Origin of the sequence: Vibrio sp. YMD68 (genome assembly GCF_029958905.1) — a bacterium.
Classification (GTDB): Bacteria; Pseudomonadota; Gammaproteobacteria; order Enterobacterales; family Vibrionaceae; genus Vibrio.
The window spans coordinates 343,814-401,484 of record NZ_CP124614.1 but is presented as its reverse complement, the minus strand read 5'-3'; the positions used below and the strand labels follow the sequence as shown (position 1 = coordinate 401,484).

Here is a 57,671-nt window from a genome sequence, read left to right as displayed (position 1 = left end):
CTTCGATTGCAGGTAATAAATCGTTCAAAATCAATCGTTGTCCATGCTCAATATCACCGTCGATGATCACATGGTTGTCGCGACGGTAAAGTACCTCTATGGTTTTGATCACCAAGCGATTGTCATCATCTTTTAGGTAGATACGATTACCGTGCAGTGCTCTTTCTGGAATCACCCAACTTGGGTTAGCTTGCCCTTCTATTGAAGCCTTTACGAACATGCCATTGACTAAAGGAGGAACTGAAGTGGGGGTAAGATCTTTGTAGTTTTGTTGAATTTCCAAAATCACCCCGGCCGTCGCTTGATTATAATCGACCGTTTCACTGACCCTGGCCACCTTAGCAGGCCAGGTGACGTTCAAACTGCCACTATTTAGCTCAATAGTGGCTTTTGGAAAAGCCAAGTCAGCTTGAGGGATGCCTGATTCATTACGGCTAAATTCACCCAATGTTGATGCCAAGGTTTGCAAGTCGTGTATAGAAAGTTGTGCTTCCACTTCCATGACATCGATACCGTGAGCGATGATCATTGTTTGTTGTTGATTCACCACTTGCTGCTGTTCAATATCGACTTCAGCAATGCGTAAGTTTTGCGGTAATACAATGGAAGTTTTCGCTAATAGTCTCTGAGCTTCTTGTACTTTTGCAGCCGCTACCTTCACCGCCGCTTCCGCTACCCTTCTATCATCAGGCATGGTGATCAATTGATGTTCTATATCGAGCACCAGCTTTTGCTGCGATAGGCTACTCTGTTTTTGCTGATCCACATCCGACTGTGATGTTAAGCCTTTTTTACGCAAGTCGAGCTTTCGCTGAAGTTCAGTGTTGGCAATCTTCAAACGATTCTTTTCGATATCTAACGTCTGCTTAAGATTCTTTTCATCTAAATTCAGCTTAGTCAGTGACGTTTTACTCGATTTATAATCGGCTTCCGCCTGTACCAACTTCAATTCATAATCGAGAGGGTCGATTCGTAAGACTTCTGTCCCTGCTGGGATTATCTGTCCTTTTTCAAGGTTTGGATGACGGTACACAACCTTACCCGTGACCTCTGAAATAGCTGACCATTCCACTTTTGGCAGCACTTTACCAAACCCTATAGCCAGTGGCGCCATGGACGTTAATTGAAGCGGTATCGTTTCGACTAAGCGTGCGCGATCTTGTGCGGGTTTAACGGGTAATGATGGCTTCATTTTAATCGCCAGGACCAACACGACAACGCCAATGATGACAGCAGGAATAAACAAAAACTTACGATTTACGGCCATTCTAATGTCCTTATATAACGTCAGGAGTTAGGAACCCCTGAGTCATGAGTTTTATATTGTGCTCAAATAATTGAGACAAGAAATCAGCATTCAGTTCAACACCATGTAAGCGAAGCATGGCAGGAGGCGCAATGAAAGGAAAAACCATTAAACTAATGTAGGAAAACCGACACAGTTTAGCATCCATTTCTGAGCGAATAACCCCGCTAGACAATAGCTTATCAAAGATAATCACTTGCATTGGTTGAGTAATATCTAAAAACACTTTTTCTACTAATTGGCGCTGAGAGTCACTGGCGGGCATGTTCATAACTTGGACGATTAAACGAGGCAGCTTAGGGGTTTTAATCATGGCCTGATAATAGGTTCGCATCAGGTCAATCAGATTTTTATGAGTACTGTCTTTAACCAACTTGCTCATTTGCTGACGCATCGGTGATAAAGCATCACGCAACATTGCTTCAAACAGCCCTTCCTTGTTGCCAAAGTAGTATCGAATCATCGCAATATTCACACCGGCTTTATCCGCTATTTTTCGAGTGGACACTTTGTCGTAAGGCATCAACGTGAATAATTCTTGCGCACTCGCTAAAAGCTTATCTCTCGACTCAGTGTCTTGACGCGGTCGCCCTACTTTTCTCTCGCTATTGCTCATGGTTATCCCACATATTAATCAACCGATTAATTATAGGCAGATAAAATCACAACCGACAGATTAATAATTAATCATAAGTTCATCATTTGATTAATTTATGGATCTTCGCATTTTTAGTGGCTAACTGATCCGATATGAGTAAAAAATCAACTTAATGGTTGACGTTGTAACTGGAGTGCGGTACTAATTTGTTAACTTAATTTTGTGGTTTCTTTAACTCTCTATAGGAAGCAGTTAACAATGACAAAGCATTCTTCTATCCTGCTCAACCTCCTCCTTATCGTGAAACAATCGCGCGGGTAGGTCATGGAAGAAAATTAGCCACACAAGAATTCCAAAAGCCCGCACTGAGATGCGGGTTTTTTTGTAGTTATGGACTGGAAGTAAACGATTAACTGACGCTAAGACGTCTAATCACTAAGGAAGCAAATATGAGTAATCAGGTCATTATATTCGACACCACGTTACGTGATGGTGAGCAAGCGTTGTCAGCAAGTTTGACCGTTAAAGAGAAACTGCAAATTGCTTACGCACTCGAACGCCTTGGTGTGGATGTGATAGAAGCTGGTTTCCCTGTTTCCTCTCCGGGTGATTTTGAATCGGTTCAAACCATCGCTCGTCACATCAAAAATAGCCGCATCTGTGGTCTTTCTAGAGCCGTTGCAAAAGACATCGATGCAGCAGCAGAAGCACTGAAAGTAGCCGAAGCGTTTCGTATTCATACTTTCATTTCAACCTCGACGATTCACGTGCAAGATAAATTACGCCGTAGCTACGATGACGTTGTTGAGATGGGAGTAAAAGCGGTTAAGCATGCTCGTAAATACACCGATGACGTCGAGTTTTCGTGTGAAGATGCAGGGCGCACACCCATTGACGACCTTTGCCGCATGGTAGAAGCTGCGATCAACGCAGGGGCAAACACGATCAACATTCCTGACACCGTAGGGTATACCGTACCCAATGAGTTCGGCGGTATTATTCAAACACTGTTCAACCGCGTACCCAATATTGATAAAGCAATCATATCGGTACACTGTCATGATGACTTAGGTATGTCTGTGGCCAATTCAATTGCAGCTGTCCAATCGGGTGCTCGCCAAGTTGAGGGCACCATTAATGGTATCGGTGAGCGTGCAGGTAATTGCTCATTAGAAGAAATAGCAATGATCATCAAGACTCGCGAGGAGTTGCTCGGTGTTCATACGGGGCTAAAACACGATGAAATCCACCGCACCAGCAAACTGGTGAGTCAGCTGTGTAATATGCCGATACAAGACAATAAAGCGATTGTTGGCGCCAATGCCTTTAGCCATTCATCTGGTATTCACCAAGACGGTATGATTAAAAATAAGAACACTTATGAAATCATGACCCCTGAGTCTATTGGTCTAAAGAACAAGGCATTAAATCTTACCAGTCGAAGTGGCCGTGCGGCAGTAAAGAACCACATGGACTCTATGGGGTATAAAGACGAAGAATACAGTCTAGATGCTTTATATGAAGACTTCTTAAAACTGGCCGATCGCAAAGGCCAAGTCTTTGATTACGATTTGGAAGCATTGGTCCACTTCTCAAACCTTCGTGAAGAAGATGATTTCTTCAAACTGAACTATCTAAGCGTTCAGTCTGGCAGTGTGATGGCCACTACCAGTATTAAGATGCTTTGCGGTGACAAAGAGACATCAGAAGCCGCGGTTGGTAATGGCCCTGTTGATGCTCTTTACCAATGTATCTATCGAGTTACAGGTTATGATATTGTGCTAGATAAATTTGACCTAACCGCGAAAGGCGAAGGGGAAGATGGTTTAGGTCAAGCTGACATCATCGCCAACTACAAAGGCAGGAAGTACCACGGAACCGGTATTTCTACTGATATCGTTGAAGCATCAGGCCAAGCGTTGCTGCACGTAATTAATAGCATCCATAGAGCCGATGAAATCGCTGAAATTAAACAAAATAAAGTCGCGACAGTATAAGCCAAAACAGAATAAATGCGTTCGCGCCTAAATAAAGCTCTTTTGCTAGGCGTGAACCAAAAACATCATATATTTAAAGGATTAACATGACAGACAAAAATTACAAAATAGCAATTTTACCCGGTGATGGCATTGGCCCTGAAGTCATGCAGCAAGCTCATAAAGTACTTGATGCTATCCAGAAGAAGCACGCGATCAGCTTCTCTCGCGAAGAATACGATGTCGGCGGTATTGCGATTGACAATCATGGCTGCCCACTTCCAGAAAGCACGGTCAAAGGCTGTGAAGAATCAGACGCCGTATTATTTGGCTCTGTCGGTGGCCCAAAATGGGAACACCTTCCGCCCAATGATCAACCAGAGCGTGGTGCTCTTCTTCCATTACGCAAACACTTTCAACTATTTTGTAATTTACGTCCTGCGCAAATTCACACGGGTTTAGAAAGCTTTTCTCCTCTTCGTGCTGACATCTCTGAGCGTGGCTTTGATATCGTTGTGGTTCGTGAACTCACGGGTGGTATCTACTTCGGCCAACCAAAGGGACGTGAAGGCGAAGGTGCAAATGAAAAAGCATTTGATACTGAAATCTATCATCGCTTTGAAATTGAACGTATTGCAAAAATTGCCTTTGAATCGGCTCGTCTACGTGGCAAAAAAGTATGCTCAGTCGATAAGGCAAACGTTCTACAAAGTTCTATCCTTTGGCGTGAAGTGGTTGAAGAAATAGCGAAAGAGTATCCAGATGTCGAGCTTTCTCATATCTATATTGATAACGCGACCATGCAACTAATTAAAGACCCATCTCAATTCGACGTGATGCTTTGCTCGAACATTTTCGGTGACATCATTTCTGATGAGTGTGCAATGATTACAGGCTCTATGGGCATGTTGCCATCCGCTAGTCTTAATGAAAGCCAATTTGGTCTGTATGAACCGGCAGGCGGAAGCGCTCCAGATATCGCTGGTAAGAACATTGCGAACCCAGTGGCTCAGATTTTATCAGCAGCGTTAATGCTTCGTTATAGCTTAAACGAAGAAGAAGCCGCTCAAGATATTGAAAGCGCGGTTTCTAAAGCCCTATCAGCAGGGGAACTTACCGCTGATCTTGCGGGCAACAACCCAGCACTGACGACTTCTGAAATGGGCGATAAAATCGCTGAATATATTTTAAATTCATAATAATAATGACGGTCGTCAATTAAGTCCGCTAATGCCCATGACTCGAACCTTTTCTGATTTATGGGCACAATAAAGTGACAACGACGACAAGAAAGGAAGCAACAATGTCTAAAACACTGTATGAAAAAGTCTACGATGCGCACGTAGCTGTCGAAGCGGAAGGCGAAAACCCTATCCTTTATATTGATCGCCATCTGGTCCACGAAGTGACCTCCCCGCAAGCGTTTGATGGCTTGCGAGAAAAGGGACGTAAAGTACGCCAAGTCAGTAAGACGTTTGCCACGATGGATCATAACGTTTCAACAACAACCAAAGACATCACTGCTTCAGGGAAAATGGCGCAAATCCAAATGGAAACGCTATCAAAAAACTGTGAAGACTTTGGTGTGACTCTTTATGACCTAAACCATAAATACCAAGGCATTGTTCATGTCATGGGCCCAGAATTGGGAATCACTTTACCAGGAATGACCATTGTTTGTGGTGATTCGCACACTGCAACCCATGGTGCATTCGGCTCTCTAGCATTTGGTATCGGCACCTCTGAAGTAGAACACGTCCTTGCCACTCAAACGTTAAAGCAAGCTCGTGCGAAAACAATGAAAATAGAGGTCAAAGGCAAAGTGGCAGCCGGTATTACGGCTAAAGATATCGTTCTCGCTATCATCGGAAAAACAACCGCAGCGGGCGGTACTGGCTACGTTGTTGAATTTTGTGGCGAAGCGATCACCGATCTTTCTATGGAAGGTCGAATGACCGTATGTAACATGGCCATCGAATTAGGTGCAAAAGCGGGCCTTATCGCACCGGATGAAACCACGTTTGAATACATTAAAGGACGTAAGTTCTCACCGCAAGGCACCGATTTTGATTCCGCAGTCGAATACTGGAAGACACTAGCAACGGACGCAGATGCTAAATTTGATGCTGTTGTGACCCTAAATGCTGAAGAGATCAAACCACAAGTCACTTGGGGGACTAACCCTGGCCAAGTGGTTTCAGTAGACACACCCATTCCTTCACCAGAAAGCTTCTCAGATCCTGTCGAGAGGGCTTCTGCGGAAAAAGCACTCGCGTACATGGGACTTGAAGCAGGAAAAGCGCTATCCGATTACAATGTAGATAAAGTGTTTGTTGGCTCTTGTACAAACTCGCGAATCGAAGATATGCGTGCCGCAGCCGCCGTTGCGAAAGGGCGTAAAGTCGCCTCTCACGTACAAGCTTTGATCGTTCCTGGCTCAGAGCAAGTTAAAGCACAAGCGGAAGCGGAAGGATTAGACAAGATCTTCATTGAAGCTGGTTTTGAATGGCGTTTACCTGGGTGCTCTATGTGCCTAGCAATGAACAATGACCGCTTAGGTCCGCATGAGCGCTGTGCATCAACATCAAACCGTAATTTTGAGGGCCGCCAGGGTCGTGATGGACGTACGCATCTAGTCAGCCCGGCGATGGCAGCGGCAGCGGCAGTCGCTGGTCACTTTATCGATATTCGCGAACTTTAGGAGGCAAGTTTTATGTCCGGTTTTAAACAACATACAGGTTTAGTCGTTCCTTTAGATACGGCAAACATCGATACTGATGCAATTATCCCGAAACAGTTTTTACAAAGAGTTTCTCGCCTAGGGTTTGGTAAAAACCTTTTCCATGATTGGCGATTCCTAGATGACGCAGGTGAGCAACCAAACCCAGAGTTTGTGATGAATGCACCACGCTATCAAGGTGCTTCCATTCTATTGGCTCGTGAAAACTTTGGCTGTGGTTCATCTCGTGAACACGCGCCTTGGGCACTTGCTGACTATGGTATTCAAGCCATGATTGCTCCAAGCTTTGCTGATATCTTCTACGGTAATTCAATCAATAATCAAATGGTTCCCGTGCGTTTAACAGAACAAGAAGTCGATGAAATATTTCAATTTGTTGAAGCCAACGAAGGGGCTCAAGTCGAAGTTGATCTAGAAGCGATGAAAGTCAGAGCGAACGGAAAAGAGTACGATTTTGAAATTGATGAATTTCGTCGTCACTGCCTGCTGAACGGTTTAGATAATATTGGCCTAACACTGCAACATGAAGACAAAATTTCGGCTTATGAAGCAAACATTCCAAGCTTCCTAAAATAACGAAAAATTCATTCACATTATCTTGAACCTATATCGTCAAAGGCTGGTCGTCATAAACCAGCCTTTTTTTTATGAAAGGAATCTCATCAAATAGAGGTCTTATTACTAAATCTAACTGGACATAAACCATGAAAATAATAATCGCCTTACTTTCTCTCACTTTGTCTCTTGGTGTTAGTGCTGCACCAAAATCAGAGCTTTGGCCACACTGGAACAAGAGCAATGAAAATAACAATCAAACAATCACTCATACTGAATGGGATAATTTACTGAATAAATATGTCGTTTCCGAAGGACAACATACCCTTTTCAAGTACACTGCAATATCAAGAGAAGATAAGGAAAAACTCGAATACTATCTTGAGAAACTCTCATCTGTTACTCCCCAGCAATACTCTAAAAATGAACAATACGCATATTGGGTAAACCTGTATAACGCGATTACCGTCAATATAGTTTTAGACAATTACCCCGTAAAATCGATAACTAAGATAGGTGGCTTATTTAGCTTTGGTCCTTGGGAGCAGGAAGTTATCACTATCGATGGAAAGAAACTCACTCTCAATGACATTGAACATCGTATCCTTAGGCCGATTTGGCAAGATCCTAGAACGCACTACGTGCTAAATTGTGCAAGTTTAGGATGCCCAAACCTACAGCCAATGGCATTAACAGCTGACAACACCAATGCACTGCTAGAGCAAGCCGCCTATCAATTTATTAGTAGCGACAAAGGTGCTTACTTAACAGAAAATAAGCTACTGCTATCTTCAATTTATGATTGGTTTAAAAGTGATTTTGGTACTGAAGAGGAGCTATTTAAGCATCTAGGCCGCTATCGCCCTGATCTGTCCCACTATAAAGGGAAGGTTTCTTATGAATACGATTGGCAGCTAAATAGCAAATAGGCGGAGAAAGTCTTTCGCATCCTAAATAGAAAAAACCTCAGCATTTCTGCTGAGGTTTATTTTTTCGTCTCGACGCCTATTGGGCGGAGGAATAATTAAAGTCTGGCGATGTCCTACTCTCACATGGGGAAACCCCACACTACCATCGGCGCTATTGTGTTTCACTTCTGAGTTCGGCATGGAATCAGGTGGGTCCACAATGCTATGGTCGCCAAACAAAACTCTTAACTAACGTTATTACATTAGGGCTTTGTATGGTGCTGATACCCAGACTCGAACTGGGGACCTCACCCTTACCAAGGGTGCGCTCTACCGGGCTGAGCTATATCAGCATAAACTGTTTGTCCATAGGACTAAAAAAGCCCGCTCTACAACGGGCCATTTTATAAATTAAAGCCTGGCGATGTCCTACTCTCACATGGGGAAGCCCCACACTACCATCGGCGCTACTGCGTTTCACTTCTGAGTTCGGCATGGGATCAGGTGGGTCCGCAACGCTATGGTCGCCAAGCAAATTCTTCTTTTGTCTTCACTTTTTAAAAAGTGAAAGCAAAAAATCTGGAAAACTGATTATAAAAGTTCAATCACACATTCAATGTTCTATTTGAGTCCATCAAAACCCCTTGGGTGTTGTATGGTTAAGCCTCACGGGCAATTAGTACAGGTTAGCTCAATGCCTCACAGCACTTACACACCCTGCCTATCAACGTTCTAGTCTTGAACAACCCTTTAGGGCACTTAAAGTGCCAGGGAAGACTCATCTCAGGGCTCGCTTCGCGCTTAGATGCTTTCAGCGCTTATCGATTCCGAACTTAGCTACCGGGCAATGCCACTGGCGTGACAACCCGAACACCAGAGGTTCGTCCACTCCGGTCCTCTCGTACTAGGAGCAGCCCCCTTCAATCTTCCAACGCCCACGGCAGATAGGGACCGAACTGTCTCACGACGTTCTAAACCCAGCTCGCGTACCACTTTAAATGGCGAACAGCCATACCCTTGGGACCGACTTCAGCCCCAGGATGTGATGAGCCGACATCGAGGTGCCAAACACCGCCGTCGATATGAACTCTTGGGCGGTATCAGCCTGTTATCCCCGGAGTACCTTTTATCCGTTGAGCGATGGCCCTTCCATTCAGAACCACCGGATCACTATGACCTGCTTTCGCACCTGCTCGAATTGTCATTCTCGCAGTCAAGCGGGCTTATGCCATTGCACTAACCACACGATGTCCAACCGTGTTTAGCCCACCTTCGTGCTCCTCCGTTACTCTTTGGGAGGAGACCGCCCCAGTCAAACTACCCACCAGGCACTGTCCGCAATCCCGATAAGGGACCAACGTTAGAACATCAAACGTACAAGGGTGGTATTTCAAGGTTGACTCCACTCCATCTAGCGACGAAGTTTCAAAGTCTCCCACCTATCCTACACATGTAGGTTCAATGTTCAGTGCCAAGCTGTAGTAAAGGTTCACGGGGTCTTTCCGTCTAGCCGCGGGTACACTGCATCTTCACAGCGATTTCAATTTCACTGAGTCTCGGGTGGAGACAGCGTGGCCATCATTACGCCATTCGTGCAGGTCGGAACTTACCCGACAAGGAATTTCGCTACCTTAGGACCGTTATAGTTACGGCCGCCGTTTACCGGGGCTTCGATCAAGAGCTTCGACCGAAGTCTAACCCCATCAATTAACCTTCCGGCACCGGGCAGGCGTCACACCGTATACGTCATCTTACGATTTTGCACAGTGCTGTGTTTTTAATAAACAGTTGCAGCCACCTGGTATCTGCGACTCCTAGTAGCTCCATCCGCAAGGGACTTCACCGCCAAGAGCGTACCTTCTCCCGAAGTTACGGTACCATTTTGCCTAGTTCCTTCACCCGAGTTCTCTCAAGCGCCTTGGTATTCTCTACCCGACCACCTGTGTCGGTTTGGGGTACGATTTCTTATAATCTGAAGCTTAGAGGCTTTTCCTGGAAGCATGGCATCAATGACTTCACCACCGTAGTGGCTCGACATCGTATCTCAGCGTTAAGAAAGTCCGGATTTACCTAAACTTTCCGCCTACGTACTTGAACCTGGACAACCGTCGCCAGGCCCACCTAGCCTTCTCCGTCCCCCCATCGCAATTATAAGAAGTACGGGAATATTAACCCGTTTCCCATCGACTACGCCTTTCGGCCTCGCCTTAGGGGTCGACTTACCCTGCCCCGATTAACGTTGGACAGGAACCCTTGGTCTTCCGGCGAGGGGGTTTTTCACCCCCTTTATCGTTACTCATGTCAGCATTCGCACTTCTGATACGTCCAGCAGCCCTTACAGACCACCTTCAACCGCTTACAGAACGCTCCCCTACCCCGCATACAAAGTATGCAGCCGCAGCTTCGGTGTATAGCTTAGCCCCGTTACATCTTCCGCGCAGGCCGACTCGACTAGTGAGCTATTACGCTTTCTTTAAATGATGGCTGCTTCTAAGCCAACATCCTAGCTGTCTAAGCCTTCCCACATCGTTTCCCACTTAGCTATACTTTGGGACCTTAGCTGGCGGTCTGGGTTGTTTCCCTCTCCACGACGGACGTTAGCACCCGCCGTGTGTCTCCCGGATAGTACTTACTGGTATTCGGAGTTTGCAAAGGGTTGGTAAGTCGGGATGACCCCCTAGCCTTAACAGTGCTCTACCCCCAGTAGTATTCGTCCGAGGCGCTACCTAAATAGCTTTCGGGGAGAACCAGCTATCTCCAGGTTTGATTGGCCTTTCACCCCTAGCCACAAGTCATCCGCTAATTTTTCAACATTAGTCGGTTCGGTCCTCCAGTTGATGTTACTCAACCTTCAACCTGCCCATGGCTAGATCACCTGGTTTCGGGTCTAATCCTAGCAACTGTACGCCCAGTTAAGACTCGGTTTCCCTACGGCTCCCCTAAACGGTTAACCTTGCTACTAAAATTAAGTCGCTGACCCATTATACAAAAGGTACGCAGTCACCCAACAAGTGGGCTCCTACTGCTTGTACGTACACGGTTTCAGGTTCTATTTCACTCCCCTCACAGGGGTTCTTTTCGCCTTTCCCTCACGGTACTGGTTCACTATCGGTCAGTCAGTAGTATTTAGCCTTGGAGGATGGTCCCCCCATATTCAGACAGGATATCACGTGTCCCGCCCTACTCGATTTCACTGATTATGATGTGTCGGTTACGGGGCTATCACCCTGTATCGCGAGACTTTCCAGACTCTTCACCTGCATCATTAAAAGCTTAAGGGCTACTCCAATTTCGCTCGCCGCTACTTTCGGAATCTCGGTTGATTTCTACTCCTCCGGGTACTTAGATGTTTCAGTTCCCCGGGTTTGCCTCGTTGTGCTATGTATTCACACAACGATACGTGCTTATGCACGTGGGTTTCCCCATTCAGAAATCCCAGACTCAAACGGTTATTACTACCTAATCTGGGCTTATCGCAAGTTATTACGTCTTTCATCGCCTCTGACTGCCAAGGCATCCACCGTGTACGCTTAGTCACTTAACCATACAACCCCAAGAGGTCTTATGTATGGCAAACAACCAAGTTGTCTCTCTATTTTATGAGTGAGAGACGTTCGATTTTGCCGGACTCAAATATAAACAATCATGACGAGTCATGGTTGTTTCCAAGAACACTTGAATGTGTGTTGGTACCTAGTCTCTAAAAGAGAATAGGATTTGAGAACTTTTATTTGAACAACAACCAATCACAGTTGTTGTTCGTCAGCTTTCCAAATTGTTAAAGAGCAGATTTTGTTCTTTCGAACCAAACCATGTTTAAAAACACTCAACTTTTTTCAAAGTAAATGCACTTAAAGATGGTGGAGCTATGCGGGATCGAACCGCAGACCTCCTGCGTGCAAGGCAGGCGCTCTCCCAGCTGAGCTATAGCCCCAAAAACTTAATGCTTTAAAGCCAACCCTTTTTGGGAAAAGAATTGGTGGGTCTGAGTGGACTTGAACCACCGACCTCCCGCTTATCAGGCGAGCGCTCTAACCAGCTGAGCTACAGACCCAGCATTAAACTCTTAACGTATTAAACATATCAATCTGTGTGGGTACTCATCGTGAAAATCATCGTATAAGGAGGTGATCCAGCCCCAGGTTCCCCTAGGGCTACCTTGTTACGACTTCACCCCAGTCATGAACCACAAAGTGGTGAGCGTCCTCCCCGAAAGGTTAAACTACCCACTTCTTTTGCAGCCCACTCCCATGGTGTGACGGGCGGTGTGTACAAGGCCCGGGAACGTATTCACCGTGACATTCTGATTCACGATTACTAGCGATTCCGACTTCATGGAGTCGAGTTGCAGACTCCAATCCGGACTACGACGCACTTTTTGGGATTCGCTCACTATCGCTAGCTTGCTGCCCTCTGTATGCGCCATTGTAGCACGTGTGTAGCCCTACTCGTAAGGGCCATGATGACTTGACGTCGTCCCCACCTTCCTCCGGTTTATCACCGGCAGTCTCCCTGGAGTTCCCACCATTACGTGCTGGCAAACAAGGATAAGGGTTGCGCTCGTTGCGGGACTTAACCCAACATTTCACAACACGAGCTGACGACAGCCATGCAGCACCTGTCTTAGAGCTCCCGAAGGCACACCTGCGTCTCCGCTGGCTTCTCTAGATGTCAAGAGTAGGTAAGGTTCTTCGCGTTGCATCGAATTAAACCACATGCTCCACCGCTTGTGCGGGCCCCCGTCAATTCATTTGAGTTTTAATCTTGCGACCGTACTCCCCAGGCGGTCTACTTAACGCGTTAGCTCCGAAAGCCACGGCTCAAGGCCACAACCTCCAAGTAGACATCGTTTACGGCGTGGACTACCAGGGTATCTAATCCTGTTTGCTCCCCACGCTTTCGCATCTGAGTGTCAGTATCTGTCCAGGGGGCCGCCTTCGCCACTGGTATTCCTTCAGATCTCTACGCATTTCACCGCTACACCTGAAATTCTACCCCCCTCTACAGTACTCTAGTCCAACAGTTTCAAATGCAGTTCCGAGGTTGAGCCCCGGGCTTTCACATCTGACTTATTGAACCACCTGCATGCGCTTTACGCCCAGTAATTCCGATTAACGCTCGCACCCTCCGTATTACCGCGGCTGCTGGCACGGAGTTAGCCGGTGCTTCTTCTGTCGCTAACGTCAAGAGATAAGCGTATTAAACTTACCCCCTTCCTCACGACTGAAAGTACTTTACAACCCGAAGGCCTTCTTCATACACGCGGCATGGCTGCATCAGGCTTTCGCCCATTGTGCAATATTCCCCACTGCTGCCTCCCGTAGGAGTCTGGACCGTGTCTCAGTTCCAGTGTGGCTGATCATCCTCTCAGACCAGCTAGGGATCGTCGCCTTGGTGAGCCATTACCTCACCAACTAGCTAATCCCACCTAGGCGTATCCAATAGCACAAGGCCCGAAGGTCCCCTGCTTTGCTCCAAAGAGATTATGCGGTATTAGCCATCGTTTCCAATGGTTATCCCCCTCTACTGGGCAACTTCCTAGGCATTACTCACCCGTCCGCCGCTCGTCAGCAAAGAAAGCAAGCTTTCTTTCTGTTACCGCTCGACTTGCATGTGTTAGGCCTGCCGCCAGCGTTCAATCTGAGCCATGATCAAACTCTTCAATTTAAAGTTTTGATTCCCTAAATAAATAGGGGTCGGCTCAACGAATACTGACTTCAAAACTAGGATTTATCCGAAGATAAACCTGTAATTCTAAAGCTATTATCTTTCCAACAGAAAGATAATGAATTGACTGTGCTCTTTTTGGTTTTCACTTTAAAAAGTGAAATCAAACAGCTCAAGGCTGTACCAAATTGAATTGGTCACTCAGTTCATTGAAACCAAAGTTGTTTCCGAAGAAACTGTTTTTACCTAGGTAAAAACATATTGGATTATCATCAACGAGTGCCCACACAGATTGATAGGTTTAAATTGTTAAAGAGCGTTGCTTGTCGAAACATTCTTTTTAAGAAGAAGCTCTCTAAGCGGACGGCCATTCTAGCGATTTAAGTTTCAGTGTCAAACACTTTTTGAAATTTAATTCTTGTTGAATTTTCGCCTTACTGATGACTCTTGAGGCCTTGTGGCGTCTGCCGTCTCAGTGGTTGCGCATTATAGATAGTTCAATGTTATTGGCAAGCGATAAATACAAAAAAACACAATAAAAAAGCCTGAGTGATTACTTATCGCTCAGGCCCATATTTACCCACCAGTTACCCAAATACAATGCACAGGCTAATAACAAAATCCTGTGTATAACTCTAATCATCACTATCAAAGAAGTAAGAAACCCGTGATCTAGGATTTAGATACTCTTTTACTTTGTCAGGAAGTTTACTTGGCAAAATTGCATTAACTATCTTTATCTCTTTTTCTGCTAAGTCAATGATCGGTGCCTGAGTTCTAGGAACAGAGGGGTCGTAAATAAGGACATTAGGAAAAAGAATATGCTTAGCATTCACAGAAATAACTAGCCCAACCATTTCGTTAGACAATTGTACGACCGTTCCTGGTGGGTAGACGCCCATAAACTTAATAAGCACGTTTAAGTTTTCGTTGTTATAAAGATGCTTACACTTCTTATATAAGTAAGACAAGGCAACATAAGGAATCTTTTGCTCGGCAGGATTCATTGGATGGCACAAATTGTCATAAGCATTAGCAACAGAGACAACCTGAGTTAACTCATCAATTTCACCTTCCTTTAAACCCTTAGGGTATCCAGACCCATCATTAAGCTCGTGGTGTTGCTCTATCACTGTCTTTGCTGATTCAGGAAAAGATTCCATATTTGCCGCTAGGTCTAACCCGTACTTGGTATGTTGCTTTAAGTAGTTGAACTCTGGTCCTGATAATGGGGTTTGTTTTCTTATAATAGCGGCTGGAACTTTTATTTTACCCATATCATGAAATAGTGATGCAAACGCAATATCTTTAATTTGTTGAGCAGACATTCCTTTTGCCTTAGCGATCATCATCGCGATCACGGAGACATTTAAAGAATGAAAGTAAATATCCTCGACTTCACTCTTGCTATTCATCAAATGCAAGGTGACACCTTCATTGTTTAATAATTTATCCACTATGCCATCAACTAAGGCAAGAGCTTCATCTACTGCTTTTTCGGGGCGATTGCGAATTTTGTTCATCACCGCTCTCATCTGAGCAAGAGATCGTTCGAATTCTTTTTCGCATTTGAGCACTTTACGACGATAGGCGTTGAGGTCTTCTATCCTTTTTTGTTTTTCTTCCCAGAGTTTTTTTGCTTCGGCGTCAACTTGATCAGAAGTCTCAGGTGCCTCTGAAATGGGCTGATTAGCCGGTAATGGCTGAGCATCACTTTGAGATGGATTAATAAAAACATGTTGAATACCCAAATGTTTAATCATTTGGATTTGTTCTTCGCTTTTTATCTTAAAGCTATTAAATAAGAAGGGATGATCATTCCACTTAACAGGAAGTCGGACATACAACCCTGGTTGAATACGATCAACCGAAATTTTAATACTGGCCACAAATATACATCTAAGTTATTACCCCAACACACATCACCAAATGCTATGCAACGAAACCTTGCATAGCCAGTACCTATAGGTAAGATTTTATGTCATTAACAGCTAAGATACCAGTTCACAGTTGAGTATCCAACGGACACCAAATTGGTCCTCAACTTTGCCAAAACGTGCCCCCCAAAAAGCATCCGACAATGGCATCATTACCCTCCCGCCCTCTGATAATTTATCAAATACCTTTTCTTGTTTGCCTAGGTCATCAAAGACCAGAGCCAGTGCCATGTTATTGCCGCTGCGTTCCGTTGCTAACACGCCATCGGACATCATGATTCGCATACCAAATGCCTCAAACTCCGCATGCATGATCCAATCCGGGTCTGCTCCATCAATTTGTTGGGGAGCATCTTTAAATCTCTGTTGTGATACAACCACACCACCAAAACATTTATGGTAAAAATCTAGAGCCTGTGCACATCTGCCTGAGAAAAAAAGGTATGGGGTTAGTTGCATCATAGCTATCTCCTTATAAGTATTAATAAAATATAGCTGAACGATGGGTACCTTTCCTAATCAAAACCATAATTTCAGTTGTTTTTTATTACTTGTGTTAAATAAATCACTTTGAACTCCACTCCTAGCCGTCAATACCATACCGTCTATGCGTATCCACATTGGTTAGATTCAAAGAGAATTAGAGAAGATATTTAAACCTAAAAACAACAAAGCCCCGAATTAAACCGAGGCTTTGTTACTTTATATATTAAGGATCTGACTAACCTAGCTACTGTGGAAGATTTGATCGGTGTCTAATGAGGTCATTGAACGGATTCGTCGCCATAGATAATAGAAGATACCAAACATCATCAGCATGCTTGGAACCGCAATAGCAGGGTAACTATACAGAGTCAGTTTCCCTAACTCCTCATTGAATGCCGCGGTACCTGAAGGGCTGGTTACAATCCAAGTGGCGAGAAAATAATTCATTGCCGACGAGAAAGCAAAAGTACTCGCAAACAAGTAATTCGATATAACCAAACAGCGCTCAAATGCCGCTTCATTACCCGTTTGTTTTAATCTCTCTTTTATTAACGATAAATTCAGTACCGTGTCATTCAAAATCACCTTCTTCACGATGGGATAGCGCGTAAAAGTCGAACCCAAAACCGTCAAGCCAATCAACCCCGGAATCAACGCTTCTTTAAGAGCAAGCCAACGCGTATCCAACTCTAACAAACCAATCCCCCCCGTCAGAAGCACACTAATAAACCCCAGCGCAGCAATAAAATTGAATTTCTTGTTGCGAATTAGATCCATTCCGCCATAAGCGACAGGAAAGGCCAAAGCAACCACGAGCGCCATCACCGTTCCAAGATGTTCATCACCGCTGAATTTCATTAAAATAAAAGAGGGAAGAAAAACGTTAAAAACAATCTCGAATAGGGGGTTCGATTTTTTACTTGCAGTATTACTCATAATTTTCCAATTTAAAGACGATAGATTAATTCTAGCACTAGGAGAATTGTTCATTGTCTAGACCAAGATGTAAAGCCCTGTGACTTTGAGCCGTGAGTTTGAAATTGCAAAAGCATGTAACTTAACATTCCCCTAAGTCAAGCTGGAGTATTCTCTAACAATGCTAAGCACTAGAGAAAATAGTTTCCCATTGTAGGTGAAGGAAAACAAACGCAGGGATTTTACGCGTAGGGACATGGCGATAATTGAAGCATTGTACGTAAAAGTGAATCGAAAGGTACAGTAAACCTCTAGGAGCATAAGCATTTGAGTGGCATTAGATACAACAAAGCCCCGACTTTCATCGAGGCTTTATCATTTAAATATGGTACCGGTAGGCGGACTTGAACCGCCACGCCCGAAGGCAACGGATTTTGAATCCGTCGTGTATACCAATTTCACCATACCGGCATCTTGGGGTTTCCCCTTTGATGTTTCGCATTATACGTAACATCATCGGCTTCGCAAGCCTAAAAGCTTGAAAACCTTTTCGTTTGACGATAATTTCACCATGAAGCAGCAAGGTGTGCGTTTGCTCTCTTCCCTACAGAGTCTCAACACTATATTCTTTCCGCCATATTTACACATTTACGAATCAACTATGACTACAACCAATACCCTTCCACCAGCAGGTTTAATGCGTCGCTTAGGTGCTCTTTTTTATGATTCACTTATTGTTATGGCAATTTTGATGATGGCTGGAGGACTGATTGTTGCAATCTTAGAAGCTCTCGTTGCTCTTGGTGCTGTGAATTATGCTCCCTATGCAGATGCTAGTGACTTACTCAGCAAGCACCCAGTTTGGAGCCCTATTTATACTTTTTATTTGGTTGCCGTTGCGGTCTATTTCTTTGTTTTCTTCTGGACTCGAGCGGGTCAAACACTAGGAATGCGCGCATGGAAGCTTCAAGTTCAAAACAAACAAGGTGGTGCTATCAGTGTGACTCAAGCGCTGATACGCCTGTCTACCTCTGCATTTGGGTTAGGTAACCTAACGGTGCCATTTGATCCACAAAAACGGGCTTTCCAAGATATTTGGGCTAAAACACAAGTTGTTGTGCTACCTAAAGCCAATTAATTACACGTTTAAAAACCAAAAAGGAAGCGACTAAGCTTCCTTTTTGGTTCAGGGCGATTTTAAAACACTCTACATTATCGATCCGAGACTATAGTTTTCGACGCAATAGCATCAATGCAATTGAAAGGAACACAATGCTCGGTGCGACAGCACCAAAGACAGGGGGGATGCCATAAACCAAACTTAATGGTCCAAAAAACTCACTGGAAATGTAGAAAGTAAAACCAGCCACTACCCCAGAAAGAATCCTTGCGCCCATGGTTACCGTTCTCAACGGGCCGAAAATGAATGACAGTGCCATCAACATCATCACTGCAATAGAAAAAGGTTGTGTGACTTTGCGCCATAGTGCCAATTCATATCGAGATGAATCAAGCTCAGAATCATTCAAATAACCAACGTAATCAAACAACCCTGTCAAAGAAAGCTCTTCGGGTTTAACAGTCACAACAGCCAACTTGTCAGGCTCCAAAGAAGTCGTCCACTGATATTCTGTCAACGTCTGTTTTGACAACTCAATTCCATCACGCATATCGGTCACTTGGACATCGCGCATTATCCACTGATTATCTTGTAGGTAATCCGCTGACTTAGCGTACACCACGGTTTCAAGCTGCTTGTCATCATCAAATCGCCACATATTGAGCGAAGTCAATCGATCATCATCGACCTTGCCAATAAAAATAAAATCATTAGCGTCTCGCGCCCACACCCCGGTTCTTACCGACAATAACTGCCCGCCCGACGTTGCAAAAGCACGCAGGTCTCGCGCCATTTTCTGCGCTTGAGGGGCGCCCCACTGCCCTAACAACGTGACAATAATCATAAGCGGAATCGCGGTTTTCAAGACGGACACACCAATGTTCAGCTTTGAAAATCCCGACGCTTGCATGACCACAAGTTCAGAACTTGAAGCTAGCATCCCTAAACCAATGAGAGCCCCCAATAGAGCCGCCATAGGGAAAAACATTTCAATATCACGGGGAATACTTAAAACCACAAAAAGAAGAGCCTGAAGAAGATCATACGTGCCGTCACCCACTTTTCTTAACTGCTCAACGTATTTGATGATGGCAGAGAGTCCGACAAACGTGGTCAATACCAATGAGGTCGTCGCAATGATCGTTTTACCGATGTATAAGTCTAAGATCTTAAACACTTGCTTTCGCCACCTTTTTTTGTCTAATGCGGTCTTTGAATTGTCTGACCAAGATACTGTCCATCATATTCGCTCCAATGGCAGCCAGCAGTAACATCGCGTTAATTGGCCACATGCCGACAATAACAGGAATGGAGCCGTCTTCAATCGCTGACTTAGTTGCACTGATGGATAAGAAATAAGCCAGATAAATTAATATTGCAGGCCCCATTTTCGCAAAGCGACCTTGACGAGGGTTGACCGCAGAAAGTGGCACCACCAACATCGTCAACAACGGAATACATAGCACTAAAGAAATACGCCATTGCAATTCGGCCTGCGCTCGCATATCACTCGTTTTAAGTAATTCCAGCGTTGATTTTGCTTCCCAGTCACGCCCTTTCGGTTTGACGTCTCGCTGACCAATTAATCCGTCGTATTCATCAAACACTGTATTGCGATAATCAAGGCGAGTAGGAATACCCTCATAACGAATGCCTTCATACATAGTAATCACTTGGCGACCATCATTGGTTTCTTTTATGTCACCGTGATTCGAGAACATCACACTTGGTAGAATCGTGCCACTAGGCCGCAGCTGTGCAACAAAGACATTATTGAGCTTTTTATCTTGGATATCATCAATAAACACAACCGAAGACCCATCAGGTGTCCGTTGGAAAGTCCCCTTTTTCAGCAGGTCAACGGTATTTTCCGATTCCAACTGCTCCATTAATTGTGTTTCTTTTTCTTGGCTCCATGGTGCTAACCAGAAAGAGTTAAAGGCCGCAATACAACCTGTAATCAATGCCAAATACAGTGCCGCTTGAATCAGAAATTTATTACCAATCCCTGTTGCGTTCATCACTGTTATTTCACTTTCCGCGTACAAACGACCAAAGGTCAGCAATATCCCGATAAACAAACTTAAAGGGAGCATCAGCAACCCCATCGTAGGCATATTGAGACTAACAATGGATAAAATCATACGTGCAGGTATTTCACCGTCAGATGCCTCTGCCAGTACACGGATAAACTTTTGGCTTAGAAACACTAAAAAGAGCACAAAAAAGATGGCTAATTGGCTCTTGAGTGTCTCGCGGATCAAATATCTAACAATAATCACGCTGAAAGTACCTATAGAAAACTTGTTTTTTTGGTTGAATCACTATAATTTCCCGATGAACCTTTTATTTTTAAAATTTTCACTAACTGTTAGTTCGCTTAATTAAAACGTAGTTCCAAGTATGGATTCAACAAGTAAGCTCGCATTATCTAACATTTAGTTCGATTTGTCTTCAGGATGTAGGAGTACGCATGGAGTTCAATGTAAAAAGTGGCAGTCCAGAGAAACAACGCAGTGCATGTATTGTTGTTGGAGTGTTTGAACCAAGACGCCTTTCTCCAGTAGCTGAACAGCTGGATAAAATCAGTGACGGCTACATCAGTTCACTTCTTCGCCGCGGTGATCTAGAAGGAAAACCAGGACAGATGCTGCTATTGCATCAAGTACCTGGTGTACTATCAGAACGTGTTTTACTCGTTGGATGTGGTAAAGAACGCGAACTTGGCGAACGCCAGTATAAAGAAATAATCCAAAAAACCATCAGTACACTTAACGAAACAGGTTCTATGGAAGCGGTATGTTTCTTAACAGAATTGCACGTTAAAGGTCGTGACACTTACTGGAAAGTGCGTCAGGCGGTTGAAGCAACCAAAGATGGCCTTTATACCTTTGACCAGTTCAAGAGCAATAAGCCAGAAACACGCCGTCCACTTCGCAAGTTAGTGTTTAACGTACCAACACGTCGTGAACTCAGCCAAGGTGAAAAAGCGATTGCTCATGGCCTCGCGATATCTTCAGGTGTCAAGGCATCAAAAGATCTTGGTAACATGCCACCAAACATCGCTAACCCAGCTTACCTAGCCTCTCAAGCGCGTCGTCTTGCCGATGATTACGAAACGGTGACAACAAAAATCATTGGCGAAGAAGAAATGGCCAAACTAGGCATGAACTCATATTTAGCCGTCGGTCGTGGTTCAAGAAACGAATCTATGATGTCTATCATGGAGTACAAAGGTAATGCCGATCCTGACGCAAAGCCAATTGTACTAGTGGGTAAAGGGCTGACCTTTGATTCAGGCGGTATTTCACTTAAGCCAGGCGAAGCAATGGATGAGATGAAGTACGACATGTGTGGTGCAGCGTCTGTATTCGGCACAATGAAAGCACTGGCTAAGCTCAATCTACCTATTAACGTGACCGCTGTTCTTGCTGGTTGTGAAAATATGCCAGGCAGTAACGCGTACCGTCCGGGTGATATTTTAACCACCATGTCAGGCCAAACGGTTGAAGTTCTTAACACGGATGCAGAAGGGCGCTTAGTGTTATGTGATGCTCTTACCTACGTTGAGCGTTTCGAGCCAGAGTGTGTGATTGATGTTGCGACATTAACAGGGGCCTGTGTGATGGCGCTTGGTCACCACATCAGTGCCGTTCTTTCTAACCACAACCCACTGTCTCATGAATTAGTGAATGCATCAGAACAAGCCAGTGACCGAGCTTGGCGCATGCCAATGGCTGATGAATATCACGAACAGCTAAAGAGCCCATTTGCTGATATGGCAAACATTGGTGGTCGTCCTGCGGGAACGATTACTGCCGGTTGTTTCTTGTCAAAGTTCGCCAAGAAATACCACTGGGCACACCTTGATATTGCAGGTACAGCTTGGAAGTCAGGAGCGGCAAAAGGCTCAACTGGCCGCCCAGTCTCAATGCTTGTCCAGTTCTTGCTAAATCGAAGTGGCCAAGAAGGCGAAGAGTAATCTTCAAAAGGGCCGAGAGGCCCTTTTTTATGCACCACGACAAACAAAACATCCCTCAGTCATTGAGCCATAGTGAGAACCATGAACAAGGCCACTTTCTACATCGTCAATCTCGATAGCCCTCAAGCGACGAAAAAAGGGTTTGATGACTATGCATTGTTTATGAGTAAACATTTTGCCAAGCAAGGCGCTAAAGTCTATTTGCACTGCCACAACAAAGAGCATGCCGAACACATCGCAGAGCTCTTTTGGCAGTCCGAACCCGAAGACTTTATGGCGCATAACCTGGTTGGTGAAGGGCCTAAGTACGCTACAAATATTGAAATTGGCTACCCAAACGTAAAGCACACATGGAATCGCCAAATCGTAATTAATTTGGCGGATAATAATACAACCTTTGCGAAGCAGTTCTCAGAGGTGGTAGACTTCGTTCCTTGCGAGGAAAATGCCAAGCAGCAAGCTCGAGAAAGGTATAAAATTTACCGGCAAGCTGGTTTCAACCTGCAAACCATCGAGATACAGCACCCATAGTCAAACCTTATAGTTAAAGCGATCTTAGCCTAATTATTTCAGACGTAGATCCTTCACTTATAAAGTTTGACCATTTACTAATTCACAGTACCGATTTAAGAGCACTATGGAAAAGACATACAACCCAACATCTATCGAACAAGCGCTATATCAAGCTTGGGAAGAAAAAGGCTACTTCAAGCCACACGGTGACACATCAAAAGAAGCGTACAGCATCATGATTCCGCCACCGAACGTTACTGGTAGCCTTCATATGGGCCACGCATTCCAAGATACCATTATGGATACCTTGATTCGTGCCGAACGTATGAAAGGGAAAAATACCCTTTGGCAAGTGGGTACTGACCACGCTGGCATTGCAACGCAAATGGTGGTTGAACGCAAAATTGCCGCTGAAGAAGGCAAAACAAAACACGACTACGGCCGTGAAGCGTTCATCGACAAGATTTGGGATTGGAAAGCGGAATCAGGTGGCACGATCACTCAGCAGCTTCGTCGTCTAGGTGCCTCTGTCGATTGGGATCGTGAACGATTCACTATGGATGATGGCCTATCGGCTGCGACTCAAGAAGTGTTTGTTCGTCTTTACGAAGAAGACCTAATCTACCGTGGTAAACGTCTTGTAAACTGGGATCCTAAATTGCACACGGCGATTTCTGATCTTGAAGTTGAAAACAAAGACAAAAAAGGCTTCATGTGGCACTTCCGCTACCCGCTAGCAAACGGCATTAAAACCGCAGATGGTAAAGACTACATTGTCGTTGCCACTACGCGTCCAGAAACCATGCTAGGCGATACTGGTGTTGCTGTTAACCCAGAAGATCCTCGTTACAAAGATCTTATCGGTAAAAAAATCCTGCTTCCTATCGTCAACCGTTTGATCCCTATCGTAGGCGATGAGCACGCAGACATGGAAAAAGGCACGGGTTGTGTAAAAATCACGCCAGCTCATGACTTTAACGATTACGAAGTGGGCAAACGCCATAGCCTACCAATGATCAACATCCTAACATTCAACGGTGATATCCGTAATGCCGCTGAAGTATTCACGACTAACGGTGAAGAAAGCGATGTGTACTCAACAGAACTTCCTGCTAAATACCAAGGCATGGAGCGCTTTGCTGCTCGCCGAGCAACCGTTGCTGAGTTTGAAGAGCTAGGCTTACTTGAAGAGATCAAAGATCACGACCTAACCGTCCCTTACGGCGACCGTGGTGGTGTGGTTATCGAACCAATGCTGACCGACCAATGGTACGTGCGTACGGCTCCTCTTGCTGAACCAGCCGTGAAAGCGGTTGAAGATGGTCAAATCCAATTTGTTCCTAAGCAGTACGAAAACATGTACTTTGCGTGGATGCGTGACGTGCAAGACTGGTGTATCTCTCGTCAACTTTGGTGGGGTCACCGTATCCCAGCATGGTACGACAACGATGGTAAAGTTTACGTCGGTCGCACAGAAGAAGAAGTCCGTGAAAAGAACAACCTAGCGCCTGTTGTTGTCCTTAAGCAAGACGACGACGTTCTCGATACCTGGTTCTCTTCTGCACTTTGGACGTTCGGCACACAAGGCTGGCCTGAAGATACAGATGCACTAAAAACATTCCACCCATCAGATGTACTGGTATCAGGTTTTGATATCATCTTCTTCTGGGTTGCGCGTATGATCATGATGACCATGCACTTCTGTAAAGATGAAGAAGGTAAAGCGCAAGTTCCTTTCAAGACGGTTTACATGACGGGCCTTATCCGTGATGAAAACGGCGACAAGATGTCTAAGTCGAAAGGTAATGTGCTTGACCCAATCGATATGATTGACGGCATCGGCCTTGAAGAGCTAGTAGAGAAGCGTTGTGGCAACATGATGCAACCTAAATTGGCGGCTAAGATCGAAAAAGCAACACGTAAAACTTTCGAAGACGGCATCGAACCCTACGGTACGGATGCGCTACGTTTCACCCTTGCCGCTATGGCTTCAACAGGCCGTGACATCAACTGGGACATGAAGCGTCTTGAAGGTTACCGTAACTTCTGTAACAAGCTATGGAACGCAAGCCGTTACGTACTGATGAATACAGAAGAGCACGACTGTGGCATGTCACTGTCTGCTGAAGACCGTGCCAACATGGAATTCTCTCTCGCAGACAAGTGGATTGAATCTCAATTTGAAGTGGCCGCGAAAGAGTTTAACGCTCACCTAGACAACTACCGTCTAGACATGGCCGCAAACACGCTTTACGAATTCATCTGGAACCAATTCTGTGACTGGTACCTAGAGCTAACTAAGCCTGTTCTTTGGAAAGGCACTGAAGCTCAACAACAGGCGACTCGTTACACGCTTATCACAGTTCTAGAGAAGACACTGCGTCTTGCTCACCCTGTGATTCCTTACATCACTGAATCTATCTGGCAGAGCGTTATTCCGCTGATTGACGGTGTTGAAGGTCCTGATTCATCAGACAGAACCATCATGACTCAAGCGCTTCCTCAGTTTAACGAGGCGAATTTCAACGCTGAAATCGTTGAAGACATCGAGTGGGTTAAAACGTTCATCACGGCTATCCGTAACCTACGTGCGGAATACGACATTGCTCCGAGCAAAGGCTTAGAAGTGATGATTAAAGTGGCTGATGAGAAAGACGCGGCTCGTATCGAAGCAAACAAGATCGTCCTAACTTCTCTAGCTAAGCTAGACGATATTAAAGTACTAGCAGACGGCGAACCTCTTGATCAACAAGAACTACCAGCTTGCGCGACAAAACTCGTGGGTAAGTCAGAGCTGATGATCCCAATGGCGGGGCTTATCAATAAAGATGCGGAACTTGCGCGTCTAGATAAAGAAGTCGCTAAGGTTCAAGGCGAAGTAAAGCGTATTGAAGGTAAGCTTAGTAATGAAGGTTTCGTCGCCAAAGCACCTGAAGTTGTTATCGCTAAAGAGCGTGAAAAGTTAGAAAACTACAAAGAGACACTGGTGAAACTTGAAGAGCAAAAAGCGACGATCGCAGCACTTTAAGTTCAAAACATTCAGTGACAGAAGCCAACCATCAGGTTGGCTTTTTTTATGCGCATTGATCTAACCAATATTCTCTCCTAGGCTTAGGTGATAACACTCGTTGAAATGAGGATATACCTTTGAAACTTAGCCTATTACTCAGCGTATTAATGTTGGCCTTTCCCTCTTTTGCTGATGATTCTACATCATCTAAAATCATAAAGATTTCAGCGGGAGAGTGGCCTCCGTTTATCGGAAAGAACCTGGACAATTTTGGCTCGGTCGGGAAAACGATTACCGATGTTTTTGCCCTTCAAGGCTATACCGTAGAATTTGAGTTCTATCCTTGGACACGAGCTTACGTGAAAGCACAAGAAGGCGAATTCGACGCAACGGCGGTATGGATGTTTGATGAAAGTCGAACTGAACACTTCTACTATAGCGATCCGGTTGCAAAAGAAGAGTTTGTCTTTTTCTACAATAAAGAAAACCCGTTTAGCTGGTCTAGTTTAGAAGACTTAACAGGAAAAGAGCTTGGCGGTGGCATAGGCTACAGCTACGGAGAACCCCTCAATAAACTCATCGACTCAAAACAAGTTAGCATGAGTCGAGTTAAAGAGCCTAGCCAAAATATCCTGCGGCTAAAACACCAAAGAATCGATCTGTACCCAGAGGAAAGACAGATAGGCATGTATAACCTAAGTCAACAACCGAAAGAGGTGCAAGACAGTATTACCTACCACCCTAAACCTTTTTTGAGTAATGACAGTTTCCTATTATTTTCAAAACAAAGCCCAAATGGACAAGCGTTACTCGAGATTTTCAATCAAGGGCTTAAACAATGGAACGCAAGCCAGGTGTCCGACTAAAGCACAAGACTGATAAACTAACCTAAACCACTCTATTTTGTGTACGGCCTTCATGAAAGGCCACCACATTATCCATCAAGATATTAGCCAACTTTTGAATCGATGAGTCACTTCCCCATGCAACGTGGGGAGTCAAAATAAGGTTAGGCATAGAGGCATTCGCCAAAAGCGGGTTATGCTCATCAGCAGGCTCTTGAGTAAAGACATCCACCCCAGCTCCAGCGATCATGCCAGATTGCAGTGCGTCGACCAACGCTTGCTCATCAACTAACCCTCCGCGACCGGTATTAATCAAAATAGCGGTTGGCTTCATCTTTTCAAATTCAGCCGTTGAGATAAGGTGGTGTGTTTGAGTGGTTAGCGGACAATGTAATGTCATCACATCGGCTTGCTGGAGCACTTCATCAAACGGTAAATAACCTTCTCGACAGTCTTTGCTTGATAAGCCCTTTCTCTCCGAAAAGACAACTTTCATTCCAATCGCTTTGGCTAATGCAGCCGTCGCTTGACCTAATGCACCACTACCGATAACGCCTAATGTTGATCCCGCCACATCCCCAATAGGATGAGTAAAGAAACAGAACTGCTTTTTACGTTGCCACTCCCCTTGCTGAATATCCTGATGGTAACCCACCAGATTTCGCCTTAGAGCAAACAGCATCGCAATCACATGTTCAGGTACAGACTGCGTGGCATAACCTTGAACATTCGTGACCGCAATATTGGCATCTCGACAATAATCTACATCCACATTGTTATAACCCGTGGCTGCGACGGCAATTAAACGAAGGTTAGGCAATTTCGATAAACGCTTAGCGTCAAGAACGACCTTATTCACCAACACAATATCGGCATGTTTTAGACGCTCAACAACGTCATCCGGTGAAGTCTCCTCGTATTCAAGCCAATGATGTTCAAAAGGCAAAGGCGCAATGGTTATCTGCTTTGGGACGGTTGCTCTATCTAGAAAGACGACGGTTGGCAAAGGCATTCTGTTCCCTCGGAGTTATGAACGATGATAGATGGTCGGCATTGATTACACGGTCCTGACTGCACTGTATTAATTGCAAGGTCTTAATTGCAAGATATCAATGACACGCTGCTTCAACAGCGCGGTAGTGCTTTATAGTCTGGTAGCGTTTCTGGGCAATCAAAGTGTTGCAAAATTTGCGCGTCAACACCTGGGTAGAAGTCACACGGTACAAAAATGGTTTGTCGCTGATGAGTAGAAGGATGATAGAAGCTCAGCTCAGCGGCATGCAGTTCCAATCGAGAGCTAAACGCCAACGCCTCTGAATTGGCATAAAATTCATCACCAACAATCGAATGACCTAACGCTTGCATGTGTACTCGAAGTTGGTGAGAGCGCCCAGTGATGGGAAGAAGCCTAACTATGGAGGTCTGAGCTTCACGCTCTACCAATTGGTATTGGGTTTGCGAGGGTTTTCCATCGTCAAAACAGACTTTCTGTCTAGGCCTATTGGGCCAATCACAGATAAGGGGAAGATCAATTTCGCCTTCTTCCTGCTCTACCTGCCCCCAAACTCGCGCGTAATAAATTTTGTGCGTTAAACGGTACTGAAATTGTTTCTTCAAAGACCGCTCTGATTGTTTGTTTTTCGCCAACAGCATCAAACCAGAGGTCGACATATCCAAGCGATGAACAACCTGAATCTCTGGGTATTCTGCAACCAAGCGGCTCCACATGCTGTCGTAATGCTCAGCCAGGCGACCGGGGACAGAAAGAAGACCTGAGGGCTTATTCACCGCTAAGATGTCATTATCTTCATAAACAATATCAATCCAAGGGTCGGTCGGTGGGGTGTATTCGAGCATCGCCATAACAAGGTCTCAACATGGACTAAAAATAGAACACAAATGGTCTCTAACCAAAAATGCGTCTAACTCTAAAAGAAAAATGCTTCTAACAGAAAAACAAATAGCCCTTTCTATTAGAAGCAGTGATATCGCGAGCTTTGATCAAAGCAACGCAGGTTTAGTGGTGACTAACCACAATCAAACGTAATGAATCCAATTGAACCTGAGCTTTACTAATATAGACAGTCAGCTCTTTGATTTGTGCATCAATCGCTTCAATTTCCTCATCACGGATATTCGGGTTCACCGCTTTCAAGGCTTGCAGGCGCTCTAACTCACCATTCAAGCTTGCTGACATCTCTTTCTGGGCTTGCTCTCGCACTGCTTCCACTTTTTCAGCAACCAGATTTTCACCCGCCTCAATCAAACCGTGGACTTCATTTTGTACTGAAGAAACCAGTTTGCTAGCAAGATGACGATTCACCGGGCTAAGTTGGCGGTTAAAGCTGTCAAACTCTACTTGAGCGGAAAGATCATTACCGCGCCCATCCATCATCAAACGAATTGGGGTTTGCGGTAAGAAACGAGTAATACCACTGCGTTTCGGTGCTTGTGCATCCACGACATAGATAAGCTCTAACAGTAAGGTACCAACAGGGAGCGCTTTATTTTTCAATAACGAAACCGCTGATGCCCCCACGCCTTCACTCATCAACAAGTCGATACCCCCTTGAATCATTGGGTGTTCCCAACTGATAAAGTTCATATCTTCACGTGATAGTGCGGTTTCACGATCAAAAGTGATCGTCGCACCTTCATAAGGTAAGCCAGGGTAGCTTGGAACCATCATGTGTTCTGATGGCGTCACAACCAGTGCATTTTCACCTTTATCGTCTTGGTTTAAACCAATGGTATCGAATAAGCTCAATGCAAAACTGACCAGATTGGTATCGCCATCAGTTGCAGAAATAGTCTCCACAATGGCCTGCGCTTTCTCGCCACCATTAGAGTGCATTTCAAGCAATCGATCTCGACCATTTTCTAATTGAGACTTTAGCTCTTTATTGAGTTTCGATGATTCCTTAATCACCTCATCAAGCGCTTCGACATCACCAGAGGCCAGCATGTCTATCAATGCTTCTGAATATTTATCATACACCGCACGTCCTGTCGGACAGGTTTCTCTGAATGCATTTAAACCTTCGTCAAACCAACGTGCCAAAATAGCCTGAGACGTGCCTTTCAGGTACGGAACATGAATATCAATATCTCGCTGCTGACCAATACGATCCAAACGTCCAATACGTTGCTCAAGTAGATCTGGGTTAAACGGTAGATCGAACATCACCAGTTGGTTGGCGAACTGGAAATTGCGTCCTTCTGAACCAATTTCACTGCACAGCAGAACCTGTGCTCCGCCTTCTTCTTGAGCGAAATACGCGGCCGCTTTGTCACGTTCGATAATTGACATGCCTTCATGAAAAACCGTAGCACGGATCCCTTCACGTTCGCGAAGCGCTTGCTCTAGCTGTAATGCGGTACTGGCACGAGAAGCAATGACTAGGATTTTTTCGCTGCGTTTTTCCTGAACTTTGTCAATCAGCCAGTTAACACGAGAGTCAAACTGCCACCAGCTCGCATCATCACCTTCAAACTCCTGGAAGATTTCTTCTGGGTAGAGATTTTTTAAAGCGCGAGCTTGAGGCGTCATCTTACCGCCAATCAATCCCGAAACACGCATAGAGGTCGCGTATTGCGTTGGAATATCCATTGGTAGCAAATGCACATTACGAGTAGGAAACCCTTTGATCGCAGCGCGTGTATTTCTAAACAACACTCGACCTGTGCCATGACGATCCATCAGGTTATCGATCAACTCTTGGCGAGCAGCGGTTTTGGCGTCTTCATGATCATCATTTTCAATAATGCGGAAAAGAGGCTCCACATCTTGCTCAGATAGCAGCTCAGTGATTTGATTTTTTGCAGAATTTTCCAGTTTGTGACCTGAAAACAATGCGGCAACGGAATCGGCGACAGGCGCATATTGCTCTTCTTCTTGGACAAACGCTTCGTAATCATAAAAACGGTCAGGATCAAGCAGTCGTAAACGAGCAAAGTGACTTTCTCGGCCAAGCTGTTCTGGCGTTGCGGTTAGCAGCAGCACTCCCGCTGTTTTCTCCGCAAGCCCTTCGATCACTTGGTATTCACGACTCGGCTTATCTTGGCTCCACTCGAGGTGATGCGCTTCGTCGACAACCAAAAGATCCCAATCAGCCTCAAGCGCCTGTTCAAAGCGTCGGCGGCTTTTACGAATAAAATCTAAAGAACACAGTACGTATTGCTGAGTATCAAATGGATTTTCAGCTTCCGCGAATGCTTCGATGCAGCGTTCTTCATCAAAAATTGAAAAATGCAGATTGAAACGACGCATCATTTCCACCAACCATTGGTGCTGAAGCGTTTCAGGTACGATGATCAAAATGCGTTCCGCACTGCCAGATAATACCTGCTGATGAATAATCATGCCGGCTTCAATGGTTTTACCTAGGCCAACTTCATCGGCAAGTAAAACACGAGGAGCGTGACGACGACCGACTTCATGAGCAATGTAAAGCTGGTGAGGAATAAGTCCGGCGCGCATGCCACACAATCCACGCATTGGGCTCTTATGCTGCTCAAACTGGTTAGTCAATGCTTTGTAACGCAACACAAAATTATCCATGCGATCGACTTGACCCGCGAACAACTTATCTTGAGGTTTATTGAAGCGAATATTATTGCTCAACATGATCTCTCGCAACATCACTTCTTCGTCGTTATCACTGCGTGTGCCAAGGTAGAAGTAAACGCCTTTATTCTCTTCGACTTGTTCTACCTTGATAGACCAACCTTCTTGGCTTTCAACGACATCGCCGACATTGAATGTCACTCGGGTCACGGGAGCATCACTGCGTGCATATACACGATTTTCTTCTGCCGCGGCAAACATCAATGTCACTGTACGAGCATCCATTGCTACCACGGTACCTAAACCTAAATCGCTTTCCGTATCGCTGATCCAGCGCTGGCCCAAAGCAAATGTCATGAATCGACTACCTCATTATTCAAAATTGAAAATATTCTTTGTTATCTTAGTTTGTATTTCATCAGTACGGGCATAAAAAGGATGACCCAAAAAGAATAATCATGAAAAAATCCACACCAAAAAAGGTCGCTAATCTTACTTGAAGCTGTGATATAGGTCACGAGGTATCAACGGATTTTTTAATAGAAATTAGCCCGCCATCAAACTGTAAGAAAAGCATGTCATTTGTGTCTTTGAGTGTTGCTATAATCGTTAATGAATAAGCATGAATTTGTATCAAAATGGTCATTTATGGCACAAATCATGCTTTTTATGTCTAGAAATAGATCCACTAGGTATAGAAATAGATCAACACGGATTTGCAGTTGTAGGGCTTGGCTTATAGTGCCAGGTGCGACGCATCTTCAAACGCGTTATCACTCTGCCCTCTTCTGCAAGCAAGATTGCTAAGCAATGCCGCCCGTCGGCAAGGAGATGCTTATGACTGATACCGATCGAAAACTATTCGTTCTTGACACCAATATCCTGCTTCACGAACCTTTTGCTATCTACTCCTTTCAAGAGCATGACGTGCTCATTCCCATGACGGTGCTTGAAGAGCTTGACCGAATCAAAGACAGTAAGCGAGATGTAGCTCGAGACGCGCGAGTGGCCATTCGTGCTTTAGAAGGCATTTTCAAAGACGCTACGCCCGATGAGATTTCAGAAGGAATTCACTTTTCCAAAGAGATAGCCGCAACCGGTTCTATTGCTATTGTGGCTGATTTTGAATTGCAGGAAACCGTCAAAGCCTTTGCAGATAAAGCAGGTGATAACCGTATTCTCAATGCGGTACTCGATTTACAAACCAAGCACGCTCCCCGAGAAGTCATCTTAATCACCAAAGACATTAATATGCGTTTAAGGGCCAAAGGCGCGGGTGTCCGTTTTGTTGAAGATTATCGTACCGATCAACTCATTGACGATGTTCAATACCTAACCAAAGGCTTTCAACAACGTAAAGGCGCATTCTGGGAAAGCGTGGAACAAGTCGACAGTCAATCTCTTGGAGGAAAAACCTTCCACACTCTCGATCGTGAACCCTTTGAACCCACATTCATCAATCAATACATCATCGACGAAGAGAGTGACTTTGCAGCTAGAGTGGCCGAAATATCCGATGACAGCATCACGCTACAAGATCTCAGCCGCGAACGAATGATGCATAAACGTGCATGGGACATCACGCCGAAAAACATCTATCAAGGCATGGCGATGGATGCCCTACTCGACCCTGATATTGATCTGGTCATCTTAACGGGGGCAGCAGGGAGTGGTAAGACATTGTTGGCGATGGCTGCCGCTCTGGAACAAACCATTGAGAAGAAGATGTTCGATAAAATCATTGTGACTCGAAACACTCCTGATATCGGTGAATCTATTGGCTTCTTGCCCGGCAGTGAAGAAGAGAAAATGATGCCTTGGCTTGCTGCTATCACCGACACGCTAGAGGCGCTGCATAAACATGACCACTGCACCGAAGGGTCGATGAAATACATCTGTGATAAGGCCAATATTCAATTTAAATCCATTAACTTCATGCGTGGTCGATCCATTCAAAATGCTTTTGTCTTACTCGATGAATGCCAAAACTTAACCGCATCTCAAATCAAAACCATCATCACCCGCTGTGGGGAAGGCACCAAAATCGTCTGCTCAGGTAATCTTGCTCAGATTGATTCCCACTATCTTACGCCCGTAACATCAGGGCTTACCTATATGGTCGAGCGATTCAAGAATTTTGAAGGCAGCGCCAACATACACTTAAACGGGGTCGTTCGTAGTCGACTCGCGGAATTCGCTGAAGAAAACCTATAGTTTATAACCTCCCTATTGCCCCCCCTCTACAAAGCGAGGCACTCACCGTGCCTCTTTTTTATTTTAAAATAATTATTCACAAAAGGTGCATTTATATGTTTTACTAATCCCCTAGATAAAGCATCTTTCAAGGACTCATTTTATGGCTTTTAACCTGCGTAATCGTAACTTTCTTAAACTTCTCGACTTTACCCCTAAAGAGATCCAGTTTTTGATCGATCTTTCGGCTGATTTAAAAAGAGCAAAATACGCAGGAACCGAGCAAAAAAAATTGGTCGGAAAAAACATTGCTTTGATCTTTGAAAAAGCCTCGACTCGAACACGTTGCGCCTTTGAAGTCGCGGCCTTTGATCAAGGCGCACAAGTTTCTTATCTTGGCCCTTCGGGTTCACAAATTGGCCAAAAAGAGTCAATGAAAGATACCGCACGGGTACTGGGTCGCATGTACGACGGCATTGAGTACCGTGGTTTTGGTCAAGAGATCGTTGAAGAATTAGGAGCGCATGCGGGAGTGCCCGTTTGGAATGGCTTAACCAATGAATTCCACCCCACTCAAATCTTGGCGGATTTCCTCACCATGCTGGAACATGGCAAAGGAAAGCAATTGCATCAAATGAGTTTTGCCTACCTTGGGGATGCGCGAAACAACATGGGCAACTCCTTGATGGTGGGTGCCGCTAAAATGGGCATGGACATTCGATTGGTGGCACCTAAAGAATACTGGCCTGAAGAAAAGCTCGTCGCGACTTGCCAAGAAATCGCGCATCAAACCGGCGCAAAAATCACATTAACGGAAAATGTGGAGGAAGGCGTTAAAGGGTGTGATTTCCTTTATACCGATGTCTGGGTCTCAATGGGCGAAGCTGCCGAGGCATGGGATGAGCGTGTCGCTAAGATGACCCCATATCAAGTGAATGCTCAAACACTTGCTCTTACGCAGAATTCAGATGTGAAGTTTATGCATTGCCTACCCGCTTTTCATAACGATGAGACGGTTATTGGTAAACAAGTCTCGGAAAAATATGGCATGAAGGGGTTAGAAGTGACCGAGGAAGTCTTTGAATCTGAACACTCTATTGTGTTCGATGAAGCCGAAAACCGCATGCATACTATTAAGGCGATCATGGTTGCTACATTGGGCCAATAGAGTGTCATTAAAGCTTGACGTAATCGCTTGCGCAGATTGAATGAAGGCGTATAATGCTCGGCAATTTGTCAGAGGATTACCAAATGATGGCGTCAGTATCGTGCACGATTCAGCGATATTACAGATTCAACGATATTACAATTTGCAAACTGCGACTGCTTTCCAAGCTTAGCGGTTCTGTCATTCTTTTTGTAATTCTCTCAATTTTTTGAAGCCTCCCATTTATGGGGGGCTTTTTTGTGGTCTAAGAACACTCAAAATAGGGAAGAAGAACATGGCAAACTCGCTTTATCAAAAGCATATTATCTCGATTCCAGAGCTTTCTCGTGAAGAGCTGGAACTCATAGTTAATACAGCCGGTCAGTTGAAATCTCATCCTCAACCTGAACTGATTAAAAACAAAGTCATCGCTAGCTGTTTTTTTGAACCTTCGACACGAACCCGACTTTCCTTTGAAACCGCCATTCAACGCATCGGTGGTGATGTGATTGGTTTTGACAGCGGTGGGAATACTTCTTTGGCAAAAAAAGGGGAAACACTGGCCGATTCCGTTCAGGTTATTTCTTCTTATGTTGATGCTTTTGTCATGCGTCACCCACAAGAAGGCGCAGCTCGCCTTGCTTCTGAGTTTTCCAATGGCACGCCCGTGATTAATGCGGGAGATGGTGCAAACCAGCACCCGACTCAAACCTTACTGGATTTATTTAGTATTTCAGAAACACAAGGTCGATTAGATGACCTCAATGTTGCTTTTGTCGGTGATTTAAAATATGGCCGCACGGTTCATTCGTTAACACAAGCGTTAGCCAAATTCTCCAACGTCCGCTTTTTCTTCGTCGCACCAGACGCACTGGCAATGCCGGATTATATCTGTGAAGAGTTGGACGAAGCGAACATTCAGTACAGCCTTCATACCGATATGGAAACCGTCATCCCTGAGCTGGATGTTTTGTATATGACACGTGTACAAAAAGAGCGTTTTGATGAATCAGAATACGCACACATTAAATCTGCGTACATTCTAACCGCAAGCATGCTTGAGGGGGCACGTGAGAACTTAAAAGTACTGCACCCACTGCCACGCGTGGATGAGATCACGACCGATGTTGATAAAACGCCTCACGCTTATTATTTTGAGCAAGCTGAAAATGGTGTTTATGCGCGCGAAGCTTTGCTGGCACTTGTTCTTAACGAAAACCTGTCATAGAGGAAATTATTATGTCTAAAGAAACTCAATTGCAGGTTGAAGCAATTAAAAACGGCACTGTTATTGACCATATCCCGGCACAGATTGGCATTAAAGTATTGCGACTGTTCGATATGCATAACTCCAATCAACGTGTCACGATTGGTCTTAATCTTCCCTCATCAGCGCTAGGTGCTAAAGACTTGCTCAAGATTGAAAATGTCTTTATCGACGAAGATCAAGCAAGCAAGTTAGCACTTTACGCACCACACGCTACCGTCAATCAAATTGAAGAATATCAAGTTGCTAAAAAATTGGTGCTAGAGCTACCTAAGCAGGTCAACGATGTCTTTAATTGCCCAAACAGCAATTGCATTACCCACAATGAGCCCGTTGAAAGCAGCTTTAGTGTTATTGAGAAAAACGCAGATATCCGCCTTAAATGCAAATACTGCGAAAAAGTGTTCTCCAGAGAAGTGGTAACGGAAAGATAAATAAAAACGACTAGCTTAAAGCGAATAACGCCAAGGCATCACGTTCATTTCTATTCGCAATAGGTCGTATTAATCCCTTGTCATGAACCACTTCTCGTGGACGATTGATAAGGGATTTTTTCTTTACGTCATATCAAATTCACGGCACACTGAGTGCTCATCTTCCCCTCTACTGACGGAATAAATAACATGACAAAAGTTCTTCATACTGACTCTGCTCCTGCAGCCATTGGCCCATATATTCAAGGTGTAGATCTAGGTAATATGGTGTTAACTTCAGGCCAAATCCCAGTTAACCCAGTAACAGGTGAAGTCTCTACTGAAATTACAGAGCAGGCTCGTCAGTCTCTTGAAAATGTTAAAGCGGTTGTCGAGGCTTCAGGCCTTACCGTGAGTGATATTGTGAAAATGACCGTTTTCGTTAAAGATCTTAACGATTTTGGCGCAGTCAACGAGGTGTACGGACAGTTCTTTGATGAGCATAATGTCGCTCACTACCCGGCTCGTTCATGCGTTGAAGTTGCTCGTCTACCAAAAGATGTGGGCATTGAAATTGAAGCGATTGCTGTTCGCAAATAGTGCGTTCAATGGTTATAAAATGACAAAGGCGAGCACGATTTTATATAGAATGCTCGCCTTCATTGTATCTAGATAGTGAAACGGTTTACTTAAACCCTTTTACCTTTTTTATCAGGTCATAAGCGTTTTGAATTTCCTGTGATTTCTCTTTCGCGACATTCATCATTTCTGGTGGAAGACCTTTTGCCATCAATTTATCAGGGTGATGTTCATTCATCAGCTTTCGATAAGCGCGTTTTATCTCTTTCGACTCGGAGCTGTCACTAATACCAAGCACATCATAGGCCGCCGCCATCTGATCCACTTGATTTGCTTGCTGCCAGCCACCTGACTGTTGATGACCGCCTTGATGCGATCCACCACCACGTTGAAAACGAAAAGCGGCTTCTTGCATTCGGAGGCGCTGCTCTAATTGTGCCGAAGAGAACCCTAAACCTTTTGCTATCTTGTGTAATACATTTCGCTCGCTCGGGTGGAGATCACCATCAGCAAACGCAGCGGAGATTTGAAGCTCCAGGAAGAACTGCAATAAATCAAAACGACCTGCAGCGGATATTTTCACTCGCTCTAACACACTGTCTAATGGAAAGCCGGCTTCTTTTCCGTCCCTAAAGGCGTCTTGAGCTGAGCGTCTCTGATCACCATGCAGGTTCATGCGCTCCATCATGGTCGTTGCAAGTTGAATCTCTTGCGCTGTCACTTGACCTTTTGCTTTCGCAACATGCCCCATTACCGCGAAAGCCGCCTTAAAGAATTCACCTTGTCGCTCAGTTTGGCTTGGCCCTGAACCAAATGCGCCACCTCTAAAACCCGCTTGATTTAGACGGCGCGCCTTATCAAATTGATGGCCGATGAACAGTCCAAAAAACAATCCGAACGCCCCGCCAAATAGGAAGCCAAAAAAAGCGCCCAGAATTTTGCCAAAAATATGCATTATGTGCTCTCAATCTCTGAATTTTTTTGCCACAAAGTGGTCTGATAGTGCCGTAAGCATTAAATTCCTTTATGATAGGAGCCGTATTCTAAAATTCGGGTTCCAATCACCGGATAAATCAAGTTCAACAGGACAGTAAAACTCGATGCCATTTTTTCCTCGCACTTTAATTGCCGCTTCCATCAGTACCGCCTTTCTCGTTCCTCAGACTAGTGCTGAGACGGTATTAGATGAAGATGCGCTCGAAATGCCTGCTTTCGGACAATGCCAAATATTAGACCCTATTGACCAATGCTTGGTCAATCTACCTGATGCAGAAAATCCAAATGAGCTGCCGATTGATGTCGAAGCCAATGCTCTTGAAGCATTAAATAACAACAAATCGGTATACAAAGGCGACGTTGTTGTGACTCAGGGTAAAAAGCGCCTGACCGCAGATGAAGTCACTTTGCATCAAAAAGATAATATTGTCGTGGCAAACGGGAATGTTCATTTTAGTGATGGGGAAATTAAGACGATTTCGGATACTGCCACCAATGATCTCACGACTGATGAGCTCACCGCAGAGAATACTCAGTATCAGTTTTTATGCGAACCTGGTCGTGGAGAGGCGGTCTTTATCGCCAAAACCGGTAAAGCCGTCTATGAAATAGAAGATGGCAGTATTACCTCTTGCCCTGAAGGGGATAAATCGTGGCGAATGCGTGCATCAAGTATCGATATCGATCAAAACGAAGAAGAGGCCACCTTCTATAATCCTCGCTTTGAGATTCAAAACGTTCCCGTGTTCTATTTACCATTCTTAACTGTACCGATTGGTGACACCCGTAAGACCGGCTTTTTGTACCCAACCGTAGGGTATGGATCCAGTGATGGTTTTGAGATGGATGTGCCAATTTATTGGAATTTAGCCCCCAATTATGATCTCGAAACCACGATCAAATATATGCAAGAGCGAGGCACACAACTCAATAGTGAGTTTCGTTACTTGTCAGATTTAGGTTACGGCACCTTTAAATCTGAGTACTTACCAGATGATAAAAAGTACACCGACTACGGCGATCGCTGGGGCTTCCAATACCAACACAGCGGAATCTTTCAACAAGCGTGGAAATTTGATATCGACTTCTCTAAAGTCAGTGATATTGCCTACTTTAGCCACGTTTCGTCAGACATAGGTAACCGAGAAGACGGCCAGCTCCTACAAGAAGGTCAAGCCACTTACCGAAGTGAAGCTTGGGATACGTCAGTTTTAGTCCGTGATTTCCAGGTTCTCACCAGCAGCGGAAATTTGCCTTATCGGTTAATGCCTCAGGTCGAGTTTAATTACTACGCACCAGAGCTAATGACGCATTTAGATTTTGATTTAATCAGCCATATTTCACGATTTGAAACCGACGCTGATAATCAACCATCAGCAATGCGTGTTCATATTGAACCTGGTTTGACTGTCCCGCTTGCCAATACCTGGGGTACCTGGACCACAGAAGCAAGATTACTCGGAACCTACTATCAACAGGATCTGACAGATGTGCTTAATTCCGACTTAGAAGAGAGTGTTTCTCGTTTAATACCAGAATTTCGTACCCATGCGGGGGTTGTTCTAGAGCGTGATACTATTGTCTTAGACAGCTATACACAGACATTAGAACCTCAAGTTCAATATCTCTATGTGCCAGAAAAAGATCAAAATGCTATCGGCAACTACGATACCACGTTGCTGCAAACCGATTACTACGGACTGTTTCGTAGTAGAAAATACAGTGGTGTGGATAAAATAGCCGCAGCGAATCAATTTAGTTATGGTGCTTCCTCTCGATTCTTTGATGATGCCTATAAAGAACGTTTGAATATCTCATTTGGTCAGATTTTTTACCTTGATAAAGACACCAAAAATTCTTCGTTAAGTAATTCAACGAATAGCTCTCAATCAACCAATTATTCAGCTTGGGCGGTTGAAATGGACTTTAACTACGATGATTACCTCTTTTATCACGGTGGTATTCAATACGATATTGATTCAAGTACCGTGCAGCTGGGTAACAGTACACTGGAGTACCGCTTTGCCGGGGGGTACATTCAAACCAACTATCGTTATGTCACCAAAGAATACATAGAAGAGACTGTCGATTTCGATTTCAATATCGATTCCATCACTAAAGAGGGCATTTCTCAAGCGGGCTTGCTTGGTGGCTATCAAATAAGCAGCAAATGGAACGCCAGTGCACAATATTTTTATGACCTCACCACGGAAGAAAACCTAGAGTGGCTTGCGACACTCAGTTATCGAGATGACTGCTGGTACATAGGCTTTACTTACAGCAACCAAATCATTAGCTGGAACGGTGATTTTGTTAATGATCCGAGTGCCACCCCTGTTTATGAAAAAAATCTGGGTATCAACTTTGGTATCATCGGGTTTGGCACCACGATTGGCTCCGATTCAAGTGCAGCAGGAGCCGCCAGTTCAGGCAATGCTCTTGGCTATGGACGACCGTTCTTCTTAAATAACTAATTTTGACTTTTAGCAGCCTGGTTAACCTTGCTGCTAACCCATACTGATTTATAGGAAAGAAAATGAAACTGTGGAAACAGATCCTGCTAGGCACCATCACTAGTTTGAGTGCAGCAAGTGTAATTGCAGAGCCTGTGGCACTGGATAAAATTGCCGTTATTGTCAACGAAGGTGTGGTACTGCAAAGCGATATTGATACCGCTTTTAAAACTCTCAAAGCCAACGCTAAAGAGAACAAACAAGCCCTTCCCACTGAAGACATTTTGCGCGAGCAGGTATTAGAAAAACTGATCATTGATACCATTCAACAGCAAGAAGCAGAACGTCTTGGTGTGCGTATTGATGACAACCGCCTCAATGAAGCGATTGCGGATATCGCAAAGAATAACCAACAAAGCATTGAAGAGCTGACGGCATCAGTGACGGCTGAAGGGCTCACTTACGCGGCCTTTCGTGAACAAGTACGAAAAGAGATCGCCGCTAGTGAGGCACGAAATGCACTCGTACGACGTCGCATTAACATTCTTCCTGCAGAAGTGGATAACCTGGCGGATATTTTAGCGCAAGAAACCAATGCCACAGTTCAGTATCAAGTGAGCCATATTCAGCTTCGTTTCAATGACGATCAAGAAAAATCAGAGCTAGAAAAGCAAGCCAATGAATTGGTTCAGCAGTTACAAGATGGTGCCGATTTTAAAACCATGGCCTACACCTATTCAAAAGGCCCGAAAGCGCTAGAAGGCGGCGATTGGGGTTGGATGCGCAAGGAAGAGATGCCAACGATTTTTGCTGATCAAATAAAACTGCAAAACAAGGGCAGCATCATTGGGCCGTTCCGCAGCGGTATCGGTTTCCACATATTAAAAATTGATGATGTAAAAGGTCTAGAAGTTGTCGCGGTGACTGAAGTCAATGCGCGCCATATTTTGATTAAACCGACCGTGATTTTGAGCGATGAAGGTGTGCAACGAGATCTTTTAGAAATCACTAGAAAAGTCGCGGCTGGAGAAGCGACATTTGGAGAACTGGCTCAGCAATACAGTCAAGATCCAGGATCTGCGGTACAAGATGGTGAATTAGGCTATCAAACTCCAGATCTGTATGTGCCGGAGTTTAAGTATCAGGTTGAAACGCTTCCCGTCGGGCAAATCAGTGAACCCTTCAAAACCGTTCATGGCTGGCATATTGTTGAGGTAATTGATCGCCGTGAAGTGGACAGAACCGATTCGGCTTTAAAAAATAAAGCCTATGGCATTTTGTTTAACCGTAAGTTTAATGAAGAAGCCAGCGCTTGGGTCCAAGAGTTACGTGCCAGTGCCTTTGTTGAAGTAGTAGAGGAAGAACAAGATGACAATTAAACGCATCGTGGTCACCGCTGGAGAGCCTGCTGGTATTGGGCCCGATCTCGTTTTAGCGTTGTCACAAGAAAATTGGAACCATCAAATCGTCGTTTGTGCCGACAAGAATCTCATTGAACAACGAGCAAACCAGCTTGGCATAAATGTACAGCTGATTGATTACACCGACTCTCTCGATATTGAGCCGCAAAACTCCGGCTCACTGGTTGTTGACCATATCGCACTTGATGCCCCATGCGAAGCAGGAAAGCTGAATGAAGCGAATGGCCATTATGTATTAAAAACACTAGAAAGAGCGGCTTTAGGCTGTATGAATGGTGAATTTGATGCTATTGTCACCGGCCCTGTTCACAAGGGGGTGATTAATCGAGCTGGTGTTGCTTTTAGTGGGCATACCGAGTTCTTTGCCGAGAAGTCAAATACCCCTCTTGTGGTGATGATGTTGGCGACGGAAGGGTTGCGCGTTGCGCTTGTAACGACACACATTCCCTTAGCCTACGTTTCTCAAGCGGTGACAGAGCAGAGGCTTGAAAAAGTCATTCGTATTCTTCATCAAGATTTGGTTGAAAAATTTGCCATTGAGAATCCATCTATCTATGTCTGTGGGTTAAATCCTCACGCGGGTGAAGATGGGTGTCTTGGCCGTGAAGAGATAGAAACCATTACACCAACACTGAATAAAATTCGTCAAGAAGATGGGATTAATGTCATTGGGCCACTGCCTGCCGACACTATCTTCAATGAGAAATACTTACAACAAGCTGATGCGGTATTAGGAATGTATCACGACCAAGTTCTCCCTGTACTTAAGTACAAAGGTTTTGGCCGTTCCGTAAACATTACTCTTGGTCTACCCTTTATAAGAACATCGGTCGATCACGGTACCGCTCTCGATCTTGCAGGGACTGGCAATGCGGATACAGGGAGCTTTAAAACAGCACTGACTCACGCGATTGAATTGGTCGATAAACAACCTAATTGATGCGATAAAGCACGAAATTCGAGAAAAATATGAGAAATGATGTCCACTTGGGGCACAAAGCGAGAAAACGTTTTGGTCAAAACTTCCTAAACGATCCCTATATTATTGATGGGATTGTTTCAGGCATAAACCCTCTACCAGGTCAGAATCTAGTAGAAATTGGCCCTGGCCTTGGCGCTATTACCGAGCCTGTTGGCAGACTCGTCGATAAATTTACCGTCATAGAATTGGATAGAGATCTTGCTGAACGTCTGCGTAATCATCCAGACTTAGCAGACAAGCTGACGATTCACGAAGGCGATGCAATGAAGTTCGACTTCGAGCAATTGGTGATACCCAATAATAAACTGCGTATTTTTGGTAACTTACCTTACAACATTTCAACGCCATTGATGTTCCACCTTTTCGAGTTTCATAAAGACATCCAAGACATGCACTTTATGCTTCAAAAAGAAGTGGTTAACCGTTTAGCGGCAGGCCCTGGCAGCAAAGCCTATGGTCGACTAACGGTCATGGCGCAATACTACTGTAAAGTTACGCCGGTACTTGAAGTTCCGCCAACCGCCTTTGTTCCACCACCTAAAGTTGATTCTGCTGTGGTTCGCCTAACGCCCTATGAGGTTCTTCCTCATCCCGCTAAGAACTTAAAGTGGCTTGATCGTGTATGTCGTGAAGGGTTTAACCAACGACGTAAAACCGTACGTAACTGCTATAAAAGCCTAATGAGTAAAGAAACACTTGAAGAGCTCGGGGTAAATCCAAGTATGCGTCCTGAAAATCTAACTTTAGAGCAGTTTGTTGGTATGGCAAACTGGTTAGACGCTAACCATTCATAGCCTCTATTTGGCCTCTGTCTTTTACCACTAAGACTTTTACACATTAAGAGTTTTACCAATATAAAAGATAGGGGCTGAGTTTTATAAGCGCACAAACTGATCGGGAGTGATCATGATTGAGCCGATTCCTAATATCAATATTCAAGTACAAACCAAATACGTAGAAGAGCAATCGACACCAAGCAAGGATGACTACGTTTTCGCTTACCTCATCACGATAAAAAATTTGAGCCCCCAAGCCGTCCAACTGTTAAGCCGACGCTGGTTAATTACCGATGCCAATGGAAAACAAATGTCCATTGAAGGGGAAGGCGTCGTCGGTCAGCAGCCAAAGATTAAAAGCAACGATGAATATACCTACACCAGCGCAACGACAATAGAAACACCTGTCGGCGTCATGCAAGGGCACTATATTTTTATCGATCATGACGGTCATAAATTCACCACCGAGATTAGCCCTTTTCGTCTCGCTATTCCCAATATTCTCAACTAAGGAATCTTTGTGTCTACCTATATTGTTGGTGATCTTCAGGGCTGTTTGGATGAGTTTCAATGCCTACTCAAGCAAGTTAATTTTGATCCAAAAACAGATAACATATGGGTTACGGGTGATCTTGTTGCACGCGGGCCAAAATCTCTTGAGACACTCAGGTTCATTAAAAGCTTAGGCTCCTCTGCGCAAGTTATTCTGGGGAACCATGATCTGCATTTATTGGCTGTTTCTCTAGGTATTCATAGAGTTAAAGACAAAGATAAGACCGCCCCCATCTTTGAAGCCGCTGATAAAGAAGAACTTCTTACCTGGCTAAGACACCAACCACTCTTGGCTGAACATGAAGACTTTGTAATGACCCATGCTGGTATTTCACCTCAATGGGATTTAGCTCAAGCAAGAGCTTCTGCAAAAGAAGTGGAGAACATTCTGCAAAGCGAGCAGTGGCCATGGCTGATTGAAAATATGTACAGTAACACCCCATCACTATGGCGACCCGATTTACAAGGGATCGAGCGTTATCGCTACAGCATTAATTCTCTCACAAGAATGCGCTATTGCTTTTCAGATGCAAGCCTAGACATGGCATGCAAACTCCCCCCAAGCCCTTCAGATCAAAGCTGTAATAACGAGTTAATCCCATGGTTTAAGTTAAGTAGCCGAGTCGATATCAACAAAACCATTATCTTTGGCCACTGGGCCGCTTTAGAAGGATATAGTGATTCGAAGGTGATTGGTCTGGATACGGGTTGCGTGTGGGGAGGAAGTTTAACCATGTTACGCTGGGAAGATAAACAGTATTTTGAGCAACCAGCTCTTAAAAGACTAAACCATTAGCTATCAACTAATGGAAAATGAGAAAAATGAGTGAAAATGATTAAAAATATAATAGCCTAAACAAAGAGTTAGGCTATTTACTACAATGGCTATTACGAGACCGTTCGCTCTAACACTGTAAATTTCATATCGTACGCATTTTTTTCGTCAGCCGTGTAATGCTCGACATAGCCTTCTTCAAAATCCGATCCCCAGCTAGGAAATTGAGTATCGCCTTCAATTTTTGCATCAATAAAGGTCACGTATAGTTTCGTTGCCATAGGCAGACACGCACTATAGATGGCCCCACCGCCGATGATCATCACTTCATCAACGTCACCGGCTTGTTTCAAGGCTTCTTCAATCGAAGTGACCGTGGCGACCCCTTCAATGGACAAACTTTCATCTCGACTGATCACGATATTCTGCCTGCCCGGTAATGGACGTCCAATGGAATCATAGGTCTTTCTTCCCATGACGACCGGCTTTCCCAAAGTGCTGCGCTTGAACCAGGCGAAGTCTGCAGGTAAATGCCAAGGCATTTGATTATCTTTGCCAATAACTCGATCGTCAGCCATCGCGGCAATCATACTAATGATCATCTCTTTGTTCCTAAATGTTTGCTATACAATGGGTTTACGACGGTAGAATAACAGGCCTGGCATCGCTAATCCAATCGCGAGCCCAGCGATAATAAACATCGCTTTCAAAAAGTTATCAAACAGGACGGCCACAAGTTCAGGGGAGTAACCCAATTGGTTCATTTCCACGATGGCTATCATGGCTTTAAAGGCAAAAACACCCGGAACCATTGGAATCATAGCAGCGACCGTAAACACTTTTGGGTGAGCTAAAAATCGGTGAGACCAATGAACACCGATCATGCCTACCAGCGTTGCGGCAAAAAAAGTGGCCCACTCAATAGGGACACCAAAATGCATCATGAGATAACGTGAACCATGGCCTATTGCGCCACCTAACGCACAATAGCCTAATGCTCTTTGCGGAACATTAAATACAAGAGCAAACCCAACAGCAGGAATGGCCGCAAATAGCATGTCATTTGCTAAACCTAATAAAAGCGTCATCATGCTTTCAGTCACCATAACCCCCGTCATCATAAACCCCACCCCCAAACATCCATGACACTCATCGCAGCAACAATCCCTAGGCACGTTGCTAACGTCAATAGGCTGGCCATGACAAATCGTGCGATCCCCATATTGATGTAGCCTTTGATCATATCGGCAACCGAATTGATCAATGGAAACCCTGGAACCAGCATTAATACTGATGATGCCATCACAATAGTAGGGTGATTTCCAATAGAAAAGGAAACGGCTTGGGCTGAAATAATCGTTGTCACAAAGGCAGTCGCAGAAAAGTTAACCATAGGGTTAAAGTGACGGTGGCCAATCTCTTGCCGAACGATCATTCCCACCGAGGAAGCGATAAAAGTCATGATAAATACCGCCCAGTCCCCACCAGCTAAACGACTGAATGAAGCACAAGATAAACCAATCATCACCACAACCAACCAGCGATTATAACGCTCTGGGGTGATGTCATTAAGCTTCATTTGAGCAAGATCGCAATCAACGATCCCTTTTTCAAGCATGATACAAATACGTTGGATCTGAGTAATCACCCGCATATTAATCCCTTTGTCAGGGCTTCGCCTCGCGGTGGTAATGCAGTGATCTTGATAGACGGTTGTCACCACTAAAGAGCTAGCCGATAGCGAAACTTCGACTTCATCCATGCCTGCCGCGATACCAATTCTATGTGTGATGCTTCCAACTAGTGTGCTTTCAGCACCATGCGCCAATAACATTTGTCCAGCTTGAGCAATAAGCCTTGAGACAGCTCGTTGGTGTTCGTCCATGAGTCCTATCCAAAATACGATTTGAATCGCTATAGTGCCAAATATTCATACTAACCGACATGATTTAGACACAAAAAAACCGCAAAGCCTGACAGCATTGCGGTTTTCGGTTCTGTATCTAACGATAAAGAATTAACTCAGGTTAGTCACGAACGTAGATAACATGTCCATCATCTTCTTCGTCATCCCAGTCATCTTCATCGTCCCAATCATCTTCAGTGACAACATTATCGCCACTCATTGCATCTTTGTGGTAATCGTCCCACATGAAATCGACTTTGTCTTCTTCATCAATTTCTTCAAGTTCACGTGGAAGCTCTTCCATAAAGTCAGCCAGTTTGTAACAAAGCTCTTGAGTGCCTGTTTTATTGATCGCTGAAACTTTAAAGTAATCCCCTTCCCAAGCAAGCGCTTCAATGATCTCTTGGATCTTTTTGTCCGCTTCTTCTTCAGGCATTAGATCAACTTTGTTGAAAACTAGCCATCTTGGTTTTTCTGAAAGTTTTTCACTGTATTGCTCTAGCTCATCGATGATCGTTAGGGCATTTTGTGCCGGATCGCTTTCATCAATTGGCATGATGTCAATCATGTGAATAAGAACGCGACAACGCTCTAAATGCTTAAGGAATCGAATCCCAAGACCTGCACCATCCGCTGCGCCTTCGATCAAGCCAGGGATATCAGCAACCACAAAACTCTTTCCAGGAACCACACTCACTACACCTAAGCTAGGGATAAGTGTCGTAAATGGGTAGTCAGCAACCTTTGGTTTCGCCGCAGAGACAGAACGAATGAACGTTGATTTACCCGCGTTAGGTAAGCCCAGCATGCCGACATCAGCCAATAACAATAGCTCAAGACGAAGTTCACGAACCTCACCTTTGGTACCCATAGTCTTCTGACGAGGTGCCCGATTTACTGACGATTTAAAGCGGGTGTTACCTAAACCGTGCCAGCCACCTTTAGCAACCATGATTTTTTTGCCATGTTCGGCCACTTCACCAACAATTTCATTGGTATGAATATCAACTGCTCGCGTACCTACTGGTACTCGCATTACTTTGTCTTTACCGCGCTTACCGGTACAGTTTCCACCGCGACCATTTTCACCGCGTTCTGCGTCGTAAAAACGCTGAAAACGATAATCAATCAAGGTGTTTAGGTTTTCATCAGCCTGTAGATAAACGTCACCGCCATCACCGCCATCACCACCATCAGGACCACCTTTGGTGATGAACTTTTCTCGCCAAAAACTTACGGTACCATTGCCGCCATCACCGGCTTCAACTTTAACCGTTGCTTCATCAACAAATTTCATTTTAAACTCCACTCATGCACGTGGGAAATCACTACTAGTCTAGTAGACGTTAGATCATAAATCCCAGTGATTATTAGGGTCTAGGATGTAACGTCTATAAATAAAAAACCCCGCCGAATTGGCAGGGCTTTTAAATTCAGCTTGAAAGCTAATAGAAACTAAGCAAACGCTTAATTACTCGCCTTCGATGCTAACGAATTTACGGTTTTTAGGACCTTTTACTTCAAATTTCACTTTACCTTCAGTAAGAGCGAAAAGAGTATGGTCTTTACCGATACCAACGTTAGTGCCAGCGTGGAACTTAGTACCACGTTGACGAACGATGATGTTACCTGCAAGAACAGATTCACCACCGAAACGCTTAACACCAAGACGTTTGCTTTCTGAATCGCGGCCGTTATTAGTAGAACCACCAGCTTTTTTATGTGCCATTGTTAAACTCTCCTAATACTTAAGCGTTAATACCAGTGATTTTCACTTCCGTGAACCACTGACGGTGACCTTGCTCTTTACGAGAGTGCTTACGACGACGGAACTTAACGATTTTAACTTTATCGCCACGACCGTGTTGTACTACTTCCGCAGTCACTTTGCCACCTTCAACAAGAGGTGCACCAACAGCGATTTCTTCGCCGTTAGCAACAAGAAGAACTTTATCAAATTCTACAGTTGCACCAGTTTCAACGTCTAATTTCTCTAAACGAAGGGTTTGACCTTCGCTAACTCGGTGTTGTTTGCCACCAGATTGGAAAACAGCGTACATATTTTACTCCGCTTTTTCCGCACAGCCTTTGGTTGTTATTTGTACAACTCGGGTGTGCGCTAAACTAATCAATAGGGCGCAGATTCTACGGGAATCATGCGGCTATGACAAGCCATATTTATAAAAAATTGGCGAAAAGCTAATCGCCAAAGAAAAGTGCGGCAATCATGCCCTTTAGTCATGTATTAATCAACGTTTTTTAGTGTATTATTCGACTACTAAAGAAGATAAGAACACCTTACAGGGTCTAACCTCAGCCGGATTTATAATGGATTTTAAAGCTATCCAAGCGCTTACTGCCGACGACATGGCAAAAGTTAATGAAACAATTCAAGCCCAACTCAACTCTGATGTATCTTTAATCAACCAGCTTGGTTTTTATATCGTCAGTGGTGGTGGGAAACGTTTACGACCAATGTTGGCGATTTTGTCAGCACGCGCCTTAGGCTACCAAGGAGAAGCTCATACGACCGCTGCAGCGTTCATTGAGTTTATCCACACGGCAACCTTGCTGCATGATGATGTTGTCGATGAATCAGACATGAGACGCGGTAAAGAAACGGCAAACGCGGCATTTGGTAATGCGGCGAGTGTTTTGGTTGGTGACTACATCTACACTCGATCATTTCAAATGATGACCAAGCTAGGATCGTTAAGGATCCTCGAATTAATGAGTGACTCTGTTAATGTCATCTCAGAAGGTGAAGTTCAGCAATTAATGAATTGTAATGATCCTAACACCACTGAAGAAAGCTACATGCAAGTTATCTACTCAAAGACCGCCCGCCTTTTTGAAGCGGCAACCCAAATTGGGGCCATTTTAAATGATGCACCAAAGGAAGTAGAAGTAGCGCTACAAAATTATGGTAAATACCTAGGTACGGCCTTCCAATTGATTGACGATGTGATGGACTACGCCTCTGATGGTAAAGAGATGGGTAAGAATGTAGGCGATGACCTAGCTGAAGGGAAACCGACCCTTCCACTACTCCACGCTATGCGTCACGGCAACGACCAGCAGGCAGCGATGATACGCGATGCCATTGAGCATTCGAATGGCATGGACCGTCTTGATGAAATCCTTGCTGCAATGGATCAAAGTGGATCCTTAGACTATACGACAAGTAAAGCACTAGAAGAAGCAGACAAAGCCATCGAGCAACTCTCTATACTGCCAGAGTCTGATTATAAGAAGGCATTAATTGCGTTGGCTCATCTTGCTGTTAAGCGCACTAAATAAGCAGACTCTTGCCTCGAACATTTTCATAATCAGTCACAAACATGATCAGTCACAAAAGAGCCTGCGGGCTCTTTTGTTTTAGGGCGTATATCCACTCAGAAGATGATTTAGTATCGACTTGCTTCTAGAGATAGCGGTAAATGTGCTTCAATTTCTTCTAGCTCTTCCATTGGCACGGCATACTGCTCATGTTCGTTATATGTCTCTACTAACGCATATTGTTCTTGTTCATCAATAACTAAGATTTTTCCTAGACGTCCCAAATACTCGACATTCATACCTTTTTGTACGCTGGCCATATATTTTTCCTCCGCTATTGCTATCCACTTACTGACTGCGATTAGTATTACAAGAATAGATACGGATGAATTAAGTTCCAGGATCAAAAAAGCCGACCATAATGGTCGGCTTCATCAGTGATGATCAAATGATGTGATAGTTACTTACGGGCTTACTTATTTACTTAGCAAACTCGATACCAATCTCAATATCACCATTTAGCGTTTCGAGCATACCGTCTAGAGCCGATTTTTCATAATCGCTCAATTCACCGTAGCTTAAAATAGCTTCTGCGCCATCTTTACCAAGCTTAACTGGTTGAGCAAAGAATGGAGCATGTTCACCTGAGCCTTCAACATAGGCACATTCAATAACAGACTCATCACCCTGAAGTGCTTTTACAAGCGCTAGGCCAAAGCGACACGCTGCTTGTCCCATAGAAAGGGTTGCACTACCGCCACCCGCTTTCGCTTCTACAACTTCAGTACCTGCATTTTGAATACGCTTAGTTAATGCTTCAACTTCCTCAGCAGTAAATTCCACACCTTCAACTTGAGACAAGAGAGGAAGAATGGTTACGCCTGAGTGACCGCCAATAACAGGGACACGAACATCGCTAGGATCTTTATCTTTCAATGCCGCAACAAAAGTTTCACTTCGAATAACATCAAGCGTGGTGACACCGAACAATTTACGCTTGTCATAAACACCCGCTTTCTTTAGAACTTCAGCAGCAATTGGCACTGTGGTATTTACCGGATTGGTGATGATACCGACACAAGCTGTTGGGCAGGTTACCGCAATTTTTTCCGCCAGCGATTTTACAATCCCTGCGTTGACATTAAATAGATCCGCGCGATCCATACCTGGCTTACGAGCCACACCCGCAGAAATTAGGACAACGTCAGCCCCTTCTAATGCTGGTGTCGGATCTTCACCTGAATATCCTTTAATAGAAACAGGTGTCGGTATATGGCTCAGATCCGCGGCAACTCCTGGTGTAACAGGAGCAATGTCATACAAAGCTAAGTCAGAACCCGCTGGAAGGCGGTTTTTAAGAAGAAGGGCTAAAGCTTGGCCAATGCCACCAGCGGCACCAATTACGGCTACTTTCATTGTTGTCTCCTTGAGATTGGATCTCTTATAAATGTTATGTAGGGGATTTTGTGATTGTTAGAATAAAAAATATATTATTCATATCTTGATTACAATCGATTAACGTCATCTTTGCGACCTAGCGCAACTCAATAAAAACGTGCTACAAGCCCCGCCAATTATGCATTTAATAACCTTAATTGACAAAGGCTTATCGCCTAAATTTGGCTCAATCGAAAAATAGTGTTCAGTGACCGCTTAGACAGAATTAATGGCTAAGGTTTGGATTATTCTGCATAGCTATGCGAAGATATTCACTATCAGACCAATCATAGAATCTAAATCATGCGCAATACAGAGAAACAAGATAATTTAGTCCGAGCTTTCAAATCCCTATTGAAAGAAGAAAGATTTGGCTCTCAAGGCGATATTGTTGATGCTTTGAGAAATGAGGGTTTCGAGAATATCAATCAGTCCAAGGTTTCTCGCATGCTCACCAAGTTTGGTGCCGTGCGTACTCGTAATGCGAAAATGGAAATGGTGTATTGTCTGCCAGCTGAACTCGGAGTACCCACAGTCTCCAGTTCACTTAGAGAATTGGTCTTGGATATTGACCGCAATGCGGCCATTGTTGTGATACATACAGGTCCAGGCGCTGCTCAGTTAATTGCACGATTATTAGATTCCTTAGGAAAGTCTGAAGGTATACTGGGCGTCGTCGCAGGTGACGACACAATATTCATCACTCCTACGCTATCGGTAACCACAGAGCAGCTGTTCTTATCCGTCTGTGATCTCTTCGAATACACTGGCTAAATAGGTTTTCCATTTATATTGGTCACGAAATGACGCTTTCATTCGTGACCAAGCTCACATCTCAAGAATGTCATAAGTAAGCCAAATAAACAGCTTAAATTATTGATATCAATAAAAAACCAATCGAAAATGCCTTTTAACCAATCGATCACAAGTCAGTCTATTCCTCTACATTTCTTAACATTGATATAATTATTCTCCTTTTTTTTGCTATTATTCAGCCACTTTTCCAGCGTACGGATTGGAAAAGATGCCGTTTCCAAACGAGGAAATTCTCAAAGCGACTACACTTGTTTTGAGGCTACTAATGAATTAAGGAAGGATTATTCATGGCATTTAAGAAACTTATTAAGATCGGTGCAATTGCCGCAGCAGTAATGGGCACAGGCGCAGTTAACGCTCAAGAATTCATCACAATTGGTACAGGTTCGGTAACGGGTGTTTACTACCCAACTGGCGGTGCAATTTGTAAACTAGTGAATAAAGGACGTAAAGACCACAACATTCGTTGTTCAGTCGAATCTACTGGTGGTTCAATTTACAACGTGAATACCATTCGCGCCGGAGAGTTGGATTTCGGTGTTGTTCAGTCTGACTGGCAATATCACGGCTACAACGGTACAAGTAAGTTTGCAGAACAAGGTCCGTACAATAAGCTACGTGCAATGTTCTCATTACACACCGAACCTTTCAACATCATCGCTCGCTCTGATTCTGGGATCAATGGCGTTGAAGATTTGAAAGGCAAGCGCGTTAATATCGGTAACCCAGGATCGGGTGACCGTGCAACGATGGGTGTGGTAATGGACGCGTTAGGTTGGACTAACGATAGCTTCAAACTCGCCTCTGAGCTAAAAGGCTCTGAGCGTTCACAAGCACTTTGTGACAACAAAATCGATGCCTTCATTTATATGGTTGGTCACCCGAACGGATCAATCAAAGAAGCAACGACATCATGTGATGCTAAGCTAGTTTCAGCAACTGGCCCTCAAATCGATAAGATTGTAGCAGACAACCCATACTACGCTTACAGCACAGTACCTGCTGGCATGTACCGTGGTACAGAAGGTGATGTCAACAGCTTTGGTGTTGCTGCAACAATGGTAACAACCACCGATGTTTCTGATGAGATCGCGTACAATGTTGCTAAAGCAGTATTCGAAAACTTCGATACCTTTAAGCGTCTTCACCCTGCATTTGCTAATCTGCAGAAAGAAGACATGGTGAAAGCAGGTATTTCAATCCCTCTTCACCCAGGTGCTGAGAAGTACTACAAAGAAATGGGTCTACTAAAATAGATCAATAGCTGAGTACATCAAGGGGGCGTCATGCCTCCTTGATTATTACAACCCTATCTAGATTATCACTGCTAGAAACCTAACCTCGTTTTACATCTATAATTACAACCATTAATGCAGTGTAAGTCGACTTCCATCTGTGAGTTCACTAAACGAATCACAAGCAAAAATGCACTATAGATAAACCAGACCATCAATAATAAGGACAAAGTACATGACGCAGACAACAACACCGTCTCAAGATGTGCAAGAAATGGTGGCACAAGCCGATACTGGCGCTCGTAATCCGAAAGGCATTCCAGGGCGTATTCTTTGGTTTGTTCCATTGTGTTGGTCACTGTTCCAACTTTGGTACGCATCTCCGCTACCGTTTATTTTTGATTTTGCAGTACTTAATGACACGCAAGCCCGCGCAATTCATCTCACATTTGCCGTTTTTTTGGCGTTTACCGCTTACCCTGCTTCTAAGAATTCATCTCGGGATCAGATACCCATTATCGATTGGTTATTGGCGTTAGCAGGCAGTTTTTCCGCTGCATACATCTATCTTTTCTATACCGAGCTTGCCGAACGCTCTGGGGCGCCCACGACGTTTGATATCGTCGCTGCTGTGACTGGTATGATCCTTCTTTTGGAAGCCACAAGACGCGCCTTAGGCCCACCTCTTATGGTCGTTGCTGCTGTCTTTTTGCTTTACACATTTGGCGGACCCCACATGCCAGATGTTATCGCCCATAAAGGCGCAAGCTTAAATAAAGCCATGTCGCACCTTTGGTTAACTACTGAAGGTGTATTTGGTGTTGCTCTGGGTGTTTCAACTTCCTTTGTTTTCTTGTTTGTACTATTTGGTGCAATGCTAGAACGCGCTGGAGCCGGTGCATACTTTATTAAAGTCGCATTCTCTTTACTGGGTCATATGAAAGGCGGTCCAGCAAAAGCGGCGGTCGTCGCTTCTGGACTATCAGGCTTAGTTTCCGGCTCTTCGATTGCCAACGTTGTGACCACAGGAACATTCACCATTCCTCTCATGAAGCGAGTGGGTTTCCCGGGCACCAAGGCGGGTGCAGTTGAAGTTGCGGCATCAACCAATGGTCAACTGACTCCACCGATTATGGGTGCAGCAGCCTTCTTGATGGTTGAATATGTCGGCATTTCCTATGTTGAAGTTATCAAAGCGGCTCTTTTACCTGCTTTAATTTCTTATATCGCACTGATTTATATTGTCCATTTAGAAGCGTGTAAAGCGGGCATGACGGGCCTCCCTCGTCGTCACACTCCAACATGGGTTCAAAGCCTATTATCGTTTACTGGTACAATTATCGGCCTCGGTGTCATGAGTGCGATTGTTTACTACGGCGTTGGTTGGACTAAAGATGTCTTTGGCGCTGCCGCAACCCCGATTATCACCATTGCTCTATTGATAGCCTATGTCGCCTTGGTTCGTATTTCCTCGCGATATGCCGATGAAGGAATGGACCTGAATGCGGAACTAACGGAAGTGCCAGAACCTGGCCCTACCATCAAATCAGGGCTGCATTTCCTGCTTCCTATCGTCGTATTGGTTTGGTGTTTGACTGTCGAACGATTTTCGCCGGGGCTATCTGCATTCTGGGCAACCGTGTTCATGGTCTTTATTTTAATCACACAACGTCCACTGATGGCCATCATGTCTCAGTCAGGCGATGTCTCTGAGCAAGTAAAAGCTGGATTTGTTGATTTAGCAGAGAGCTTGGTATCCGGCGCGCGCAACATGATTGGTATTGGTGTTGCAACGGCGGCAGCCGGAACCGTTGTCGGGGTAGTGACTTTGACGGGTATCGGTCTTGTCATGACTGATTTTGTTGAGTTCATCTCAGGTGGTAGCATCATTCTTATGTTGCTCTTCACCGCGGTTATCAGCTTGATTCTGGGAATGGGCCTACCTACGACCGCGAATTACATCGTTGTTTCTACCCTTATGGCACCGGTCATCGTGACTCTAGGGGCAGCACACGGACTAATTATTCCTTTGATCGCTGTGCACCTGTTTGTTTTCTACTTTGGTATCCTTGCCGATGATACCCCTCCGGTCGGCCTGGCAGCGTTTGCAGCTGCGGCTATTGCAAAGTCAGATCCAATACGAACAGGTATTCAAGGCTTTACCTACGACATACGAACCGCGATTTTACCGTTTATGTTCGTCTTCAACACTCAACTGTTACTGATGGGTATTGATAGTTGGTGGCACTTAACTTTAACCATTTTCTCATCGATAGTGGCGATATTGATTTTCTCAGCAGCAACACAAGGTTGGTGGTTAACTAAGAGTAAATGGTGGGAAACCGTTTTATTGCTCGTATTAACTTTTACTTTCTTTAGACCTGGTTATTGGTGGGATATGGTATACCCTGCTAAAGTTTACTCTCCAGGAGTTGAGATTGCAGAGATTACTGAAAAACTCGATATTGGACAGCAGCTTGAGATGCAAGTGGCCGGTGAGAACATCGAAGGACGTTACCTAGAAAGAACGGTGCGTTTACCTTTTGAAGATCGAGCGGTGACATCAGAAGAACGCATTGCTTCAATGGGTCTAATGCTGACTCAAAATGATGACCAAATGATTGTTGATATGGTTGAATTTGGCAGCCCAGCAGAAGCGGCAGGCATTGATTTTGATTGGGAAATTAAATGGATTGTCCAAGACGCGGATCGTCCAATGAAAGAGTGGGTATTTGTCCCTGCCCTATTGATTTTAATCGGCCTAGGACTGAACCAACGAAGACGTGCTAGAAAGGAACAGCTGAGCGCGTAATGGGCGTTATGACATAATGAGATGGCCTTATTTCGTTTTAGATTGCCGCGAGATAAGGCCAATATTTGAAAGGATTAGCTTGGCTATCGGCCAAAAACATCAAGAGTAAAAATAATGTATAAACAAATCCTTGTTCCTGTAGATTTAAATGATAAAGGCTTTTCAGACAAAGCGGTTGAATTGGCGGTTTGGCACGCTAAGCATTCAAAGGCGCAGATACATCTTTTGAACGTATTGCCGGGGATACATATGTCGATGGTGGCCACCTATTTCCCGAAAGATGCCGCGCAAAAAATGAAGGAAGATGTCAAAGAGCAACTTAGACAGTTTGCTGTACAGCACATTGACGACAAGATTGTGTACAAAGTACATGTCGCTGAGGGCAAGCCATATTCCACCATCTTAGAGTACGCAGAAAAACTGGGAGCCGACCTCATTGTTATGCCAAGCCATAAACGCTCTAAGCTTGATCATGCAGTGCTCGGTTCTGTCGCCAGTAAAGTGGTACAAAACTCGCGAATTAACGTCATGGTTATCAAGCCTCAAGGCTAATTGTGACAACGCCTACATGGTATAAGCTCGACAAAAATCTAGTCGTAATTTTCTCTAAACGTAACCTTCTCCACCAGGGTTACGTTTTTCTTTATCTGTCGCTTCTTGCTTTGATAACGATCATCTGCAATGGCACCGATCGTTGCCATAGAAATGGCTGATGAGACTAATAGGTAATAACCACTTCAATTGATGATAATAATTCTCAATAATAGTCCTGTACCCACCATGACTGATTTGAGAATACTGATGAAAAAAACACTCAACTTTGCCGCGATTCACTTCACTATTGCTTTTAGTGTCGCTTATATCTTAACGGGCGATATTCTCATCGGTAGCTTAATTGCGATGATCGAGCCTACAGTGAATACGTTTGCCTTCTATTTCCACGAAAAAATATGGCATCAATGGCAAGTACTGCAACGCTTTTCTCGCTCAACAAAAATAAAAACAATGAGTTTTGCTGTCGTCCATTTCAACGTGGCATTTGGTGTGGTTTATCTATTAACGGGGGATGCGTTAGTCGGTGGGATAATGGCAACCGTAGAGCCCGCTTTTAATACCTGTGCATACTATTTCCATGAAAAAGTATGGCAACGTAAGCATGCATCACAATGGCACTGTGCTCACTAAACGTGACGATGAATGAACGGACTCAACGGTTCAATTAAACAGGTTCAATAAACGAAACAACTCACCTAGAAAACAGGTGGGATCTCACGCTGATAATGCAAGGTCGTCCCTTCATCACTGCCATTCACTAATCCAATTTGGTGAATTTGCTGAGCCTGTTCAAGTTGCACATCTAACTGGTAACAATCGCCCTCAAGCAACCTTCCACCTGGCTGAATATATTTTGGCGCATCAAGTTGAAATATCGCCGTCGCTTTTGAAGCTCTAACATCAATGGGAAGACGGTAAGTCATGCCATTGAATTTTATCTCAGCGGAAAGTA

47 protein-coding genes, 4 tRNA genes and 4 rRNA genes (2 of these 55 running past the window's edge) are annotated in these 57,671 nt (G+C 44.4%); 27 read left to right on the top strand and 28 right to left on the bottom strand.

Features of this window, described 5'->3' with window-relative positions; all coding sequences use genetic code 11:
• Both QF117_RS07930 and QF117_RS07925 read right to left on the bottom strand, forming a co-directional pair.
• Nucleotides 1–1,267, bottom strand: the 5' portion of a protein-coding gene (locus tag QF117_RS07930; protein WP_282388481.1) for an HlyD family secretion protein. Its footprint begins 59 nt before the window's first position; only the first 1,267 of its 1,326 coding nucleotides appear in the window; it begins with the start codon at nucleotides 1,265–1,267; the stop codon falls past the left edge of the window.
• A gap of 10 nt (nucleotides 1,268–1,277) precedes the next feature.
• Complete coding sequence (locus QF117_RS07925; protein WP_282388480.1) at nucleotides 1,278–1,922, bottom strand: TetR/AcrR family transcriptional regulator; 645 nt, start codon at nucleotides 1,920–1,922, stop codon at nucleotides 1,278–1,280.
• A 431-nt stretch (nucleotides 1,923–2,353) separates the two neighbouring features.
• On the opposite strand from QF117_RS07925, the gene leuA reads away from it, so the two are divergent.
• The 5 genes from leuA to QF117_RS07900 all read left to right on the top strand — a co-directional run bounded on the left by leuA (nucleotide 2,354) and on the right by QF117_RS07900 (nucleotide 8,104).
• Nucleotides 2,354–3,901, top strand: coding sequence for a 2-isopropylmalate synthase (gene leuA, locus QF117_RS07920; RefSeq protein WP_282388479.1), 1,548 nt, complete (start codon nucleotides 2,354–2,356; stop codon nucleotides 3,899–3,901).
• Between the two features lie 86 nt (nucleotides 3,902–3,987).
• Nucleotides 3,988–5,079 (top strand): 3-isopropylmalate dehydrogenase, encoded by a 1,092-nt coding sequence (gene leuB / locus QF117_RS07915; RefSeq protein WP_282388478.1) that lies wholly within the window; start codon nucleotides 3,988–3,990, stop codon nucleotides 5,077–5,079.
• Nucleotides 5,080–5,183: 104 nt separating this feature from the next.
• Nucleotides 5,184–6,581: a 3-isopropylmalate dehydratase large subunit gene (gene leuC, locus QF117_RS07910; protein ID WP_282388477.1), complete on the top strand. Its 1,398-nt coding sequence runs from the start codon at nucleotides 5,184–5,186 to the stop codon at nucleotides 6,579–6,581.
• Between the two features lie 12 nt (nucleotides 6,582–6,593).
• Nucleotides 6,594–7,196 carry a 3-isopropylmalate dehydratase small subunit gene (gene leuD, locus QF117_RS07905; protein WP_282388476.1) on the top strand — a complete coding sequence of 201 codons (603 nt, stop codon included), beginning with the start codon at nucleotides 6,594–6,596 and terminating at the stop codon, nucleotides 7,194–7,196.
• Nucleotides 7,197–7,324: 128 nt separating this feature from the next.
• Entirely contained in the window at nucleotides 7,325–8,104 is a 780-nt protein-coding gene (locus QF117_RS07900; protein WP_282388474.1) for a DUF547 domain-containing protein, read from the top strand.
• Between the two features lie 100 nt (nucleotides 8,105–8,204).
• Here the strand turns inward: QF117_RS07900 and rrf (QF117_RS07895) are convergent.
• The 11 genes from rrf (QF117_RS07895) to QF117_RS07845 form a co-directional block, all read right to left on the bottom strand.
• Nucleotides 8,205–8,320 (bottom strand): 5S ribosomal RNA (gene rrf, locus QF117_RS07895).
• A 39-nt stretch (nucleotides 8,321–8,359) separates the two neighbouring features.
• Nucleotides 8,360–8,436: transfer RNA gene (locus QF117_RS07890), tRNA-Thr, on the bottom strand.
• Between the two features lie 63 nt (nucleotides 8,437–8,499).
• A 5S ribosomal RNA gene (gene rrf, locus QF117_RS07885) occupies nucleotides 8,500–8,615 on the bottom strand.
• A 123-nt stretch (nucleotides 8,616–8,738) separates the two neighbouring features.
• A 23S ribosomal RNA gene (locus QF117_RS07880) occupies nucleotides 8,739–11,627 on the bottom strand.
• Between the two features lie 314 nt (nucleotides 11,628–11,941).
• Nucleotides 11,942–12,017: transfer RNA gene (locus QF117_RS07875), tRNA-Ala, on the bottom strand.
• A 43-nt stretch (nucleotides 12,018–12,060) separates the two neighbouring features.
• Nucleotides 12,061–12,137: transfer RNA gene (locus QF117_RS07870), tRNA-Ile, on the bottom strand.
• Between the two features lie 66 nt (nucleotides 12,138–12,203).
• Nucleotides 12,204–13,750: ribosomal RNA gene (locus tag QF117_RS07865) — 16S ribosomal RNA — on the bottom strand.
• Together the 16S, 23S and 5S rRNA genes with 3 tRNA genes alongside form the textbook arrangement of a ribosomal RNA operon.
• Nucleotides 13,751–14,385: 635 nt before the next feature.
• Nucleotides 14,386–15,639 (bottom strand): HD-GYP domain-containing protein, encoded by a 1,254-nt coding sequence (locus tag QF117_RS07860; protein WP_282388473.1) that lies wholly within the window; start codon nucleotides 15,637–15,639, stop codon nucleotides 14,386–14,388.
• Between the two features lie 102 nt (nucleotides 15,640–15,741).
• A complete protein-coding gene (locus QF117_RS07855) occupies nucleotides 15,742–16,149 on the bottom strand; it encodes a VOC family protein (RefSeq protein ID WP_282388472.1) in 408 nt (135 codons plus the stop codon).
• A 264-nt stretch (nucleotides 16,150–16,413) separates the two neighbouring features.
• On the bottom strand, nucleotides 16,414–17,109 hold the full coding sequence (locus tag QF117_RS07850) for a VC0807 family protein (protein WP_282388471.1): 696 nt from the start codon (nucleotides 17,107–17,109) through the stop codon (nucleotides 16,414–16,416).
• A gap of 365 nt (nucleotides 17,110–17,474) precedes the next feature.
• Nucleotides 17,475–17,559: transfer RNA gene (locus tag QF117_RS07845), tRNA-Leu, on the bottom strand.
• Between the two features lie 190 nt (nucleotides 17,560–17,749).
• Between QF117_RS07845 and QF117_RS07840 the strand changes: the two genes are divergently transcribed.
• Nucleotides 17,750–18,226, top strand: coding sequence for an RDD family protein (locus tag QF117_RS07840; RefSeq protein WP_282388470.1), 477 nt, complete (start codon nucleotides 17,750–17,752; stop codon nucleotides 18,224–18,226).
• Between the two features lie 88 nt (nucleotides 18,227–18,314).
• Here the strand turns inward: QF117_RS07840 and lptG are convergent, their stop codons facing one another.
• Together lptG and lptF are read right to left on the bottom strand one after the other, a co-directional pair.
• A complete protein-coding gene (gene lptG / locus QF117_RS07835) occupies nucleotides 18,315–19,385 on the bottom strand; it encodes an LPS export ABC transporter permease LptG (RefSeq protein WP_282388469.1) in 1,071 nt (356 codons plus the stop codon).
• Nucleotides 19,378–20,490 (bottom strand): LPS export ABC transporter permease LptF, encoded by a 1,113-nt coding sequence (gene lptF, locus QF117_RS07830; RefSeq protein WP_282388468.1) that lies wholly within the window; start codon nucleotides 20,488–20,490, stop codon nucleotides 19,378–19,380. Before lptF ends, lptG begins: the two co-directional genes overlap by 8 nt.
• A 191-nt stretch (nucleotides 20,491–20,681) precedes the next feature.
• Here lptF and pepA point away from each other — a divergent pair, with 191 nt between their 5' ends.
• The 4 genes from pepA to QF117_RS07810 all read left to right on the top strand — a co-directional run bounded on the left by pepA (nucleotide 20,682) and on the right by QF117_RS07810 (nucleotide 26,579).
• Nucleotides 20,682–22,190, top strand: coding sequence for a leucyl aminopeptidase (gene pepA, locus QF117_RS07825; RefSeq protein WP_017038753.1), 1,509 nt, complete (start codon nucleotides 20,682–20,684; stop codon nucleotides 22,188–22,190).
• An 81-nt stretch (nucleotides 22,191–22,271) separates the two neighbouring features.
• A complete protein-coding gene (locus QF117_RS07820) occupies nucleotides 22,272–22,721 on the top strand; it encodes a DNA polymerase III subunit chi (RefSeq protein ID WP_017034478.1) in 450 nt (149 codons plus the stop codon).
• Between the two features lie 106 nt (nucleotides 22,722–22,827).
• Nucleotides 22,828–25,731, top strand: coding sequence for a valine--tRNA ligase (locus QF117_RS07815; protein ID WP_282388467.1), 2,904 nt, complete (start codon nucleotides 22,828–22,830; stop codon nucleotides 25,729–25,731).
• A gap of 119 nt (nucleotides 25,732–25,850) precedes the next feature.
• Nucleotides 25,851–26,579, top strand: a complete 729-nt coding sequence (locus QF117_RS07810) for a transporter substrate-binding domain-containing protein (RefSeq protein WP_282388466.1) — start codon at nucleotides 25,851–25,853, stop codon at nucleotides 26,577–26,579.
• 22 nt (nucleotides 26,580–26,601) lie between these two features.
• Here the strand turns inward: QF117_RS07810 and QF117_RS07805 are convergent, their stop codons facing one another.
• The 3 genes from QF117_RS07805 to rapA form a co-directional block, all read right to left on the bottom strand.
• Entirely contained in the window at nucleotides 26,602–27,570 is a 969-nt protein-coding gene (locus tag QF117_RS07805) for a D-2-hydroxyacid dehydrogenase (RefSeq protein WP_282388465.1), read from the bottom strand.
• Between the two features lie 113 nt (nucleotides 27,571–27,683).
• Nucleotides 27,684–28,421 carry a bifunctional tRNA pseudouridine(32) synthase/23S rRNA pseudouridine(746) synthase RluA gene (gene rluA / locus QF117_RS07800; RefSeq protein ID WP_282388464.1) on the bottom strand — a complete coding sequence of 246 codons (738 nt, stop codon included), beginning with the start codon at nucleotides 28,419–28,421 and terminating at the stop codon, nucleotides 27,684–27,686.
• A 154-nt stretch (nucleotides 28,422–28,575) separates the two neighbouring features.
• Nucleotides 28,576–31,482, bottom strand: coding sequence for an RNA polymerase-associated protein RapA (gene rapA, locus QF117_RS07795; RefSeq protein WP_282388463.1), 2,907 nt, complete (start codon nucleotides 31,480–31,482; stop codon nucleotides 28,576–28,578).
• 480 nt (nucleotides 31,483–31,962) lie between these two features.
• Between rapA and QF117_RS07790 the strand changes: the two genes are divergently transcribed.
• From QF117_RS07790 to QF117_RS07770, 5 genes are all read left to right on the top strand, one after another.
• Nucleotides 31,963–33,339, top strand: a complete 1,377-nt coding sequence (locus tag QF117_RS07790) for a PhoH family protein (protein WP_282388462.1) — start codon at nucleotides 31,963–31,965, stop codon at nucleotides 33,337–33,339.
• Between the two features lie 142 nt (nucleotides 33,340–33,481).
• Nucleotides 33,482–34,486, top strand: coding sequence for an ornithine carbamoyltransferase (gene argF / locus QF117_RS07785; protein WP_282388461.1), 1,005 nt, complete (start codon nucleotides 33,482–33,484; stop codon nucleotides 34,484–34,486).
• Between the two features lie 274 nt (nucleotides 34,487–34,760).
• A complete protein-coding gene (gene pyrB, locus QF117_RS07780; protein WP_282388460.1) occupies nucleotides 34,761–35,693 on the top strand; it encodes an aspartate carbamoyltransferase in 933 nt (310 codons plus the stop codon).
• An 11-nt stretch (nucleotides 35,694–35,704) separates the two neighbouring features.
• Nucleotides 35,705–36,166, top strand: coding sequence for an aspartate carbamoyltransferase regulatory subunit (gene pyrI / locus QF117_RS07775; RefSeq protein ID WP_017034488.1), 462 nt, complete (start codon nucleotides 35,705–35,707; stop codon nucleotides 36,164–36,166).
• Between the two features lie 189 nt (nucleotides 36,167–36,355).
• A complete protein-coding gene (locus tag QF117_RS07770; RefSeq protein WP_282388459.1) occupies nucleotides 36,356–36,745 on the top strand; it encodes a RidA family protein in 390 nt (129 codons plus the stop codon).
• A gap of 85 nt (nucleotides 36,746–36,830) precedes the next feature.
• On the opposite strand, the gene djlA is transcribed toward QF117_RS07770, so the two are convergent.
• A complete protein-coding gene (djlA, locus tag QF117_RS07765) occupies nucleotides 36,831–37,679 on the bottom strand; it encodes a co-chaperone DjlA (protein ID WP_282388458.1) in 849 nt (282 codons plus the stop codon).
• A gap of 145 nt (nucleotides 37,680–37,824) precedes the next feature.
• Between djlA and lptD the strand changes: the two genes are divergently transcribed.
• The 6 genes from lptD to apaH all read left to right on the top strand — a co-directional run bounded on the left by lptD (nucleotide 37,825) and on the right by apaH (nucleotide 44,700).
• On the top strand, nucleotides 37,825–40,194 hold the full coding sequence (lptD, locus tag QF117_RS07760; RefSeq protein WP_282388457.1) for an LPS assembly protein LptD: 2,370 nt from the start codon (nucleotides 37,825–37,827) through the stop codon (nucleotides 40,192–40,194).
• Between the two features lie 62 nt (nucleotides 40,195–40,256).
• Nucleotides 40,257–41,552 carry a peptidylprolyl isomerase SurA gene (surA, locus tag QF117_RS07755; protein WP_282388456.1) on the top strand — a complete coding sequence of 432 codons (1,296 nt, stop codon included), beginning with the start codon at nucleotides 40,257–40,259 and terminating at the stop codon, nucleotides 41,550–41,552.
• Nucleotides 41,542–42,534 (top strand): 4-hydroxythreonine-4-phosphate dehydrogenase PdxA, encoded by a 993-nt coding sequence (gene pdxA, locus QF117_RS07750; protein WP_282388455.1) that lies wholly within the window; start codon nucleotides 41,542–41,544, stop codon nucleotides 42,532–42,534. The genes surA and pdxA overlap by 11 nt, the downstream gene beginning before the upstream one ends.
• A 29-nt stretch (nucleotides 42,535–42,563) precedes the next feature.
• Complete coding sequence (gene rsmA, locus QF117_RS07745) at nucleotides 42,564–43,370, top strand: 16S rRNA (adenine(1518)-N(6)/adenine(1519)-N(6))-dimethyltransferase RsmA (protein ID WP_282388454.1); 807 nt, start codon at nucleotides 42,564–42,566, stop codon at nucleotides 43,368–43,370.
• Nucleotides 43,371–43,482: 112 nt separating this feature from the next.
• Nucleotides 43,483–43,863 (top strand): Co2+/Mg2+ efflux protein ApaG, encoded by a 381-nt coding sequence (gene apaG / locus QF117_RS07740; RefSeq protein ID WP_282388453.1) that lies wholly within the window; start codon nucleotides 43,483–43,485, stop codon nucleotides 43,861–43,863.
• A gap of 9 nt (nucleotides 43,864–43,872) precedes the next feature.
• Entirely contained in the window at nucleotides 43,873–44,700 is an 828-nt protein-coding gene (gene apaH / locus QF117_RS07735) for a bis(5'-nucleosyl)-tetraphosphatase (symmetrical) ApaH (protein ID WP_282388452.1), read from the top strand.
• A gap of 92 nt (nucleotides 44,701–44,792) precedes the next feature.
• Here apaH and folA read toward each other — a convergent pair whose 3' ends face one another.
• From folA to rplU, 6 genes are all read right to left on the bottom strand, one after another.
• Nucleotides 44,793–45,281, bottom strand: a complete 489-nt coding sequence (gene folA / locus QF117_RS07730) for a type 3 dihydrofolate reductase (RefSeq protein WP_282388451.1) — start codon at nucleotides 45,279–45,281, stop codon at nucleotides 44,793–44,795.
• A gap of 21 nt (nucleotides 45,282–45,302) precedes the next feature.
• Nucleotides 45,303–45,800, bottom strand: a complete 498-nt coding sequence (locus QF117_RS07725) for a threonine/serine exporter family protein (RefSeq protein WP_282388450.1) — start codon at nucleotides 45,798–45,800, stop codon at nucleotides 45,303–45,305.
• Nucleotides 45,797–46,564: a threonine/serine exporter family protein gene (locus QF117_RS07720; RefSeq protein WP_282388449.1), complete on the bottom strand. Its 768-nt coding sequence runs from the start codon at nucleotides 46,562–46,564 to the stop codon at nucleotides 45,797–45,799. Before QF117_RS07720 ends, QF117_RS07725 begins: the two co-directional genes overlap by 4 nt.
• Nucleotides 46,565–46,706: 142 nt before the next feature.
• Nucleotides 46,707–47,882 carry an Obg family GTPase CgtA gene (gene cgtA, locus QF117_RS07715; RefSeq protein WP_282388448.1) on the bottom strand — a complete coding sequence of 392 codons (1,176 nt, stop codon included), beginning with the start codon at nucleotides 47,880–47,882 and terminating at the stop codon, nucleotides 46,707–46,709.
• 174 nt (nucleotides 47,883–48,056) lie between these two features.
• Nucleotides 48,057–48,314, bottom strand: a complete 258-nt coding sequence (rpmA, locus tag QF117_RS07710; RefSeq protein ID WP_017034501.1) for a 50S ribosomal protein L27 — start codon at nucleotides 48,312–48,314, stop codon at nucleotides 48,057–48,059.
• A gap of 19 nt (nucleotides 48,315–48,333) precedes the next feature.
• On the bottom strand, nucleotides 48,334–48,645 hold the full coding sequence (gene rplU, locus QF117_RS07705) for a 50S ribosomal protein L21 (protein WP_017038768.1): 312 nt from the start codon (nucleotides 48,643–48,645) through the stop codon (nucleotides 48,334–48,336).
• A gap of 268 nt (nucleotides 48,646–48,913) precedes the next feature.
• Here rplU and ispB point away from each other — a divergent pair, with 268 nt between their 5' ends.
• Complete coding sequence (gene ispB, locus QF117_RS07700) at nucleotides 48,914–49,885, top strand: octaprenyl diphosphate synthase (protein WP_282388447.1); 972 nt, start codon at nucleotides 48,914–48,916, stop codon at nucleotides 49,883–49,885.
• A gap of 107 nt (nucleotides 49,886–49,992) precedes the next feature.
• Here the strand turns inward: ispB and QF117_RS07695 are convergent, their stop codons facing one another.
• Both QF117_RS07695 and mdh read right to left on the bottom strand, forming a co-directional pair.
• Nucleotides 49,993–50,184: a hypothetical protein gene (locus tag QF117_RS07695; RefSeq protein WP_017034504.1), complete on the bottom strand. Its 192-nt coding sequence runs from the start codon at nucleotides 50,182–50,184 to the stop codon at nucleotides 49,993–49,995.
• A gap of 160 nt (nucleotides 50,185–50,344) precedes the next feature.
• Nucleotides 50,345–51,280 (bottom strand): malate dehydrogenase, encoded by a 936-nt coding sequence (mdh, locus tag QF117_RS07690; RefSeq protein ID WP_017038769.1) that lies wholly within the window; start codon nucleotides 51,278–51,280, stop codon nucleotides 50,345–50,347.
• A gap of 324 nt (nucleotides 51,281–51,604) precedes the next feature.
• Between mdh and argR the strand changes: the two genes are divergently transcribed.
• The 5 genes from argR (at nucleotide 51,605) to QF117_RS07665 (ending at nucleotide 57,349) form a co-directional block, all read left to right on the top strand.
• The gene (gene argR / locus QF117_RS07685; protein WP_017034506.1) at nucleotides 51,605–52,075 is read left to right on the top strand and encodes a transcriptional regulator ArgR; all 471 of its coding nucleotides are present in this window, start codon (nucleotides 51,605–51,607) and stop codon (nucleotides 52,073–52,075) included.
• 329 nt (nucleotides 52,076–52,404) lie between these two features.
• Nucleotides 52,405–53,373, top strand: a complete 969-nt coding sequence (locus QF117_RS07680) for a TAXI family TRAP transporter solute-binding subunit (protein WP_282388446.1) — start codon at nucleotides 52,405–52,407, stop codon at nucleotides 53,371–53,373.
• 214 nt (nucleotides 53,374–53,587) lie between these two features.
• Nucleotides 53,588–56,164: a TRAP transporter permease gene (locus QF117_RS07675; protein ID WP_282388445.1), complete on the top strand. Its 2,577-nt coding sequence runs from the start codon at nucleotides 53,588–53,590 to the stop codon at nucleotides 56,162–56,164.
• A gap of 114 nt (nucleotides 56,165–56,278) precedes the next feature.
• On the top strand, nucleotides 56,279–56,716 hold the full coding sequence (locus tag QF117_RS07670) for a universal stress protein (protein ID WP_282388444.1): 438 nt from the start codon (nucleotides 56,279–56,281) through the stop codon (nucleotides 56,714–56,716).
• 249 nt (nucleotides 56,717–56,965) lie between these two features.
• Entirely contained in the window at nucleotides 56,966–57,349 is a 384-nt protein-coding gene (locus tag QF117_RS07665; protein ID WP_282388443.1) for a DUF2061 domain-containing protein, read from the top strand.
• A 65-nt stretch (nucleotides 57,350–57,414) separates the two neighbouring features.
• On the opposite strand, the gene QF117_RS07660 is transcribed toward QF117_RS07665, so the two are convergent.
• A protein-coding gene (locus QF117_RS07660; protein ID WP_282388442.1) for a hypothetical protein crosses the window boundary here: on the bottom strand, nucleotides 57,415–57,671 show its final stretch. The gene runs 574 nt beyond the window's last position; the window shows 257 of its 831 coding nt (coding positions 575–831); its start codon lies off the right edge, out of view; the stop codon is at nucleotides 57,415–57,417.

What these genes read in the sequence shown, in the direction of transcription:
- rplU (WP_017038768.1), bottom strand. Translation starts at nt 48,645, where the DNA reads ATGTACGCTGTTTTCCAATCTGGTGGCAAACAACACCGAGTTAGCGAA.
- rluA (WP_282388464.1), bottom strand. Translation starts at nt 28,421, where the DNA reads ATGGCGATGCTCGAATACACCCCACCGACCGACCCTTGGATTGATATT.
- leuA (WP_282388479.1), top strand. Translation starts at nt 2,354, where the DNA reads ATGAGTAATCAGGTCATTATATTCGACACCACGTTACGTGATGGTGAG.
- QF117_RS07770 (WP_282388459.1), top strand. Translation starts at nt 36,356, where the DNA reads ATGACAAAAGTTCTTCATACTGACTCTGCTCCTGCAGCCATTGGCCCA.
- QF117_RS07725 (WP_282388450.1), bottom strand. Translation starts at nt 45,800, where the DNA reads ATGATGACGGGGGTTATGGTGACTGAAAGCATGATGACGCTTTTATTA.
- QF117_RS07680 (WP_282388446.1), top strand. Translation starts at nt 52,405, where the DNA reads ATGGCATTTAAGAAACTTATTAAGATCGGTGCAATTGCCGCAGCAGTA.
- QF117_RS07855 (WP_282388472.1), bottom strand. Translation starts at nt 16,149, where the DNA reads ATGATGCAACTAACCCCATACCTTTTTTTCTCAGGCAGATGTGCACAG.
- lptD (WP_282388457.1), top strand. Translation starts at nt 37,825, where the DNA reads ATGCCATTTTTTCCTCGCACTTTAATTGCCGCTTCCATCAGTACCGCC.
- argR (WP_017034506.1), top strand. Translation starts at nt 51,605, where the DNA reads ATGCGCAATACAGAGAAACAAGATAATTTAGTCCGAGCTTTCAAATCC.
- djlA (WP_282388458.1), bottom strand. Translation starts at nt 37,679, where the DNA reads ATGCATATTTTTGGCAAAATTCTGGGCGCTTTTTTTGGCTTCCTATTT.
- QF117_RS07670 (WP_282388444.1), top strand. Translation starts at nt 56,279, where the DNA reads ATGTATAAACAAATCCTTGTTCCTGTAGATTTAAATGATAAAGGCTTT.
- mdh (WP_017038769.1), bottom strand. Translation starts at nt 51,280, where the DNA reads ATGAAAGTAGCCGTAATTGGTGCCGCTGGTGGCATTGGCCAAGCTTTA.
- pepA (WP_017038753.1), top strand. Translation starts at nt 20,682, where the DNA reads ATGGAGTTCAATGTAAAAAGTGGCAGTCCAGAGAAACAACGCAGTGCA.
- QF117_RS07820 (WP_017034478.1), top strand. Translation starts at nt 22,272, where the DNA reads ATGAACAAGGCCACTTTCTACATCGTCAATCTCGATAGCCCTCAAGCG.
- QF117_RS07840 (WP_282388470.1), top strand. Translation starts at nt 17,750, where the DNA reads ATGACTACAACCAATACCCTTCCACCAGCAGGTTTAATGCGTCGCTTA.
- pdxA (WP_282388455.1), top strand. Translation starts at nt 41,542, where the DNA reads ATGACAATTAAACGCATCGTGGTCACCGCTGGAGAGCCTGCTGGTATT.
- QF117_RS07850 (WP_282388471.1), bottom strand. Translation starts at nt 17,109, where the DNA reads ATGAGTAATACTGCAAGTAAAAAATCGAACCCCCTATTCGAGATTGTT.
- surA (WP_282388456.1), top strand. Translation starts at nt 40,257, where the DNA reads ATGAAACTGTGGAAACAGATCCTGCTAGGCACCATCACTAGTTTGAGT.
- QF117_RS07720 (WP_282388449.1), bottom strand. Translation starts at nt 46,564, where the DNA reads ATGGACGAACACCAACGAGCTGTCTCAAGGCTTATTGCTCAAGCTGGA.
- folA (WP_282388451.1), bottom strand. Translation starts at nt 45,281, where the DNA reads ATGATCATTAGTATGATTGCCGCGATGGCTGACGATCGAGTTATTGGC.
- QF117_RS07675 (WP_282388445.1), top strand. Translation starts at nt 53,588, where the DNA reads ATGACGCAGACAACAACACCGTCTCAAGATGTGCAAGAAATGGTGGCA.
- leuB (WP_282388478.1), top strand. Translation starts at nt 3,988, where the DNA reads ATGACAGACAAAAATTACAAAATAGCAATTTTACCCGGTGATGGCATT.
- QF117_RS07805 (WP_282388465.1), bottom strand. Translation starts at nt 27,570, where the DNA reads ATGCCTTTGCCAACCGTCGTCTTTCTAGATAGAGCAACCGTCCCAAAG.
- QF117_RS07815 (WP_282388467.1), top strand. Translation starts at nt 22,828, where the DNA reads ATGGAAAAGACATACAACCCAACATCTATCGAACAAGCGCTATATCAA.
- QF117_RS07900 (WP_282388474.1), top strand. Translation starts at nt 7,325, where the DNA reads ATGAAAATAATAATCGCCTTACTTTCTCTCACTTTGTCTCTTGGTGTT.
- rsmA (WP_282388454.1), top strand. Translation starts at nt 42,564, where the DNA reads ATGAGAAATGATGTCCACTTGGGGCACAAAGCGAGAAAACGTTTTGGT.
- pyrB (WP_282388460.1), top strand. Translation starts at nt 34,761, where the DNA reads ATGGCAAACTCGCTTTATCAAAAGCATATTATCTCGATTCCAGAGCTT.
- pyrI (WP_017034488.1), top strand. Translation starts at nt 35,705, where the DNA reads ATGTCTAAAGAAACTCAATTGCAGGTTGAAGCAATTAAAAACGGCACT.
- QF117_RS07695 (WP_017034504.1), bottom strand. Translation starts at nt 50,184, where the DNA reads ATGGCCAGCGTACAAAAAGGTATGAATGTCGAGTATTTGGGACGTCTA.
- rapA (WP_282388463.1), bottom strand. Translation starts at nt 31,482, where the DNA reads ATGACATTTGCTTTGGGCCAGCGCTGGATCAGCGATACGGAAAGCGAT.
- QF117_RS07790 (WP_282388462.1), top strand. Translation starts at nt 31,963, where the DNA reads ATGACTGATACCGATCGAAAACTATTCGTTCTTGACACCAATATCCTG.
- cgtA (WP_282388448.1), bottom strand. Translation starts at nt 47,882, where the DNA reads ATGAAATTTGTTGATGAAGCAACGGTTAAAGTTGAAGCCGGTGATGGC.
- QF117_RS07925 (WP_282388480.1), bottom strand. Translation starts at nt 1,922, where the DNA reads ATGAGCAATAGCGAGAGAAAAGTAGGGCGACCGCGTCAAGACACTGAG.
- rpmA (WP_017034501.1), bottom strand. Translation starts at nt 48,314, where the DNA reads ATGGCACATAAAAAAGCTGGTGGTTCTACTAATAACGGCCGCGATTCA.
- leuD (WP_282388476.1), top strand. Translation starts at nt 6,594, where the DNA reads ATGTCCGGTTTTAAACAACATACAGGTTTAGTCGTTCCTTTAGATACG.
- leuC (WP_282388477.1), top strand. Translation starts at nt 5,184, where the DNA reads ATGTCTAAAACACTGTATGAAAAAGTCTACGATGCGCACGTAGCTGTC.
- argF (WP_282388461.1), top strand. Translation starts at nt 33,482, where the DNA reads ATGGCTTTTAACCTGCGTAATCGTAACTTTCTTAAACTTCTCGACTTT.
- ispB (WP_282388447.1), top strand. Translation starts at nt 48,914, where the DNA reads ATGGATTTTAAAGCTATCCAAGCGCTTACTGCCGACGACATGGCAAAA.
- apaG (WP_282388453.1), top strand. Translation starts at nt 43,483, where the DNA reads ATGATTGAGCCGATTCCTAATATCAATATTCAAGTACAAACCAAATAC.
- QF117_RS07665 (WP_282388443.1), top strand. Translation starts at nt 56,966, where the DNA reads ATGAAAAAAACACTCAACTTTGCCGCGATTCACTTCACTATTGCTTTT.